Source organism: Bordetella trematum, assembly GCF_900078335.1.
Taxonomy (GTDB): Bacteria; Pseudomonadota; Gammaproteobacteria; order Burkholderiales; family Burkholderiaceae_B; genus Bordetella; species Bordetella trematum.
This window is the reverse complement of record NZ_FKBR01000006.1, coordinates 55,321-110,334: the sequence shown is the minus strand read 5'-3', so window position 1 is coordinate 110,334 and position 55,014 is coordinate 55,321. Positions and strand designations below refer to the sequence as shown.

Genomic DNA, 55,014 nt, shown 5'->3' with positions numbered 1-55,014 from the left:
ACCTCGGACGCGCCGATGGCGAGCACGACAAGATCGACCGGTCCCGGCACGGCCTCGATCTCCGGCCAGCAACGCAGACCGAAGACCTCCTCATACTTCGGATTGACCGGGTAGACCTGCCCGGCATAGCCGAAGCGGGTCAGCAGTTCCAGCGGCAATCCCCCGATGCGGCCGGCATCGGCGCTGGCCCCGATGAGGGCGATCGACTGCGGGTCCAGCAAGGCATCCATGGCGGACCTCATGCCTTGTCTCCCTGGCCGCCCCGGGTGATCGCCTGCGCCAGGCCCCGATCGCGGACCTGACGGAACTCTTCGCTCAGGTGCGACAGCTGATGCGTATCGAAGTGCGCCGACAGCGCCGTGCGCAAGCCCTGCGCGTCGGCGCTGCGATTGAGCGAGCGTTTGATCAGATGCAGGCCGAAGGGCGGCGCCTGGGCAATGCGCGAGGCCAGCGCCAGCGTGGCGGCCTCGAGATCGGCCCGCGGCACCACCCGGTTGACCATGCCGATACGCAGCGCCTCCTGCGCATCCACCTTCTCGCCGGTATACAGCATCTCTTTGGCGCGGCGCAGCCCCATCACCCACGGGTGAATGAGCACCTCGGTCGCCGCTGCCGCCAGGGTGTGGCCGACCGGATCGGAGAAAAAGGCATCTTCGCTGGCCACCACCAGATCGCACATGTTCGCGATCATGAAGCCGCCCGCCACGCAGGCGCCCTGCACCTGTGCGATGGTCGGCTTGGGAAAGTCCCAGATGCGCATGCAGTAGCCGAAGTAGCGTTGCGACTCGTAAGCCCAGCGCTCTTCGACCGTGAAGTCGGCGCGTTTGGCCTGCGCCTCCTTCAGGTCATGTCCGGCCGAAAAATGCGCCCCATGCCCCGCCAGGATCACCACACGCACCTGCCCATCCTCGGCAGCGGCCTGCAAGGCGTGGTCAAGCTCGTCGAGCATTTGCTGGCTTTGGGCATTGCGCGCCGATTCGCGCGCCAGGCTGATGCGGCAGATCGAATCCAGCCGCTCTACGGTGAGGCTGCAGTATTCCATGGTCTCCTCGTTTGGTTTTTTGTACGCCATGGATTGAATTAAGGCAGACGTTTTCCTAAACTACAAAATATTCGTACTTTATTTCCCACAATATGAACAACTCTGGCTCCACAGGGGGCACCCAAAGCATGCGCCGCGCGCTGGAACTGCTGCGCGTGCTGGCCCGTCATCAGGAGGACGGCATCGATCTGCAGGGCGTGATGCGCGAGTCCGGTCTGGAACGCTCGACGGCGCACCGTTTGCTGAGCAGCCTGGTGGAGGAGCAATTCGCCCAGCGCGACGCCGACAGCCGGCGCTATCGCCTGGGCGTCGATGCAATGCAGCTGGGGTTCTCGTCCTTGCGGCGTCCGCCCTTGCTCGACGCGCTGCGACCGTTTGCGCAGAAGCTTGCCCGGCTATCCGGAGACACCGTTTTTCTGGTGGTGCGCCAGGGCGACTACGCCTTGTGCCTGCTGCGTGAAGCCGGCACGTTTCCGGTCAAGGTGTTCACCATCGACCAGGGCGAGCGGCGTCTGCTGGGGGTGGGGGCCGGCGGCCTGGCCTTGATGGCCGCCCTGCCCGACGATGAAGTGCAGGCGCTGCTGGAACGCCATGCGCCCGCCTATGCGCAAGCCGGGCTGAGCGCGAACGCCATCATGAAAGCCTTGCGTCGCACTCGCGAGCAGGGTTACTCGGAAATCGTCGACAGCATCACGCCGGGCGTGTCGGGCGTCGGCGCCGCCTTTGCGGTTTCGGCCCTCACCTCGGTAGCCATCAGTTTCGGCGCGATCAGCAGCCGCCTGGACGCCGACAGGCGGCTCGAAATGGGCTTGCTGTTGCGCCGGGAATGCCAGGCCTGGGCCGCGCAGGCCGGCCTGTGCGGCCCATCCGCCGGCGCGGCCGCCACCTGACCGGGGGTCAGGAGGTCACGCTCAGGTGGTTCTCCACGCCATGGACGCCCGGGCACTGCTCGACACAGCCATGGATGGCCTGGCGGGTGGCGGCATCGGGCACGTCGCCGTCCAGGCGAATCCACCCCTGGCGCGCCTGGACGCTCACGCTGTCAACCGGGTAACCGCTGTGGACAAGCGCCTGGCGCACCTGCGCACCCAGCCCTTCGGCGTCGCCGCGTGGCGAGCCTGCGGCAGGCTCATTGCCTTCGGGGCGCACGCCAGGATAGGCGCCGCCTTCTTCATACTGCGGCCCGTCCGGATGCGGACGTCGGGCGTCGAACCGTTTGGGGCGCGGCGCACCGTAATCGGGCGCCTGCGCGCCCAGTTTGCCGCTGCGGGCCTGATCGGCCTCACGCGTGGCCGGCGGCAAGGTATCGGCGTCGCGCGGCCCGGGCGCAGGCGTGGCTTGAGGCTTGCGGGAAGTATCCATGCTCGGCTCCTTGTGAGAGGAATGGCAGGGCCATCCGATGACTCCGAGCATAGGCGCAGCACGCCAGACCGGGGTAAGCGAACGCTACTTCCTGCTACCCGATCCACCCCAGACCGGGCTTGCCGCCCGGGCAGAAAGCCCTGCTTACGATTGTCCGGCCCGGCGCGGCCGCCTCGCGCAAGCGGGCGGGGGCCGCTATGATGCCCGCAGGATAGGTCTCGCAGGCAGGCCCCGCCGCCCCGTCGCGCCTGCCAGCCCGGCCGGCAGGTTTTTTTCAGCCCTTTTTTCTCTTTTCCGATGAACCGTCTTCCCCTGTTGATCGTGCAAATGGGCAGCCCGCCGCCCGAGCTGGCGGCCCAGGCTGGTGAACAAGCCGACTGGTTCGCCGCAGCGCTGCCCGGCGAAACCCTGCACGTGATACGTGTCCACGATGACCAGCCCCTGCCCCCTGCGCACACTTTCCGCGGCGCCATCCTGAGCGGCTCATGGCAGATGGTCACCGACCGTCTGCCCTGGAGCGAGCGCAGCGCGCGATGGCTGCGCGAATTGCTGCCCACCGGCAAGCCGGTGCTCGGAGTGTGCTACGGCCATCAACTCATGGCCCATGCCCTGGGCGGCGTGGTGGACGATCACCCTGACGGTCCCGAACTGGGCACCCAGAGCATCGAATGCCTGCCCGGGATCGAAGACGACCCCTTGCTGCGCGGCTTGCCACTGCGCTTTCATGCCCACCTCACCCATACCCAGAGCGTGCTGCAGGCGCCGCCCGGCGCGCAGACGCTGGCGCGCTCGGCCCATGATGCGCGGCAGATCCTGCGCTATGGTCCACGCGCCTGGTCCGTGCAATTCCATCCGGAGTTCACGCCCGGGCTGCTGCGCCGCTGCATCGCACGACGCGCGCCGGCCCTGGAGGCCGCCGGGCGCAATGTGCAGGCCCTCTATGATGGCCTGCGCGAAACGCCCGAGTCCGCCAGCCTGCTACGCCGCTTCGCTGCCCTCGCCTGAAGCTGGCGCGCCAACCGGGGCAGGCTACACTGCCCTGCACCGAGACCGTCCGCGCCAGCCCCGATGACCGCCTTTGCTTCGCTGCGTCCCGCCCTGCCGATCCTGACCGGCGCTGCCCTGATGCTCAGCGTGGCCATGGGCCTGCGCCAGAGCATGGGGCTGTTCCTCTCGCCCCTGACCCGCGAGACTGGCCTGTCGGTGGCGGACTTCACGCTCGCAATCTCGATGCAGAACCTGACCTGGGGGCTGCTGCAACCGCTGGCCGGTGCCTGGGCGGCGAGGCTGGGTTTCCGGCGCCTGATGGTGGGCGGCGCCCTGCTCTATGCGGCCGGCCTGCTCTGGCTGGCTCTGGCGCAAAGCCTGCTTGCCGTGCTGGCGAGCGCCGGGCTGCTGATCGGCGCCGCGCTGGCGGCCACGGGGACGGCCGTCGCCCTGGCAGCCGCCTCGCGCCCGGTCTCGCGCACCCAGCGCAGCCTCGCGCTGGGCATGGTCTCCGGCGTCGGTTCGATCGGCACCGTCCTGGCTGCCCCCTTGGGACAGGCGGTGATCCAGGCCTGGGACTGGCGCATCGGCGCCGCCGTGTTTGCCCTGCTCGCCCTGTGCATGGTGCCCGCAGCCTGGATGGCCGGACGCGTCGATCGCTTGCCGCTTCCTGAGCCGATCGCCACGGTCGACCAGGCTGTCAGCAGCAAGCAGGCCCTGGCCAGCGCCTTCAGGAATCTGTCTTTCGTGGTCATGGCGCTGGCTTATTTCGTCTGCGGCATGCAACTGGTCTTCCTGACCACGCACCTGCCCTCCTACCTGGATCTGTGCGGCATGGATCCCATGCTGTCGGCCAAGGCGCTGGCCCTCATCGGTGCCAGCAATGTCCTGGGGAGCCTGTTCTTCGGCTGGGCCGGAGGACACGCCAACAAACAGGTTCTGCTGGGCCTGATCTATCTGCTGCGCTCGGGCGCTTTCATCTGGTATTTCAGCGCGCTGCCCACCCCGGACAGCACGCTCGCCTTCGCGGCCATCATCGGATTTCTGTGGCTGGGCGTAGTGCCACTGGTCTCGGGCTGGGTAGCCGACACCTTTGGCCTGCGATGGCAGGCCATGCTGGCAGGCGTGGCCTTCAGCAGCCACCAGCTGGGCAGCGTGGCCGGTGCGCTGGGCGGAGGCCTGCTCTACGACTGGCTGCATAACTACACCCTGGCCTGGCAGGTCGGCGCAGGCCTGGGCGTGGCCGCCGGCGTAGCCCAGATCCTCAGCGCCCGCTTGCTGCGCCCGCCGCCATCCTGCTGCTTGCATTAAGCAGGATTGACTCATTAATGACGCATAATACGCCTTTATGATTGATATATAAGGCATACGTTCTTGAATGCATGTCTCATTTTTCATGCAAAAACTATATTTTTGTTTTATAAATGAGACATGAAAAAGAAACTCGCCCCCAGTTTCGAAACCACCGAGGCCTTGCTCACGCTGGGCGAGCGGCTGCGCACGGCGCGGCTGCGCCGCGCCGAAACCGAGTCCATGCTGGCCGCCAGGCTGGGGGTGTCGCGCGCCACCATCGGCCGTCTCGAGCGCGGCGATGGCGGCGTCTCGGCGGCCCTGCTGCTGGAGGCCCTGATGCAATACGGCTTCTCGGCCCAGGTATTCGCCCTGGCCGACCCGGACAGCGATGGGGTGGGCAAACGTCTGGATGCCTTGCGCCGCCCTGCCCGCGGACGCCGCCAGGACAGCACGTCACGCATCGACCCCACGCGTCTCTAGCCCACGGAGCGTGCCCCCATGGCAAACCGGCGTCACAAATTCGTTGAAAGCGAGCTCTATGTCTATGTGGACATCGAGGGCGAGGCCGTGCTTTGCGGCGTGCTGACCCTCGACGACCGCGACGAAGAGGCTTTCTTTGCCCAGTTTTCCTATGTCGAATCCTATGTGCAGGATGGACGCGCCTTCCCGCTGGATCCGATCAATCTTCCGTTGATCGACAGCCGCCAGCGCTTTCACACCACCAGCCGCTACCAGACACTGGGCGCGCTGTTCGATGCCGCTCCCGACGCCTGGGGCCGCAACGTCATGCGTCTGGACAGCGGCGGTGCACGCGTGACCGAGGACGAGGTGCTGCTCAAGGGGCGCGGCATGGGCGTGGGAGCCCTGTTCTTCAGCGCCCGCCTGCTGCCGCCCAACCAGCGCAAGACCTACCGCCTGCCCGAGATGCGCGAAGTCGATTCCCTGGCGGGCCTGCTGGCCGACATCGACCAGGGCATCAAGCCCAAGGGGCTGTACCGGGATTTGCTGGGCAGCTCCTGGGACATCGGCGGCGCCCGTCCCAAGACCATCGTGTGCGATGAGCTGGGCGAAATGTGGATCGCCAAATTCCCCCGCCAGGGCGACAGCTATGACCGCCAGCGCGTGGAGTACGCCAACCTCTGCATGGCGCGGGATATCGGCTTGAATGTGCCCCCCATCCGTCTGGCTGAAACGCGGCTGGGCGCGGTGCTTCTCACGCATCGTTTCGATCGCCGCGTGCTGCCCACGCCATCCGGCCAGCCAACCCGGGTGGCGCGCCGCCATTTCCTGAGCGCGGCATCGCTCATCAGCCCCTCGGCCGCCATCGGCAAACGCGAGCTCGATGGCGCGCGCGGCCGGGCAACCTACTCTTATGCACGCCTGGCCGACGTGCTGCGGCGCGTCTCGTCGCATCCCGTGCAGGACCTGCTGGAGCTCTATGCCCGCATGACGCTGAACGTGGCCCTGCACAACACCGACGACCACCTGAAGAACACCGGCTTTCTGAAGGATGCCGCGGGCCCGGCCTATCGTCTGTCCCCCCTGTTCGACGTCGTCACCCAGGAAGGCTCGGCCATGCATTACCTGCATATCGGCGACCAGGGGCGCGCCAGCACTTTCGACAACGTGCTCAGCGAGTACCGGCGCTTCGGCCTGCGCAGCGCGGCGGCTGCCCGGAGCGTGATCGACCGGGTATGCGAAGTCGCCTCGCAGCGGCAACGCTATTACGAGCAGGCCGGCCTGAACCCGACCGAAATCGCGCGGATCGAGGCGGCGCTGTCGGCCTGGCGACAGTGACGCCGCGCGGCTACGACGCACAAGCCGCGCGCCAGCGCTCCAGGAAATGGTCCACCAGGGGGTCGGCGCGCTGCGCCAGCCACACCAGCTCCATCGTGAATGGAATCGTCAGGTCCTGCGCGGGTCGCAAGCAGATCCGGCTGCCCCAGAAATCCGCCAGCGACAAAGGCGCGATGGCGTAGCCCAGGCCGGCGGCCACCAGCCCCAAGGTGGTTTGCGTATCGGCCGCGCCCAGACGCCATTGACCCGGGTCAATGCCCGCGGCCGAACAGGCTTGCTGGACTTTGTCATAGTGCACCGGCGAGCGCTCGCGCGGCGACATCAGCAGAGGCTGGCCGCGCAGATCACGCAGATATAGCGCCTCGCGCTGACGCGCCTGCGGCCAATGCGGCGGCATGGCCACGCCCATCCGATCTTCCCGCAAGGTCAGCCCGCAAAAGGCGGTGTCGAACGGCGAGCGCCAGGCAACGATGCCCAGGTCGAGCTCATGGCGACGCAGGCGTTGCAGTTGCTCGGCGGCATAGAGCGATTCAACCTGAACCTGCACGCCGGGCGCGCTGTCCGGCAAGGGGCGCAAGGCAGCCGCCAGCGCAGGCAGGTCGCTGTAGCCCGGCATGACCCCGATACGCAGAACGCCCGCCAGCCCCAGCTCCGCCTGGCGCAACTGTTCGCCCAGACGATCGGCCTCTCCCAGCAGCGCGCGGGCGTGGGCCTGCAACGCCATGCCCGCCCGGGTCGGCGCCACCCCACGCGGCAGACGCGTGAACAGACTCACGCCCAGCTGGGCCTCCAGTGCCGCCATCTGCCGCGAGAGCGCCGGCTGCGCGATATGCAAGGCCCGGGCCGCCTCGGCGATGCTGCCATGACGGCATACCCCCAGGAAATAACGCAGTTGCTTCAGCTCCATGAGCATGCCTCTTGCTATGCTGCAAAAGCATATTGTGTATCGGAAACCGGTATTTGTGCGCGCCGCCCGCCACGCCTAGCATCAGGATGCAGCACCTACCACAAGAAGACACCTGGAGACACCATGCCTGACGCCAAGCCCTCGACCGCCCGCCTTCGCCGTCGCCCCGCTATAACCTCCCAGCATAGAGCGGCGCGCAACGGCGACCTGGCGACCTATTTCACCGAACTGGATTTCGACCGCCCCGGCAAACAGGTGGGTTTCGTGTACTTTCCGCACTCTCCCCACGAGGATGCCTGGGGCACGGTGCGCGTGCCGGTCGCGGTGATCGGCGATGGCGACGGCCCGACCGTTTTGCTCGAGGGCGGCAACCATGGCGACGAGTACGAAGGCCCCATCGTGCTCGGCGAGCTGATCCGCGAGCTGCAACCGCAAGCCGTGCGCGGCCGGCTGATCATCATTCCGGCGATCAATGCGCCGGCCGTGAACGCCGGCCGGCGCACGTCTCCGGTCGACGGCAAGAACATGAACCGGGTCTTCCCGGGCGATCACGCCGGCACCCTGACCGAACAGGTGGCCGCCTTCGTCAATGACGCCCTTATCCCGCGCGCGGATGCCTTGCTCAGCCTGCACTCGGGCGGCTCGTCGCTGGACATCGTGCCCAGCACCATCGTCATGCCCAGCCCCGATCCGGCCCAGTTCGAACAGTGCCTGGCCGCTGCCCGGGCTTTCGATGCGCCGCTGTGCGTGGTGATGGATACGCTGGGCGACCGCCGCCTGTGCGTGACGGCCGCCATGGCGGCCGGCCTGGTCTGCGTCAGCACGGAAATGGCCGGGCGCGGCGTGGTCAGCCCGGCCGCGCTGCGGCTGTGCCGGGCAGGCACGCTGCGGACCCTGCGGCTTTGGGGGCTGCTGGCCGACGAGCCCGAAGCCGCCGAGCCGCCGCCTCTGAAGTACCACAGCCTGGATGGCGCACGCGCCTATGTCATCGCCAGCGACGCCGGCGTGTTCGAACCGGCTGTCGAGCTGGGCCAGCCCCTGGCCCGCGGAGAGGTTGCCGGACGCATTCATTTCCTGTCCGATCCGGGCCGAGCGCCGCAGGTCCTGCACGCAGGCGCAACCGGCGTGGTGTACGCCCTGCGTCAGTTCGGGCGGGTCGAGCCCGGCAACACCTGCATGGTGGTGGCCGGCGCCGCCCCCGGACAGCCGGGCTGAGCGGGGGCCGGGCATGACACACCCCGATAACCGCCTGCCCGCCACCCCGCGTCGCGCCGTGGTCGCCGCCACCGTGGGCTGCATGCTGGAGTGGTACGACTTCGCGCTCTATGGCTACTTCTCGGTCTTGCTGGCACGCCTGTTCTTTCCCGCCGAGTCGGAGTGGGTATCGCTGCTCTTGGCCGTCGCAACCTTCGGCGTGGGCTTTGCCATGCGCCCCGTGGGCGCGCTGGTGCTGGGCACGGCCGCCGACCGCCTGGGACGGCGCGTGGCGCTGAACTGGGCCATCTCCAGCATGGTGCTGGGCACGGCCATCATCACCTTCGCGCCCACCTATGCCAGCATCGGCCTGTGGGCCCCCGCCCTGATCGTGCTGGCCCGCCTGATCCAGGGCTTCTCGGCCGGCGGGGAAATGGGCACCGCCGTGGCCTTTCTGCTGGAGTACGCACCGCCCGGACGGCGCATGCTCTACGCCAGCCTGCAACAGATGACGCAGCTGCTGGCGCTGCTGCTGGGCTCGCTGGTCGGCGCCGCCGTCAACGGCTGGCTGTCGCCCGAAGACCTGGCTGCCTGGGGCTGGCGCCTGCCGTTCGCCCTGGGGCTGCTGATCGGCCCGGTCGGCTGGTATATCCGCCGCCATACCGCCGAGCCGCCCGCTTTCGTCGAAGACCAGCGCCAGTCCGCCGGCCAGCCCAAGGCCTCGCCCTGGCAGGCGCTGCGCGACTATCCGCGCCAGACCCTGGCAGGCTTCTGCATCACGATCCTCTGGACGGTCGGCACATACTTCTTCCTGGTCTACATGCCCACCTACGCCACCCGTGAGCTGGGTCTGCCCGGCACGGCCTCCCTGTTGAGCAACTCGGCAGCACTGGTAACGGCCATCTGCCTGCTGCCGCTGTTCTCGATGGCAGCCGATCGCCACGGCCCGCGCCTGCTGCTGAAAGCCTCGGCCATTCTGATGCTGCTGATCTGCTACCCCTTGATGCGCTGGCTGGCCGAAGCGCCCACAGTGGCCACGCTGGTGGCCGTGCAATGCCTGCTGGCGGCGGTGCTTGCCGCCTTCACCGGCCCGGCCTGCGGCGCGCTGGCCACCCTGTTCCCGCCGCGCATCCGTTGCACCGGCGTGTCCATCGCCTATAACTTTGCCGTCACGCTCTTTGGCGGTTTCGCCTCTTTCATCGCCACCTGGCTCATCGGCATGACAGGAAGCCCCCTCGCCCCCATCGGCTACGTGGCGTTTGCCGCACTGGCCGCGGTGGCAGGCGCCTTCCTGCTGCCCAACCCCCACGTTTCCACGAACGCAAAACCATCATGACGTTGCACCTCATTACGCCTACCATCGACTCGACCGCCCTGTCCCGCGAGTACGGCCTGGACATTCACCTCAAGCTGGAAAACACCCAGCCCTGCGGTTCGTTCAAGCTGCGCGGCATCGGTCACGCCTGCCAGACCCTGCACCGCCAGGGCGCCAGGCGCTTCCTGTCGTCGTCCGGCGGCAATGCCGGTTACGCGGTGGCCTATGCCGGCCGCAAGCTGGGCCTGCCGGTCACCGTCGTGGTGCCCGAGACCACCAGCGAGCGCGCCAAGACGCTCATACGCAGCGAAGATGCCGAGGTCATCGTGCACGGCGCCACCTGGCAGGAGTGCAACGCCCATGCCCAGTCGCTGCGCGACGCCACGACCGCCTTCATTCATCCCTTTGACGACCTGCTGCTCTGGGAAGGACATGCCAGCATGATCGACGAGCTGGCCACCCAGGGCCCCAGGCCGGATGTGGTGGTGTGTTCGGTGGGCGGCGGCGGCCTGCTGGCCGGCGTGGCCCAGGGATTGCAACGCAACGGCTGGCAGGACGTCGGCATACTTGCGGTGGAGACAGCCGGGGCCGCCTCCCTGGCGGCGGCCCTCAAGCAGGGCGCTCCGGTCGCCTTGCCCGCGATCGGCAGCATCGCCACCTCGCTTGGCGCGCGTCAGGTCTGCCAGCGCGCCTTCGAGGTCGCCAGCGGGCCGACCCTGCGGTCACACGTGCTCAGCGACGCCAGCGCGGTCGACGGCTGCGCCACCCTGTTGCAAGCCCATCGCCTGCTCACCGAACCCGCTTGCGGGGCCAGCATCGCCGCCCTGGCCGAAGTACGCCGCTATTTCCCCCAGGCCAGGCGCGCCGTGGCCATCGTTTGCGGCGGCGTGGGGATCACCGTGGAACAGATGCAACAGTGGCAGGCGACGCTTCCCCGCTGAAAAGGAAAATAAGGGGACAAAAGCTTGCGTCTGATCAAAAGAGGGGACTTTTCTTATTTCTTCGAGGAATATGCTTATAGCCTTGATGGCTAAAATTGGGATATAAGCTGGACCGCCCCGCCATGGGCAGCCAGCACATGGAGGGTTTCCCAATGAAAAAGCAATCCGCAAGGCCCCGGGCACGCCGGGTGTTCGGTTGGACGGTGGTGGTGGTCGCGCTGGGCGCGGCCGGCGCCATCGGCGGCGCCCAATGGCTTACCAGCCTGCGTGGCACCGAAACGGCGGCCATGCCGCAGACGCCGGATGCCGGCATGATCGAGCGCGGCGCCTACATCGCCCGCACCGGCGACTGCGTCGCCTGTCACACCGTCCCCGGCGGCGCACCGTTCGCCGGCGGACTGGCCATGCAGACACCGGTCGGCGCCATTTTCTCGACCAACATCACCCCGGACCCCGAGACCGGCATCGGCGACTACAGCTACGCCGACTTCGCCCGGGCGGTCAAGCACGGCGTGCGCAAAGATGGCACGGCCCTCTATCCGGCCATGCCCTACCCCTCCTACGCCATCATGCCCGAGGCCGACATGCAGGCGCTCTACGCCTGGTTCATGGCCGAGGTCAAGCCCGTCAAGCAGGCCAATGCACCGGCCGATATTCCCTGGCCCCTGAACATGCGCTGGCCACTGGCCTGGTGGCAGCTCGCATTCGCCCCGGCGCGCGATTTCGTGCCGCCCGAAGCGGCCGACGCCCGCATCGCCCGTGGCGCCTATCTGGTCGAAGGACCGGGTCACTGCGGGGCCTGCCACACGCCTCGCGGCGTGGCCTACGAGGAGAAGGCGCTCTCGCTGGCCGATGGCGACAGCTACCTGAGCGGTGCCGTCATCGACGGCTGGCGCGCCAAGAGCCTGCGCGGCGAGGCCCAGGGCCTGCAATCCTGGACCGAAGAAGAGCTGGTGGACTTCTTCCGCACCGGCCGCACGGACAAGGTCGCCGTCTTCGGCGCCATGGCCGATGTGGTCGAGCACAGCACGCAACACTTCACCCAGGACGACCTGCAGGCCATGGCGGCCTACCTGAAGCAACTGCCGCCCGCGCCGGGCAAGCTGTTGACCTTCCCGCCCAAGACCGACACCACCACGGCAGCGCTGCTTGACGGCCGCTACGACACCCGGGGCGCGGTGCTTTACATGGAGTACTGCGTAGTCTGTCACCAGGCGGACGGCAAGGGCATTCCACGCATCTTCCCGGCGCTGGAAGGCAACTCGGCCATCTTTGCCCAGAACCCGCAATCGGTGATCCAGATCACCCTCGAAGGCGGGCGCATGCCGGCCAACTCGGTCGACGTCATGAACTTCGCCATGCCGGGCTTCCGTCACCTGAGCGATGAAGACATCACCGCAGTGATCAGCTTCATCCGCAGCGGCTGGACCAACCAGGCCCCTGCCATCCAGGCCAGCGACGTCACGCACATCCGCGAGTTCCTGGCCAATAAAACGCCCAATGTGGGAGGTCAACATGAATAAGCTTGCCTGTGCACTGGCCACCGCCTTCGCCCTGCTGGCCGGCCCTGCCGGCGCGCAGAACGAGCCGGGGCAACAGCAGAAATACACCGTGCTCGACAAGGACGGCAAGCGCCTGCCCGACTACGTCATCCCCGATGACACGGAAATCGCCAAAGCGCCCAACGCCGAGCAGATCCGGCTGGGCCAGCGCCTGCTCAACGACACCGCGCGCCTGCTGCCCAACAACGTGGGGGCAGCCATGAACTGCAACAGCTGCCACGTCCAGCAAGGCAAAAAGCCGATGGGCGCGCCCTACATCAACACCTTCAACTCCTTCCCGCAGTACAACCCGCGGGCCAACCGCGAAGTCACGCTGCAGGAACGCATCAACGGCTGTTTCCAGCGCTCCATGAACGGCAAGCCGCTGGACAAGGAGTCCGCCGAGATGGAGGCCATGATCGCCTACATGAAGTGGCTGGCCCAGGACGTGCCGCATGGGGCTCAGGTGCAGATCAAGAACACCTGGCCGCTGGACACCAAGCTGGTGCCCGACGCCGAGCGCGGCCGCGGCCTGTATGCGCTGCAATGCGCCTCCTGCCACGGGGCCAATGGCGAGGGCCGCCGCAATGCCTCAGGCGAGATCGCCTTCCCGCCGCTGTGGGGCGACGAGTCCTTCAATATCGGCGCCGGGCTGGCACGTACCTACAAGGCGGCCGCCTTCATCCGCAACAACATGCCGATGGGTGTGTCCACGCATGGCGACTGGGGTGAAGGCCAGGGCGTGCTGACCGACCAGGACGCCGTGGACATCGCCGAGTTCTTCACCCACATGCCGCGCCCGGATTTCCCCGGCAAGGTGAATGACTGGCCGCAGGGCAAGAAGCCCAAGGACGCTCGCTACTGAGCGTACCGCCCCAGGGGCCCGCGGCCTGGCCCCGGCATATCGCCGGGGCCAGGCTTTTTCCGCCTGGCGATACTTTGGTATCGTTGCGCCACACCAAAGAAAATACGGGTAATCCCTAGTTTTTTCTGGCAGGATTGCGCTGCCGACCTTATAATTCAGCCACTTTCAATTCCTTTTTTCCGAGATCAACGTGGACAACGACGAAAGTAGTCGACCTCCGGCTGCTCGCGGTATCGGATACTAGGATAGGCAGATTCTCCTCTCTGCCATCCTGTGTCTGATACAGGATGGCGCTCGGCTTGTTACCGCCCGCCGCGGCAACAGGCATCTTGCTTGCTCCCTCCCTTCCGGCTTTGCCCTTTTCGGCCATGGCCGGCGCGCGCGCCTCAGCATCCGCAACGACCTCCCCTCACAAGGAGACGATCATGCGTTTCGCCGCAAACCGCCTGTGCGACCTCACCCTGCACGCCCCTGCAGAAGTGCTCAACGCGCTGCGCAAGCAACTTTATTTCGACCTGCAGGACGACAGCGTGCGCGTCGCCGCCGTCAAGCTGCGCCGGCCCGATGAGCAGGGCCATGCCGCCATGACGCTGCGCCTGCGCTATCCGGCCGGCGAGCAGTCCTCGGTGTCGGCCCTGGCGTTGCGCCTGGGCGCCAGCGCCGGGCGCGTGCAATGTGTCTATCACAGAGCCGCCGCACAATAAGGAGCTCAGGCCATGAAAGATCCACTCAAGATCCTGTGGCTGTTCCGTCTGAGCGTGGTCGCCGCCATCTGGCTGGTGGCCTTGCTCATCTTCCTGCTCGGCCGCCTGCATGGCGGCTGAGCCTGCCCGCCCTGCAACAAGCTGTCCATGAAGAATTTCGAAAACATCCAATGGCTGCCGCTGGCCAACACCATGCTCAACCTGCTGATCGCCTTCGCCCTGGGCTCGCTGATCGGCTTTGAACGTCAGGTGCGCCAGCGCACCGCCGGGCTGCGCACCAACGTGCTGGTGGCCGTCGGCTCGGCCATCTTTGTCGATCTGGCGTTTCGCATCGGCGGCGCCGACGGCGGCGCGCGCGTGATTTCCTATGTCGTGTCAGGCGTGGGCTTCCTGGGCGCCGGCGCCATCATGCGCGAAGGCGGCAGCATCCGAGGCCTGAACACCGCCGCCACGCTGTGGGGATCGGCAGCCATCGGCGCCTGCGCCGGCGCCTCGATGATGATCGAGGCGACCATCGCGGCCTGTTTCGTGCTTGCGGCCAACACCCTGCTGCGCCCGGTGGTCAGCTACGTCAACCGCCAGCCGGTCGAGCCGCACGAGACCGAGGTCAGCACCGTCATCCACCTGATCGCCAGCGCCGGCAATCAGCAGCAGGCCCTGGCCCGCCTGGAAGAAGTCCTGGAGGCCGAACAGCTGCCGTTGTCGGAACTGCGCATCGATCAGTTTGGCGAAAACGATGTGGAGATCGAAGCGACCCTCGCCGAGGCCTCCATCCAGGACAAGGATCTGGATCGCGTGGCCAGCACCCTGGCCGCCTCGCCCGCCATCCGTCAGGCATTCTGGTCGGCCAATACCGTCTGACGCCGGCGCAGCTAGGCGCTCAGCAGCAGCACGCCGGCATGCAGGGCCAGGCCGATCAGGCCGCCGACCAGCGTGCCGTTAAACCGCACGTACTGCAGGTCCCGGCCGACCGCCAGCTCCAGTTCCTGTACCAGATGGCGTTCGTCCCACTGTTTGACGGTGCGGGAGATATGCGCCGTCACGCCGTGGCGCAGGCGGCCGCTCAGGCGGCGTGCGGCCCCCAGGATATGGGCATTGAGCGCGGCACGCAGGCGTTCGTCGCGCCGCAGGCGCTGCGCCAGGCTGCCCAGCGCGGTTTCCAGGTGGCGGGCCAGCACAGAGTCCTCGCGCTGGAGGTCACGCCGCAGCAGGCCCTGCACGTCCTCCCAGAGCTGCTGCACATAGCGCTGCACCTGCGGGTCGGCCAGCCAGCGGGCCTTGAGCGCCTGCACTGTCTCGCCGACCTCGGGATCGGCGCGCAGGCGCTCGATGTAGGCCATGACCCAGGCCTCGTAGTCGCGCCGCACCGGGTGATCGGGTTGGCCCAGCACCTCACGCAGTTCGTCGATCAGCGCGCGCGCCAGGCGGTCGGCAAGATTGCCCGCCATATTGTCAACCGAGGCCACCAGATCCACGGTGGCGATGATGCGCGGCCACTCCTTGCGCGCAAAGCGCAGCAGCAGCGCCGAGGCGCGCGCCTTGACATCCTCCTGGCCCAGATAGCCGGCCAGCCGCTCCAGGGCCGCGTTGAGCAGATCCTGGTGACGGCCGTCGCGGGTCAGCAGCGCCAGCACGTCGCCGGCAGTGCGCGCAGCATCCCAGCGTTGCAGGGCATCATCGAGAAACTGACGAATGGCCCCGCGCACAGCCGTCTCATCGAGCAGATCAATGGCCTGCACGGCCAGTTGGCGCGTCTCCTGGGCCAGCGCCCGGGCCTGGGCGGGCTGCGCCAGCCAGCGCGCCAACCGCCCGGCCGGGTTGAACACGCGCAAGCGCTCCAGCAGGCTGTCGGGATCGAGAAAGTGATCGCGAACGAACGCCGCCAGGTTGTCGCCGATGCGGTCCTTGCTGTTGGGAATGATGGCGGTATGCGGGATCGGCAGCCCCAGCGGACGCCGGAACAAGGCCACCACCGCGAACCAGTCGGCCAGCGCCCCGACGGTGGCGGCCTCGCAGAAGGCCCGCAGCCAGGCCCAGCCTCCCTGCCCGCCCATCGCATGGCTGAGCACGAAGCCCGCCAGCATCAGCAGCAGCAATGCCAGCGCCCAGCGTTTCATGCGCCGCAATTGCGCAGCGCGCGGATCGGCGGGGTCGATGGGCGTGAACGGCATCATGGGCGAGACGGCCTCAGAGCGCGAAATCCACCACGGTCTGGCGCTGGCAGCCCAGCCCGGCCACCCCCAGCGTCATGACATCGCCCGGGCGCAGGAAGACCGGCGGCTGCTTGCCCAGCCCGACACCGGGCGGCGTGCCGGTGATGATGACGTCGCCCGGCAGCAGCGTCATGAAACGACTGACGTAGCTGACAATGGTCCTCACGTCGAAAATCATGGTGCGCGTGTTGCCGGTCTGCATGCGCCGGCCATTGACGTCCAGCCACAGATCCAGCGCCTGCACGTCGTCGATCTCCTCGCGCGTGACCAGCCAGGGGCCGATGGGGCCGAAGGTGTCGCAACCCTTGCCTTTGTCCCAGGTGCCGCCGCGATCCATCTGGAACTCGCGCTCGCTGACATCGTTGACCACGCAATAGCCGGCCACGTGATCCAGCGCCGCCTCGGTTTCGACGTAGCGCGCCCGCTCGCCGATCACGATGCCCAGCTCGACCTCCCAGTCGCAACGGGTCGATCCTTGCGGCAGCATCACGTCATCGTCCGGGCCCTGGATGCAGGAGGTGGCCTTCATGAAGATCACCGGTTCCTGGGGCACTGCCGCTCCCACTTCGGCTGCGTGATCGAAATAATTCAGGCCGATCGCCACCAGCTTGCCGACCTGCGCCACCGGACAACCGAGCCGGGGCTGGCCCGCGACCACCGGCAGGCTGGCAGGATCCAGGCCCGCCAGTTGCGCAAGCGCCGCGCGTCCCAGCTGGGCCGGCCCCACGTCGGGCCAGACCCCGGAAAGGTCGCGGATCACGCCCGCGGCGTCCAGCAGGCCCGGTTTTTCCTCGCCCGAGGGGCCATATCGCAGCAATTTCATTGCCTGTGCTTCCTTGTCTGTCTCAGGATCCGGCGTCCGGCGGGATGCCGGACGTATCGGGGTCCAGCTGCCACCACTGCGGCAGCAGCCGTCGGACCTTGCTCCAATGATAGCGGTCGTCGATCAGATGCACACAGCCCTGGTCGGCCTCATCGCGAATCACCCGCCCGGCCGCCTGCACCACCTTGCGCAGGCCCGGGAAAAGATAGATATGTTCGTAGGCAGCCTCGGCGCCGATGCGCTGCGCCATCAGGCGGCGCATGGCCTCGTTGCGCGGATTGACCTGCGGCAGGCCCAGTGTGGCAATGAAGGCCCCGATCAGGCGTCGCCCGGGCAGGTCCACCCCCTCGGAGAACGCCCCGCCCAGCACCGCGAATCCCACCCCCGCGCCGGCCTCGGCAAAGCGATCCAGGAAAGCGGCGCGCGCCGCCTCGTCCATCGCCGGCGTCTGGCGCCACAGCGGAATCTGCGGGTGATGCCGCGCCACCCAGTCGGCGACCTGCTCCAGATAGGCGAAGCTGCTGAGAAAGGCCAGGTAATTGCCTGGCTGCTCGCCGTACTGACGCGCAATGATGGCGCCAATGGGCGCGACCGACGCCTGGCGGTGCCGGTAGCGGGTGCTGACCTGTCCGGCGATGCGCACCCGCAGCTGCTCGGGCGAAAACGGCGCGGCGACCTGCAGCGTGCGGGTGGCCGGCGGCAGCCCCAGCGTGTCACGGTAGAACGGCGCCGGACTGAGCGTGCCGGAGAACAGCACCGAAGCATGCGCGGCCGCATGCCGTGCCGCCAGAAAGCTGGCCGGCACGACGTTGTGCAAGCCCAGCTGCTGGTCCTTGTCGTCGCATTGCAATTCGATCAGGCTGTGCGGGCCATGCACTTCGGCCAGCCGCGTCCAGCGCAAGGCCTCGAAGTAAAAGCTCAGCCAGGCGGCCTGCGTCGCCGGCGGCGTGCCGCCCAGGGCCTGGTGCTCAGCCACCTCGCTCACCAGTTTCTGCAACGCAGCCAGCACGCCCGGCGGCGCGGCATCGAGCACGGCATAGCCGCCCTGCTGCTTGCCCGCCATCGCGCGCCAGGCCCGGCGCACGCTGTCCAGCGGCCGGCGCAAGGGCTTGGGTGCGCCCTGCCAGGCCTCTTCCAGCGCCCGCCTGCTCAGGCTGGCGCTGTACATGGCGCGGGCGCGCTCGACCAGGTTGTGGGCCTCGTCGACCAGCACGGCCACGCGCCACTGTCCGGCCTGCGCCAGCTGATAGAGCAAGGCCGTCGCATCGTAGTAATAGTTGTAATCTCCGACCACCACATCGGCCCAGCGCAACATTTCCTGGTTGAAGAAATACGGGCAGATGCCATGGGCCGCCGCCACGGGCGCCAGGGCGGCCTGCGAAAAATCTCCTTGCGCTTCCAGGGTGTCGCGGGCCTGCGGCAGGCGGTCGTAGAAACCGCAAGCCAGCGGGCAGGATTCCCCATGGCAGGCCTTGTCGGGGTGCAGGCAGGCCTGTTCGCGCGCCCGCAATTCGGTCACGCGCAGATCGGCGCCCAGGGCCAGACGCTCCAGCGCATGCAGCGCCAGGGCCCTGCCCGGCGCCTTGGCGGCCAGGAAATAGACCTTGTCCAGCCCTTGCGCCGCACAGGCCTTGAGCGCCGGAAACAGGCTGCCCAGGGTTTTGCCTATGCCGGTAGGCGCCTGCGCCAGCAGCGCCTGGCGATCGCGCACGGTGCGAAAAATGGCCACCGCCAGACTGCGCTGGCCGGCACGCAAGGCCCCGAAGGGGAAGGCCATCGCCGCCAGGGCGTGATCCCGCCGGCGGCGATGGGCCGCCTGGCGTTGGGCCCAGGCGAGATAGGCGTCGCACAAGCCAGCGAAATGCGCCGCCAGCGCCTGCGCCTCGCCCTCCTCGGCCAGCACGGTCTCGGCCAGGGTGTCGACCTCGACATACACCAGGGCTAGCGTAAGCCGTTGCAGGCCGCGCGCCTGGCACAACAGATGCCCATAGACCAGCAGCTGGGCCCGGTGCAGTGCGCGCTGATTGTCGCCCATGGCCTGCAGACGCCCGCGGTAGGTCTTGATCTCCTCAAGCTGGCGGGCCTGCGCGTCGTAGCCATCGGCGCGCCCGCGCACCGTCAGCGCGCCATGCTCGCCCGACAGCGGAATCTCGCTCTCGTAGTCGGAGCCGCGCCGCTCGGCCACGGCTGTGTGCCCGGCCATGCCCTCCTGGGCGCTGGGCGACGGCGTGAAGCGCAAGTCCAGGTCGCCGCGGCGGGCCGCGAACTCGCACAGGCTGCGCACGGCCACGCTCAGGCGCATGCGTCGTCCCAGGCGATATGGCACACCTGCACCGCCACCCCTCGGGCCAGGCAATGCTGCAGCCAGCCGATCTGGTTATCCTGCAGCCGGTCGCCCGGACCCTTCACCTCGATCAGCTCGTAACGGCGCTGCTGCGGCCAGAAACGGATCAGATCGGGCAGCCCGCTGCGGTAGGTCGGTACGTCCTGGAGCAGGCGTTCGAACAGGCTGCGCAGATCGGCCGGGGCCATGCAGTCCAGGGCCAGCGCCAGCAGATCCGGCGTGAGGATATCCCAGGCCACAAACGGCGATTGCAGGCCTTGCTTGGCCACGTAGCGATCTTCGATGGTGGCGCGATAGCGCCCGTCATCCAGCTGGCCCAGGCAGCCGTCAAACAGCGCCTGTCGCCGTCGCGCGAAATCGGGCGAAGCCAGATCGGCCGGTCCGCGCTGGAAGGGATGAAAAAAGGCCCCGGGCAAAGGTGCAAACACGGCATCCCAGCACAACAGGCCGAACAGACTGTTGACGAGCGCATTCTCGACATAGCACACGACTGCCCCCGGCTCGGCCAGCGCCTGGCGCGCGACGTCCTCGACGCGACGATCCTGCGGCGTACGCGGCAGCTGCAGCCTGACGAGCGGAATGGCTGGCCCCTGCACCGGGGTCGGCCGCGCCAGACCGAGCTGGCGGCACAGCCGCGGCAGCATGCGCGCCAGCCGCTGGGCTTCGCTGTCGTCTTCGGGCCGGGCCTGCGCCTGACGAGCCAGGGCGTACGCCTGCTCGAAGGCGCCCTGACGCTCAAGCACGCGCAAGCGCCGGTGGCGTGCGCCCCGGTAGGCCGAGGCGGCATAGGCGCGTTGCGCCGCCGCCCAGTCGGCCACCCGTTCGCTGGCCTGCCCCAGGCGCAGCAACAGCTTGGCGCGTCGCATGGCCAGCCAGGGATGCGCCGGCGCGTAGTCCAGCACGGCATCGAGCAACGCCGGTGTCGGGCCGGCCGTCTCCAGTTGCTCGCGCCACAGATGCAGCTGCAGGTACTGGTCGACGTCGGCGCGGGTCTGGAAGGCGCGAGAGGCGGCGTCCAGCGGCACGCGCTCATACTGGAACACGCCGATGTCGGCCAGCAGCTGCTCATCCCATTGCTGGCGCAGATTGCCGAAGAACATCAGCCGCAGGCGGTCGCACAGCGCCTGGACGTCGACCTTCCAGACCTGCTCGCCCGCCTGGGGCCGCCACTGGCGATGATGGCGCGGCTGGGGGTGGGCCTGGAGCAATTGCTCGCGCATCGCATCCTTGCGCAGGCGCGCGTCGGCCAGCGCGGCCAGCTCGGCCTTGGTATAGAGCCTGAGCAGCGCCTCGACATCGAGCAAGGGATCGGGGCTGAGCCAGCCCAGGGCCAGCAGCGGCTCGGCCGCCTGCTGCACGTCGCCGATCTCCTCATAGCGCAGCCGGTCACTGCGAAACAGCTCGCCCTTGCGCCCCAGAAGACGCACCAGCAAGGCCCGCGACGCCTCGGGCAGACCCGCGAAGGCATCAAGAAAGGCCTGTTCCGTGTCGTCGAACAGATCGCCATAGCGCGCGGCAAGCCAGTCCAGGGCGCGCTGGAAGTTGTGCAGGTAGTACAGGGGATGTGGCGGCAACATCGGCGCGGGCGGCAAGGCTAGGCACTGGATGGATATACAGACGAATCATACCAGCCGCACAAACGAAACGGCCCGCGCCTGGCCACTGACCGGGCGCGGGCCACAGACCGGCAACCGCCGCTACAGCAGGGAAGAACGGGCGTTACGGGCCCAAGGCTGGGCCTGGGCGCCGTCGGCCCAGTTGGACTCGGTCTGTTCGTCGGCCCGAGGCAGCGGGTTGGCCGCGGCCTCGTTCATGCCGGCTGCCGTCTTGACCGGCAGCTTCGGGGGGAAGTTGGGCACCACGACCGGGCTGGTCGGTGGCAGCAACTTCGCGTTGATGCTCACGCCCCGGACCGCATCGTCCGGCGCATCGCCGGCAAATGATGCGGAATCGTGGCCGCAAGCCACTGGACGATCGCTACGCGTACTCATGATTGCTCCTGTTCATGGGCGCCCGAGGGCGCCTGCCAATCGGAACTGACGGGGTTGTTTTGTCTCGGTTTTGTACGAAACGCCTCCAGCATGGCCTTTCGGGCCGACTTTGGCAATGCTGGAAGACACCAGCCAGGCCCTAGGCGGCCGCCAGCAGCGCGCACATCATCTCGATGTGCCCGGCGCGCCATTCCGGCTCGCGGGCGCGCTGCGGGTCCCCGGTGATCATGGCGACCATGAGGGCATGCACCACCGGAGAGAGCAAGAGCCAGGAATGGCGCGCCGCCCGGTTTGCGCACAGGCCCCGGGCCGCAGCCAGCTCGATCAGGCGCGCCAGCGCCACGCGCTCGAGCTGGGCGTCGCTGCGCCAGCGCTCCATGACCTCCGGCACCCGCCACCCTTCGGCCATCAGCAGGCGGAAGGTGGTCATCACGGCCGGCTGCGACAAGGCCTCATACAGACAGTCCACGAATCGACAGGAGAGCTCGCGCAGGCTGCACACGCCATCGAGCATGGCCTCGGGGTCGATGGGTGTGGGCTTGAGCCACAGTTCCAGCAGCGCCGCCAGCATGTCTTCCTTGCTGGCGAAATGCGCGTAAAGCCCTCCCTTGGACAAGCCCGCCCGGGCGGCAATATCGTCCATGCGGGTGGCGCCGTAGCCGCGCGCCGAAAATTCCACCAGGGCGGCGTCCAGGATCTCCTGCACCCGGCGCTCCGGCGGCAGCCGACGACGGCTCGGCGCATCTTGGGAAACGACAGTGTTCATGAGACGATCCTTAGGTATTGCCGAAACCCCATTAAATACCGACTGGTCGGTCGTTAGTTTGATTAAGCGCAAGTCCAAGGCCGTCCATCTATCCCAAAATAGAAAAAAGAGATCAGATTTTCCTGATATCGTTCAGGAATAAGCCTTTAAAACCAGAGTACGGCCCTTTTTTCGGTGAGGAATCGATGAGCAATGGCAGGACGATGCCGCTGGATCAGGCGGCTCAAGCCCTGGATAGCGCCGCGACGGCGGCAATGGCACGCTGGACCGGGTCGTTATCGCCCGCCGCAGGCCTGCTGGCCTGGACCGATTGGGCCAGCCATCTGGCCAACGCCCCCGGCAAGCGCCTCGCGCTGGCCGATCTGGCCTGGCGCCAGGCCGGCGAGCTGGCCCGCTATCTGGCTGAGAGCTGCAGCGGCGATGCCTGCCCCTGCATCGAAACCCAGGATCGCCGCTTCTCCGACCCCGCCTGGCAGCACTGGCCTTTCAATTTCTATCACCAGCAATTCCTTCTCACCCAGCAATGGTGGGAAGCCGCCACCCGCGATGTGCCGGGGGTCGCGCCGCACCACGCCCAGGTCACCGCCTTTGCCGCCCGGCAATGGCTGGACATGTTTTCGCCGGGCAACCTGCTGGCGACCAACCCCGTGGTGCTGCGCCAGACCTGGGAAGAAGGCGGCGCCAACCTGCTGCGCGGCGCACGCCACGCCATCGAGGACGGGCTGCGCGAACTCAGCGGCCGCCCTCCCGCCGGGGCCGAGCATTTCCGCCCTGGGCATGAAGTGGCCGCAACACCGGGCAAGGTGGTGTACCGAAACGCCCTGATGGAGCTGCTGCAGTACGCCCCGGCCGGCGACACCGTCCATCCCGAGCCGGTGCTGATCGTGCCGGCCTGGATCATGAAGTACTACATCCTGGACCTGTCCGCCCACAACTCCCTGATCGGCTACCTGGTCAGCCAGGGGTTCACGGTGTTCTGCATTTCGTGGAAAAACCCCGGCGTGGCCGAGCGGGATCTGGGCATGGACGACTACCTGAATGACGGCATCGGCGCCGCGCTGGCGGCCATCGGGGCCATCGTGCCCAAGGCGCGCGTGCATGCCACCGGCTATTGCCTGGGCGGCACGCTGCTGGCCATCGCCGCCGCCGCCATGGCGCGCGACAGCGACGAGCGCCTGGCCAGCCTGTCGCTCTTTACCGCCCAGACCGATTTCAGCGAACCGGGCGAACTGAGCCTGTTCATCGATGACAGCCAGATCAACATGCTGCAGGCACAGATGGACCGCAAGGGCTATCTGAGCGCCAGCCAGATGGCCGGGGCGTTCCAGATGCTGCGTTCCTACGATTTGCTGTGGTCGCGCATGGTCAACGAATATCTGCTGGGGCAGCGCCGCCCCATGTCCGACCTCATGGCCTGGAACGCCGACGCCACCCGCATGCCCGCCCGCATGCACACCGAGTACCTGCGCCGCCTGTTCCTGAACAATGACCTGGCCCAGAACCGCTACACCGTCGGGGGCAAGCCGGTGATGCTGGGCGACCTGCGCCTGCCGATGTTCGTGGTGGGTACCGAGACCGACCACGTCGCCCCCTGGCGCTCGGTGTACAAGCTGCATTACCTCAGCCCGGCCGAACTGACGTTCGTGCTCACGCGCGGCGGGCACAACGCCGGCATCGTGAGCGAGCCGGGCCACCCCCGGCGCAACTATCGCCTGCTATGCCGTCGCGCCAACGACACCAGCATCACCGCCGAACAATGGCTGGAACAGGCTGCCCGCCAGGAAGGCTCCTGGTGGCCGGCCTGGACCCAATGGCTGGCGGCCCGCTCGGGTCCGGCCACCGCCTCCCCTCCCTCGCTGGGCGCTGCGCGCCGCGGCTATCCCGTGCTTGGCGATGCGCCGGGCACCTACGTGCTGGAGCCTTGACCTCATGACCCGCTGTCTACGTCTGCTGGGCACGGCGCTCAGCGCCAGCCTGCTGTCGGCCTGCCTGTCGCTGGCCCCTGAAACCCGCACCGGCCCCCTGCCCGTGCCGCAAGCCTTCCCGCAACCCGGCGCGCCTGCGCCGGCCGACGCGGTCGCGCCGGCCGCGCTGCAATGGCAGGATTTCTATGTCGAACCGCAGTTGCAGCAACTGATCGACACCGCCCTGGATCACAACCGCGACCTGCGCCTGGCTACCCTGCGCGTGGAAGAGGCCCGCGCCGCCTATGGCATCCAGCGCGCCGACCAGTTCCCGACCCTGGGGCTGTCGGCCGAGGGCCAGCGGCAACGCACGCCGGGCGATCTCAACCTGACCGGCCGGCCGATCACCGCCTCGCAGTATCAGGTAGGTCTGGGCGTGGCTTCCTGGGAGCTGGACTTCTGGGGTCGCGTGCGCAACCTCAAGGACGCCGCGCTGCAGAGCTACTTTGCCAGCGAAGCCGCGCGCCAGGCGGCCACCCTGTCGCTCATCGCGCAAGTGGCCGACAGCTATCTCACCCTGCGCGAAATGGATGAACGCCTGGCCATCACCCGCCAGACCATCGAAACCCGTGCCGAGTCGCTGCGCATCTTCCGCCGCCGCTATGAAATGGGCGCCGTCTCCAAACTGGACCTGACCCAGGTCGAGACGTTGTGGCAGCAGGCCAGCGCCATGGGCGCCGAACTGGAACAGGCCCGCGCCACCCAGTTCCAGGCGCTCCAGCAGCTGGTCGGCACGACCCTGGTGCTGCCGTCCACCGAGGCTACCCTGGCAGCCGACGATGCGCTGATGCGCCCGCTGCCGGCCGGCCTGCCTTCGGCGCTGTTGACCAACCGCCCCGACATCGTCGCTGCCGAACACAATCTACGCTCGGCCAACGCCCGCATCGGCGCGGCGCGCGCAGCCTTCTTCCCGCGCATCACCCTGACCGGCGCCTTCGGCACGGCCAGCAGCGAGCTGGACAATCTTTTCCAGGGCAGCAGCCGAGCCTGGAACTTCATGCCCAGCCTGGACCTGCCGATCTTCGACGCCGGACGCCGCCAGGCCAACCTGGACCTGGCGCGCGCGCGCGAACAGCAGGCCGTGGCCGAATACGAGAAAACCATTCAGACCGCCTTCCGCGAGGTGGCCGACGCCCTGGCCGCGCGCCACTGGCTGGCCGAGCAGGTACGCGTCCTGCACGCCTCGGTCCAGGCGCAGTCCGAGCGCGCCCGACTGGCACGCCTGCGCTATGACCACGGTGCCTCGCCCTTCCTGGAGGTCCTGGACGCCCAACGCGACCTGCTGCAAGCCCAGCAGCAATGGGTACGCACGCGCCGCGCCCTGCTCTCCAGCCAGGTTGCCCTTTATGCCGCCCTGGGCGGCGGTATGCAAACCGCGCCCGACGCCCAGCCGGCCGCGGCCCAACCCTGATCGAGGTCTCCCGAGATGACTGCCCGAAAGTATCTGCTCCTGGCCATTGCACTGGTCGTCGCACTGGCGGCCTACTACGGCTGGCGCGCCTACAGCAACCGCGGCCCCGGCGAGGGCTTCGTCAGCGGCAACGGCCGCATCGAGGCCACCGAGATCGACGTGGCCACCAAACTGCCCGGACGCGTCGAGGACGTGCTGGTCGATGAAGGCGAGTTCGTCACTGCCGGCCAGCCCCTGGCTCGCATGCAGATCGACACCCTCAATGCCCAGCGCGACGAGGCTCGCGCCCAACACCAGCAGGCCATCAACGCGGCCAACAGCGCCCAGGCCCGCGTGGCCCTGCGCCAGAGCGACAAAGTGGCCGCCCAGGCCGTGGTGGTGCAACGCGAGAGCGAGCTGGACGCCGCGCGCCGGCGCCTGACGCGCTCGCAGACCCTGTCGCGCGAAGGCGCCTCGTCCATCCAGGAGCTCGACGATGACCGCGCCCGGGTGCGCAGCGCCGAAGCCGCCGTGGCGGCCGCGCGCGCCCAGGTCGCCGCCGCCCAGGCCGCCATCCAGGCCGCACAGGCCGAGGAAGTCGGCGCCCGCTCGGCCGTGGAGGCCGCCCAGGCCACCATCGTGCGCATCGAGGCCGACATCACCGACAGCGAACTGCGCGCGCCGCGTTCGGGCCGCGTGCAATACCTGGTGGCCCGCGCCGGTGAAGTGCTGCCCGCCGGCGGCAAGGTGCTCAACCTGGTCGACCTGGCCGATGTCTACATGACCTTCTTCCTGCCCGAGCAGGCCGCCGGGCGTGTGGCGCTGGGCACCAAGGTGCACATCATCCTGGACGCCGCGCCCCAGTACGTGATTCCGGCCAGCGTCAGCTACGTCGCGAGCACGGCCCAGTTCACGCCCAAGACGGTCGAGACGGCCAGCGAACGCCAGAAACTGATGTTCCGCGTCAAGGCCCAGATCAGTCCCGAACTGCTGCAGAAGCACCTCACCCAGGTCAAGACCGGTCTGCCCGGCGTGGCCTGGATCAAACTGGACGAGCAGGCCCAATGGCCTGCCGACCTTGACGTCAAGGTGCCGTGATGGACGTCGCGCGGCTCGAAGGGGTGACCCTGCGCTACGGCCAGACCGTGGCGCTGGACAACCTGAGCCAGAATATCCCGGCCGGCATGATGATCGGCCTGATCGGCCCGGACGGCGTGGGCAAGTCCAGCATGCTCTCGCTGGTGGCCGGCGCGCGCGCCGTGCAGGAAGGCAAAGTGATGGTGCTCGACGGCGACATGGCCGATGCGGCCCATCGCGAAGCCGTCTGCCCGCGCATCGCCTATATGCCGCAGGGCCTGGGCAAGAACCTCTACCCGACGCTGTCGGTCGAGGAGAACCTGCAATTCTTCGGCCGTCTGTTCGGCCATGACGCCGCCGAGCGGCGCGCGCGCATCGATACGCTCACGCGCGCCACCGGCATGTCGGCCTTTCTGGACCGGCCTGCCGGCAAGCTCTCCGGTGGCATGAAGCAGAAGCTGGGTCTGTGCTGCGCCCTGATCCACGACCCTGATCTGCTGATCCTGGATGAACCGACTACCGGCGTGGACCCCCTGGCGCGTGCCCAGTTCTGGGAGCTGATCGACACGATCCGCCAGGAACGCCCCTCGATGAGCGTCATCGTCGCCACGGCCTATATGGACGAGGCTCAGGGCTTCGACTGGCTGATTGCCATGGATGCCGGACGCATCCTGGCCACCGGCACGCCAGCCGAGCTGCTCGCGGCCACCGGGCGCGACTCGCTCGAAGCCGCCTTCATCGCTTTGCTGCCCGAAGAGAAGACGCGCGACTATCGTCCGGTGGAAATCCCGCCGCTGGATCTGGACGCCGACTCGGAGACCGCCATCGAAGCGCGCGACCTGACCATGCGCTTTGGTGACTTCGTGGCCGTGGATCATGTCAACTTCCGCATCCGGCGCGGCGAGATTTTCGGTTTTCTGGGCTCCAACGGCTGCGGCAAGTCCACCACCATGAAAATGCTGACCGGTCTGTTGCCGGCCAGCGAAGGACAGGCCTGGCTGTTCGGCCGCGAAGTCGATCCGCGCGATATCGCCACCCGACGCCGCGTAGGCTATATGTCGCAGGCCTTCTCGCTTTACGGCGAACTGACGGTACGTCAGAACCTGGTGCTGCACGCCCGCCTGTTTCACGTGCCGCCCGAAGAGATCGAAGCCCGCGTGCGCGAGATGGCCGAGCGCTTCGGGCTGCTCGAGGTCATGGACGCCCTGCCCGAGAACCTGCCGCTGGGCGTGCGCCAACGGCTGTCGCTGGCGGTGGCGATGGTGCACAAGCCCGAGCTGCTGATCCTGGACGAGCCCACCTCGGGCGTCGACCCGGTGGCGCGCGACAACTTCTGGCGCCTGCTGATCATGCTGGCGCGCGAAGACAAGGTCACCATCTTCATCTCCACCCACTTCATGAACGAGGCGCAACGCTGCGACCGGATGTCGCTGATGCATGCCGGGCGGGTGCTGGTGAGCGATACGCCGGCGGAGATCACCCGCAAGCGCGGCGCCAAGACCCTTGAAGAAGCCTTCATCGCCTATCTGCTGGATGCCGGCGCCGGCAACGCGCCCGATCCGCAGCAGGCTGCCCAGGCCGTCGATGCGACGCCGCATCGCGAAGACCGCCATCTGGGCAATTTCCACTTCAGCCGCGCGGCCAGCTATATGTGGCGCGAGGCGCTGGAGCTGCGCCGCGACCCGGTGCGCGCCACCCTGGCGCTGGTGGGCTCGCTCATCCTGATGTTCGTGATGGGCTTTGGCATCAGCATGGACGTCGAAGACCTGCGTTATGCGGTGCTGGACCGCGACCAATCCGGCCTGAGCCACAACTATTCGCTCAACCTGGCGGGATCGCGCTATTTCATCGAGCAGCCGCCGATCACCGACTACGAGGAGCTCGACCGGCGCATGCGCTCGGGCGAGCTGTCGTTGGCCATCGAGATCCCGCCTGGCTTCGCGCGCGACGTCCAGCGCGGCCAGAACGTGCAGATCGGTGTCTGGATCGATGGCGCCATGCCGCAACGCGCGGAAACCATCCGCGGCTATGTCCAGGGCATGCACCAGGGCTGGCTGCTTGAGCAGGCTCGCGCGCGCTATGGCGCTTCGGTGCAGCCGGCGGCCACGGTCGAGACGCGTTTCCGCTACAACCCCGACGTGCGCAGCCTGCCGGCCATGGTGCCGGCCGTGATCCCGCTGCTGCTGCTGATGATGCCGGCCATGCTCACAGCCCTGTCGGTGGTGCGCGAGAAGGAACTGGGCTCCATCATCAACCTGTACGTCACGCCCGTCACGCGGCTGGAGTTCCTGCTGGGCAAACAGGCGCCCTATGTGGCCCTGGCGATGCTCAACTTCCTGCTCATGGCCCTGCTGGCGGTGACGGTGTTCGGGGTGCCCATCACCGGCAGCCTGCCCACCCTGCTGCTGGCCGCGCTGATCTACAGCGTCATCGCCACGGCCATCGGTCTGCTGGCCTCGTCCTTCACCCGCAGCCAGATTGCGGCGCTGTTTTTCACCATGCTGGGCACCCTGGTGCCGTCGGTGCAGTTCGCCGGCCTGCTCAACCCGGTGTCTTCGCTGGAAGGCGGCGGGCGGCTGGTGGGCGAGATCTACCCCGCCACCCACATGCTGACCATCAGCCGCGGCATCTTCAGCAAGGCCCTCACCATGGGCGACCTGTACAGCGCCTTCTGGCCCATGCTGGTCGCCATCCCCATCATCCTGGGCGCCGCCGTGCTTCTGCTGCGCAAACAGGAGAGCTGACCCATGCGCCGCCATCTCGCCAACATCTATCGCCTGGGCGTCAAGGAACTGTGGAGCCTGGCCCGCGATCCGATGATGCTCATCCTCATCGTGGTGTCTTTCACCCTGATGATCTACACGGCCGCCACTGCGGTGCCGGAGTCGCTGCACAAGGCGCCCATCGCCGTGGTCGACGAGGATGTCTCGCCGCTGTCGCAGCGCATCGTCTCGGCCTTCTTTCCGCCCCACTTCCTCGAACCGGTGATCATCTCGGCGGCCGAGCTCGACGGCGGGATGGATCGCGGCGACTACACCTTCGCGCTGAACATTCCGCCCAACTTCCAGCGCGACGTACTTGCCGGCAGGCCCGCCGAAATTCAGCTGAACATCGACGCGACCCGCATGAGCCAGGCCTTCACCGGCAGCGGCTACATCCAGCAGATGATCAATGACGAGGTCAACGCCTTCGTCAAGCGCTACCGCAGCATCGAGGCGCTGCCGGTCGAGCAGGCCATCCGCATGCGCTTCAATCCCAACCTGACCCAGGCCTGGTTCGGCGCGATGATGGAGATCATCAACAACGTCACCATGCTGTCCATCATCCTGACCGGCGCCGCCCTGATCCGCGAACGCGAGCACGGCACGATCGAGCACTTGCTGGTGATGCCGGTGACCCCGACCGAGATCATGCTGGCCAAAGTCTGGTCCATGGGCCTGGTGGTGCTGGTGGCCGCCGGCCTGTCGCTCACCTTCGTGGTGCGTGGCGCGCTGCAGGTGCCGGTCGAGGGATCCATCGCCCTGTTCCTGACCGGCGCGGCGCTGCACCTGTTCGCCACCACCTCGATGGGGATATTCCTGGCAACGCTGGCCCGCAGCATGCCGCAGTTCGGCATGTTGCTGGTGCTGGTGCTGCTGCCGCTGCAGATGCTCTCGGGCGGGACCACGCCGCGCGAAAGCATGCCGCAGTTCGTGCAGGACATCATGCTGGCCGCGCCCACCACCCACTTCGTCGAACTGGGCCAGGCCATCCTGTACCGCGGCGCCGGGCTGGACGTTGTGTGGTCGCCCTTCCTGGCCCTGCTGATCATCGGAAGCGCCCTGTTTGCTCTATCTCTGCGGCGTTTTCGCAGAACGCTCAGCCAGATGGCTTGAGCCCCGCCCCTGTTTCCCATCAATTTGCGAGGAAGGATCATGAAGAACACGCAAGCCTCTCAAAGCAGCACCGCGCCGGCAGCCTCCCTGATGGCCGCCAACATGGCCTACTGCCAACGGCTGGCCGAACTGGCACGCCAGAGCCAGGCGCGCTGGATGGCCCTAGGCAACCAGGTCTGGGCCGACCAGGCCGCCCGTAGCCAGCAGGCCATGGCGCCCCTGACCCAATCGCACAACTGGCAGGATCTCGCTCCGGCCATGGGCGAGCTGGCGCGCCGCAATTGGCAGCAGCGATTGAGCGCGGCCGAGGCGGTGGTGCACACCACGCTGGCCGAGCAGGCAGCGCTGACCGCAGGCGTGTCCGAGGCGCTCAATACCTGGCTGCAGGACGCCGCCGGTCTGTGCCAGACCATGAACGCCGGCCCCATGGGCCAGCTGTGGAGCTCCCTGGCAGAACAGATGGGCGCGGCTGCCCGGGCCAACACTCCCTCGGGAGCGTGAGATGACGACATTGCGCACCGCCCTGATCACCGGCGGCACCGGCGCGCTGGGCCAGGCGATTGCCTTGGCGCTGCACGACGCCGGCCACCGCGTCATCGTCACCTGCCGCCAGCGCGGCCAGGCTGAGCAGGCCTGGCTGGACGCCCAGGCGGCGGCCGGCCGCGAATTCCTGGCCTACCCCGTCGACGTGGCAGACTACGCCAGTTGCCGCGCCCTGGCCGACACGCTGGCAGCCGACGGACTGTCGGTGGACATACTGGTCAACAATGCCGGCGTCACCCGCGACGCCAGCCTGCGCAAGATGGCGCCTGAGGACTGGGCCACGGTGCTGCGTTGCAACCTGGACTCCATGTTCAACATGACGCAGCCCCTGATCGAAGGCATGACCTCGCGCGGCTGGGGCCGCGTGGTGAACATTTCTTCCGTCAATGGCTTCAAGGGCGCTTTCGGCCAGACCAATTATGGCGCCGCCAAGGCCGGCGTCCATGGCTTCACCAAGTCGCTGGCCCTGGAAGTCGCGCGCAAAGGCGTCACGGTGAACACCGTCTCGCCCGGCTACCTGGATTCGCCCATGGTCGCGGCCGTTCCCCAGAACGTGCTGGAAGAAAAAATCCTGCCGCAGATCCCCGTGGGCCGTCTCGGACAACCCGCAGAGATCGCAGCGCTGGTAACCTTCATCTGCAGCGACTCCGCCGGCTACATGACCGGTAGCAACGTGGCCATGAACGGCGGCATGTACTGACGGTTTGCAAGGCGACGCGGCGCCGCGCAAGCTGAACGATTTCCCCAAACAACGCTATATACAAAGAGGATGTCATGTTGAAGATTCTTGTTCCCGTTGACGGTTCCGATGCCGCGCTGCGCGCGCTGCAGGACGCCATCGACCTCGCCAAGGACAGCCGCCAGGGCGGCGAGCTCTTTCTGCTCAACGTCCAGGTGCCCATTGTCTCGGGCCATGCCAAGCGCTTCCTGAGCCAGGACCAGATCGATTCCTACTACAAGGCGGAAAGCGACGAAGCCTTCGAACGCGCCCTGCCCCTGGCCCAGGCCAGCGGCCTGACCGTGCATTCCGACATGCGCAACGGCCAGTACGGCGACACCATCGTCGGCTACGCCAAGGAAAAAGGCTGCACCCGCATCGTCATGGGCACGCGCGGCCTGGGCTCGGTAGGCGGGCTGCTGCTGGGCTCGGTGGCCCAGAAAGTGATTTCGCTCTCGCCGCTGCCGGTCACGCTGGTCAAGTAAGTTCCCGCGGCGTCACCCGCCGACACAAGCGCGCCCCTGTCACCCAGGGGCGCGCTTGTCTGGGGGGCCGGGGATTTGCCATAATCGCTTCGTCTGACCCGTATCCCGCCCGGCGCCACAATGACGGGCGCGCCCTGGCGCGGCCGGTCTGGCCCGCCCCAGCCCCTCTCTCCCGGAACTTCTCCTTCCTATGTTCAAATCCGACGACACTGGCAAACTGATTCTGCGCCTGGCCCTGGGCATCCTGGTCTTGTTGCACGGTCTGCACAAGCTCGACACCGGCGTCTCCGGCATCGCCGGCATGCTGGAGCAGCGCGGCCTGCCGGGCTTCCTGGCTTACGGCGCCTATATCGGCGAAATCCTTGGCCCGCTGCTGCTCATCATCGGCGTCTACGCCCGTCTGGGCGCGCTGCTGGTTTTCGTGAATATGCTGATGGCCTTCGCGCTGGTACATGCCAACGAGCTCAGCTCCCTGACCCGCTCGGGCGGCTGGATGCCGGAACTGCCCGGCATGTTCCTGTTCGCTGCGCTCGCCATCATGTTCCTGGGCGCCGGCCGCTTCAGCCTGGGCGGCAGCGGCGGACGCTGGAACTGAGCCATGGCCCGTCCCGCCCCGCGATCCGCCGCCGTGTTTCGCCTCATGGCCGCCAGCCTGCTGGCGGCGGGACTGGGGGCCGCGCAAGCGGCCCTGCCCTTGCAGGCCGAGGCGCCGGCCTTCAGCGCACCGGCGGCGTTGGACGGCGCCACCTTCACGTTCGAACTCGGCCCGGCGCTGGCGCAGGGCCCGGTGGTACTGTATTTCTATCCGGCTGCCTTCACCCAGGGCTGCTCGCTCGAAGCGCGCAGCTTCGCTCAGGCCATGGACGATTTCCAGGCGCTGGGCGCCACCGTCGTCGGCGTCTCCACCGACACGCTGGAGACGCTGCAACGCTTCTCGGCCAGTGACTGCCAGGGCCGCTTCGCCGTGGCCGCCGATGGCGACGGGCGCATCATGCGTGCCTACGACGCCGTATCCCCGCGCCGCGTCGACTATGCGGCACGCACTTCCTACGTCATATCGCCACAGGGCCGTATCCTGCACCATCACACCGACCCCAACCCCGAGGCGCATGCGCGCCTGGCCCTGCAGGCGCTGCGAAAATGGCGCGCCGAGGGTGGCGCGCCCCCGGCGCCTTAGAGAATTTCCTTGACCAGATCGGCAGGACGGCACAGTCGGACGCCCTTGCCGGTCACCACAAACGGCCGGTTGATCAGGATGGGATGCGCGATCATCGCGTCCAGCAGCGCGTCATCGCTGACCTGCGGGTCATCCAGCTTCAGTTCCTGGTACAGCGCTTCCTTGGCGCGCACCGCCTCGCGCACGCTCAGGCCGGCCTGAGCGATCAGCGACGCCAGCTCGGCGCGCGTGGGCGGGGTTTTCAGATACTCGATGATCGTCGGCGCATAACCCGCATCCTGCAGCGCCTGCAGCGTGGTCCGCGAGGTGCCGCAGCGCGGGTTGTGATAGATCGTGGCGCAATGCGTGGCAGTCATCTGGCTCTCCTAGTGAATCGAGGCGCTAGTCTACCAATGGTGCGCCGGCCTCAGCGAAACGGCCAGACTGCCCGGTCGCTGCCCGGCGGCACGGAAGGCCGCGACCATCCGGCTGGCGTCACCGAAAACTGCGCCGCATGCGGCACCGCGCTCAGGGTGCCGAAGCCGGATGCCGAAGTCTGCAGCAACGGTTGCACGGCCGGCATGGGACAGTCCAGGCCGTCCGGGATACGACCCAGGCTGCGCAGCCATTGCGCAGTGCGCGCCAGCGACACCTGCACGTGCCAGCTGCCTCCCTCGGTGGCCTGACGCGCCAGCGCCGCCTGCGCGCCGAAGGCCATCAGAAAGCCGCTGGCGTAATCCAGGATCTGCATCGGCAGCGGCTTGGGCTGCACCTGGCCAGCCGCTTCGGCCTCGGCCCAATTAAAGCCGGTCCCCGTCTGCACCAGCGAATCGAAGCCGCGTCGTCCCGCCCAGGGGCCCTGCGGTCCGTAGGCCGACAGCGACACATAAACGATGCCCGGCCGCAGCTGCGCTGCCTGCTCCGGGCCGAAACCCAGGCCTTCGAGGGCGCCGGGACGATAGCCCTGAACAAAGATGTGGGCGCTGCGCAAAAGCCCGGCCAGCGTGATGCGGCCATCGGCAGTGTCGAGGTCGGCATGGACCGACAACTTGCCCTGGCTGGTTTCGATGATGTTGTCGATATTGGGCAGATGCGGCGAATTCACCAGCATCACATCGGCGCCATAGGCCGCCAGAGTGCGCCCGGCCACCGGGCCGGCGATGATGCGTGTGAGATCCAGCACCCGGATATCGGACAGCGGTCGCGCCTCGGCCGTGAAGACCGGCAAGGGCCGGGGATCGGCCTCGCCGATGCGTTCGATGCTCACCAGCGGCTGCTGCGCCAATGCCTGCGCCTGGGGATGGGCGTCCCATTGGTCGAAGCTGCGCATGGCCGCCACGACCAGGCCGGCGTCAGCCGCCACCTGTTCGAACTCCAGCGCCTTCCAGCGTTGCAGCGCCTGCGTGACCGCCTCGCGCGTGGTGCCCTCGCCCACCGGACAGCCGAGCAAGGCCAGCGCGCCATCGCGATGATGCGCAAAATTGGCATGAATACGCACCCAGCCGCCATCGCCGCAAGGATAGAGGCCGGAAATCTTGTCCCAACTGCTGGGGGTGACGCCGTTGATGGAGAAAAATCCCCGGCACTCCTGTGCCGCGTGCAGCATCTCCACGGTCACATGCTGGCGTTCCCGCCCGCGCAGATGCCAGAGCTCGGCTGCTGCCAGCGCGGCGCTGGCCAGACTGGCCTGGGCCGCCGCCCCTACCGCAAAGGACGAGGGCAGCACCGGATCACAGCCAGGCAGGCTGACGTGCGCCAGCGCCTCCTGCGGCAGCCCGCTGGCTTCCCAAAGACGTTGCAAAGCCTGCAGCGACAGGCTTTCCCGATTGATATTGGCGCGCCGGAACGGCGCACGCAGATCCATCAAACTTCCCATGACCCAGACTCTGACGACAGTTTTCTCAGGGCCATTACACGGCGCGTCGGCCGGGACCGTCAAGCCACCGGTCGTGTGGCGGTGTTTCACGGTTTGACCGTCCACCCCTGCCGGCCAGCCTCTTGCGCGCCATCACGGCGCCCGCGACAGCAGCTGCCCGGGCGTCTGCGGCAGCGCCGGCGCAGCCATGGCTGGTCACACTTTTGCCCTCATGCACAGTGCCGGGCAAGCCCGATAGAATGGCGTCTGCCCCTTTTTTCGCCGCCCCTCCCCGATTCATGAACACCCTGATCTGGCTGCGCAGCGACCTGCGCCTGCATGACAATCCCGCCCTGGCAGCCGCTGCCGAACAGGGCAACGTGCGTGCCGTCTATCTGCCCGCGCCCGGACAATGGCGCCAGCATGGCGATGCCCCGGCCAAGATCGACTTCTGGCGGCGCAATCTGCAGGCTCTCGGCCAGACCCTGGCCGCGCGCGGCATCGCGCTGGACGTCTTGCCGATCGACACCTGGGCGCAAGCCCCCGAGGCGCTCGCCACGTTCTGCGCCACGCACCGGATCGGGGCGGTGCACATCAACGCCGAATGGCCGATCAACGAACAACGGCGCGACCAGGCCTGCGCCAAGCGGCTGGCCGCCATGGACGTCGCCCTGCACGTGCATCAGGGCGCGACGCTGCTTACCCCGGGCAGCGTGCGCACCGGCAGTGGCGGCCCCTACCGGGTCTTCACCCCGTTTGCGCGCGTCTGCCGGGAGCGTCTGCGCAGCGCCACGCCGGCCGCCATCCGTGCCCCGGCCGCGCAAGGGCCGGCGCTAGCCGCCCCTTTGCTGGAGGACGACTGGGGTTTCGGCACGCCGCCCGAGGCCTTGCAGGCGCGCTGGCCAGCCGGCGAAGAGGCCGCCCATGCCCGCCTGCGGGAGTTCCTCGACGACGGTCTGGCCCGCTACCACGAGCGCCGCGACCTGCCGGCGGTGCCTGGCACCAGCGCCCTGTCGGCCTATCTGGCCTGTGGCGTGGTATCGCCGGCGCAATGCCTGCGCGCCGCACTGAGCGTCAACCAAGGCGAGATCGACAGCGGGCTGGCCGGCGCGCGCAGCTGGATCACCGAGCTGCTGTGGCGCGAGTTCTACGTGCACCTGCTGGCCGCCTACCCGGCGCTGTCGATGCACCGGCCGATGCGCCCCGAAACCGACCATGTCCAATGGCGCGAGGCGCCGCAAGACCTGCAGGCCTGGCAGGCCGGCCTGACCGGCATCCCCATCGTCGATGCCGCCCAGCGTCAGTTGCTGGCCACCGGCTGGATGCACAACCGTCTGCGTATGGTCAGTGCCATGTTCCTGTCCAAGAACCTGTTGCTGGACTGGCGGCTGGGCGAGGCCTGGTTCATGGCGCATCTCGTGGACGGCGACCTCGCAGCCAACAACGGCGGCTGGCAATGGAGCGCCTCGACCGGCGCCGACGCAGTGCCTTACTTCCGCATCTTCAATCCTGTGACCCAATCACGCCGCTTCGATCCGGACGGGCGATTCCTGCGTCGCTGGCTGCCCGAACTGGCCGGGCTGGATGCGCGCGCCATCCATGAGCCCAGCAGCGCGCAACGGCTCGCCACCGGCTATCCGCAGGCCATCGTCGACCTCAAATCCAGCCGTCTGCGCGCCATCGAAGCCTATGCGCGGCTACCCTCGCCGTCAGCAGCCTGAGCCTGTGCGGCCTGCTTGTCCAGACGGCGCAGGAAAACCGTAAGCTCCTTGACCACCTGCTGGTCGCCATGCCCCTGGGCGGCCGCGACCCCCGCCTCCCAGGCCTGGCGCGCGCCCGCGGTGTCGCCCTGCTCCAGCAGGGCTCGTCCCAGCCACTTCCAGGCCACCGAATAGCGGGCGTCAAAATTCAGCGCCGCGCGCAAGTGCTCGACGGCCACCGGATACTGCCCCGCCTCCACATAGGCCTTGCCCAGGGAAAAGCGCAACAGGGTGTTGTCATGCCCCTGGGCCAACATGGCCTCCAGGCGCTCGGTCAGGCTTTGCATTGCCGCCACTCCATCTTGAATCCGCCCCATCATACCCAGCCCGGCAGTTCCAACCGGGAAAGACCATCTGTGACGTAGCGTTTCCGCCGCCGCATCTTCAGGCCGAACGCGCTAGCATGACGATGCCTGCTTTACCGAGTCGCCGCATTCGATCATGTCTCTTGCCTCATTCTCCCGCCGCCGTCTGCTGGCCGCTGCCGCCGCCGTTCCCCTGCTGGCCGCCGCGCCTGCTGGCCGCCTGCGCGCCCGGACGGTCGGCGACGACGCGCTCTACGCAAGGCTCAACCGCATCACCTGGGGCGCAACGCCCGCCCTGTTGGACACCGTCCGGCGCGAGGGCTTCGAGCGCTGGCTGGCCGGCCAGCTGCGCCCTCCCGCCACGCCTGAACTGCCCGATGCGGTGCGCCGTGGCATCGCCGCCCTGCCGATCTCGAAAAACCCGTCCAGCGAGCTCGCCCAGGCCTTGTATCAACGCAGCGTCGCCAACAAGGATATCCGCGACCCCGATGAACAGGTCCGCATCCGGCGCGAGATCCTGGCTGCTCAGCGCGAGCCTGCCCAACAGGCCCGCGAACGCGCAGCGTGGCTGGCCCTGTATTCGCCCAGCCAGCTGCATGATCAGATGACCTGGTTCTGGATGAACCACTTCAATGTCTGGGCCAACAAGGGCGCCGTCGGCACCCTGGTGGACGAATATGAAAGCCAGGCGATACGCCCGCACGCCCTGGGGCGGTTTCGCGACCTGCTGGCAGCAAGCCTGCGTGCGCCGGCCATGCTGCTATACCTGGACAATCACTCCAGCCGCGCCGGCAAGATCAACGAAAACTACGCCCGCGAACTGATGGAGCTGCACACCCTGGGCGTGGACGGCGGCTACTCCCAGCGCGACGTCCAGGAGCTGGCGCGCATCCTGACCGGCGTGAGCGTCAACCTCTCCGGCAAGCCCCCCAAGGTCAAGGCCGCGCTCGCCGCGCAACTGCGCCAGGACGGGCTTTTCCTCTTCAATCCCGCGCGGCACGACTTCGGCGACAAGACGCTGCTGGGCAAGGCCATCCCTGGCCAGGGATGGCAGGAAGTCGAGCAGGCGCTCGATTTGCTGGCCGCGCATCCGGCCACGGCACGCCACATCAGCCGCAAGCTGGCAACTTTTTTCATCACCGACCAACCCTCTGAAGCCCTGGTCCGGGAGCTGACCGAGCAGTACCAGCGCAGCCAAGGCGACATCGCCGCCCTGCTCAGGCACCTTTTCGACTCTCAGGCCTTTGCGGCCTCGCTGGACCAGGGGCTGTTCAAGGATCCGGTGCACTACGTCTACTCGGCCCTGCGCCTGGCCCTGCATGACCAACCCCCGATCACCAACCCGGCGGCCGTCGTCAACCTGCTGCAGCGGCTGGGCCAGCCCCTGTATGGCCGCCTGACGCCGGACGGCTACGGCCTGCGCGAAAGCGACTGGAACGGCTCCGGCCAGATGAATGCCCGCTTCGAAGTCGCACGCACGATCGCCCTGGGCGCCGGGGTGTTCTACAAGGAGAAAGGCGAGCAGCGCGCCCCCCGCGTGGCCCTGACGCGCCTCGATCAGGCCTATGGCGCCGATTCGCCGTTCTCCCGCTGGCCGGCCGCCGTGCGCCAGGCCATCGCCGCAGCGCGCACCCCGGACTCCAACCTCTATCTGCTGTCAGCGCCGCCCTTCATGCGCCGCTGAGCCCCGAACCTATGCAACGCCGACACTTTCTCTCCTTCTGTGCCAGCCTGCCTCTGACGCTGGGCGTTCCACGCCTGATGGCCGCGCCAGGCACCGACCAGAAGCTGCTGGTCGTTTTCATGCGCGGCGCCTATGACGCGGCCAGCCTCCTGGTTCCGCTGGAGACCGATTTCTACTATGAGCGGCGTCCCACCATCGCCATCGCCCGGCCGGGAGCCGGGCCGCACGCGGCCCGGCCGCTGGCCGACGGCTGGGGGCTGCATCCCGCTCTGGCCGACTCCCTGCTGCCGTATTACCAGCGCGGAGAACTGGCCTTCATCCCCTTTGCCGGCACCGATGACGTCTCGCGCAGCCACTTCGAAACCCAGAATCGCATCGAGCGCGGACAAGGCGCCAAAGAGGCAGGCGGCCAGGACCGCAGCGGGTTTCTGAATCGCCTGGCCCAGGAGATGGGCATGCCGGCGGTGGCGTTCACCACCGACGTGCCGGCCATCTTCCAGGGTCGGGCAAGCGTGCCCAACATCGCACTGGCCAGCGGCAGCGCCAAGTCGCGACTGAGCGACTCCCACGAGGCCGTGATCGCCCGGATGTATCAGGGCACCGATCTGCAGGACAGGGTGCAGGAAGGCATGGATCTCAAACGCACCGCCCAGCAGCTGGAAGCGGACAACGCCGAACAGATGCAGGCCAACGGCAAAGCCGTCAGCGTGGAAAGGCTGGCCGGCCAGGCGCGCCGCATCGCTTCCTTCATGCAGGACCGCTACAACCTGGGCTTCGTCGACGTCGGGGGCTGGGACACGCACGTCGGTCAGGGGGCCGGCCAGGGGTCGTTGGCGAACAAGCTGCGGCAACTGGGCCAGGCGCTTGACGCCTACGCGCAGGCCATGGGCCCGGCCTGGCGCAACACCACGGTCGTGGTGGTCAGCGAGTTCGGCCGCACCTTCGCCGAGAACGGCACCCGCGGCACCGACCACGGCCACGGCACGGTCTACTGGGTCATGGGCGGGCAGGTGCGCGGCGGACGTCTGGCGGGCGAGCAGATCGTCCTCAGCCCCCAGACCCTGTTCCAGCAACGAGACTATCCGGTCCTGAGCGAGTACCGCGCGATTTTTGCCGGCCTGTTCTCGCGGCTGTACGGCCTGGATGAGAAACGCCTCGCGCGGATCTTCCCGGCCGTCAAGCCGCTGGATCTCAAGTTGATCTGAAAGCGGCATCGCGCGCTACACTTTCAGGGTCGGCCGAAACGGTCAGGATCACACAGAGGCAGCGCCATGACCACACTCTACGATTTCGAAGCCCAGTCTCTGGACGGCAACCCGACGCCGCTGTCCAACTGGCGCGGTCAGGTCGTGCTGGTGGTCAACGTCGCCTCGCAATGCGGCTTCACGCCGCAGTACTCGGGCCTCGAAGCCCTCTACCAGCAGTTTCGCGATCAGGGCTTCGCCGTCCTCGGGTTTCCCTGCAACCAGTTCGGCCGCCAGGAGCCCGGCGATGCGGAGGAAATCCGGCGCTTCTGCGACACCCAGTATGGCGTGACCTTCCCCCTGTTTGCCAAGATCGATGTCAACGGCGCCGATGCCCACCCGCTGTACCGCTGGCTCAAATCGCAAAAGCCCGGCGTGCTCGGCACCGAGGGCATCAAATGGAACTTCACCAAGTTCCTGATCGGCCGCGACGGCCAGGTCCTCGCCCGCCATGCCCCGACCGAATCCCCCGAAAAACTGGCCCCCGAAATCGCTGCGGCCCTGGCCGCCGCCGGAGATTGAACCATGGCAGCCGAGCTGCAATTCCGGCGCGCCTGCGCCGAGGATCTCCCGGCCCTGGTGGCCCTGCTGGCCGATGACGTGCTGGGCAGCACCCGCGAGGACTCCCGTTCGCCGCCCAATCCGGCCTACCTGGCGGCCTTTGGGGCCATCGATCGCGACCCCAATCAATTGCTGGCCGTGGCCGAGCGCGAAGACCGCATCGTCGGCTGCCTGCAATTGAGCTTCATTCCCGGCCTGTCGCGCCTGGGCGCCTGGCGCGGCCAGATCGAAAGCGTGCGGGTCGCCGCCGCCGAACGCGGCCACGGTACCGGCAAACTTTTCTTCGAATGGGCCATCGAACAATGCCGCCAGCGCGGCTGCGCGCTGGTGCAACTGACCACCGACAAGAAGCGCGCCGACGCGCAACGTTTCTATTCCGCGCTGGGTTTTCATGCCACCCATGAAGGCATGAAGATCGAGCTCGTTTGACTCTCGGAGTACGCCCCATGCATGGCGAATACAAAGTCCCCGGCGGCAAGCTGGTGGTGGCCGACCTGTCGCTTGCCGACGGCCGGCTGGCCGATGTCCGCATCAGCGGTGACTTCTTTCTCGAACCGCCCGAGGCGCTGGACGCCATCAACCAGGCCCTCACCGGGCTGCCGGCCGATGCCGACGAAGCCCGGCTGAGCCAGGCCGTGGCGCAGGCCCTGCCCCCGGGCACCGAAATGTTCGGTTTCTCGCCCGAGGCCATCGCCGTGGTGCTGCGGAGGGCCCTGGCATGAGCCTGGACTGGAACCACTACAACTGGCAGCTGCTGCATGACGGCCCCCAGGAGCCCTTGCTCCACATGGCGCTGGACGCCGTGATCACGGATGAAGTCGGCGCCGGACTGCGCCCACCGACCTTGCGCATCTGGGAATGGGCCGCGCCTGCGGTCGTGATCGGCCGCTTTCAGTCGCTGCGCAACGAGGTTGACCCCGAAGGCGCCCGCCGCCATGGCGTAAAGGTCGTGCGCCGCGTCAGTGGCGGCGGCGCCATGTTCATCGAGCCGGGCAACACCATCACCTACTCGCTGTCCGTGCCCGAAGCGTTCGTGGCCGGCATGAGCTTTGCCGAGTCATACGCCTTCCTGGACTCGTGGGTGCTCAAGGCGCTCAACGAGCTGGGCGTCAAGGCCTGGTATCAGCCGCTCAACGACATCGCCTCCGACGCCGGCAAGATCGGCGGCGCCGCCCAGGCGCGCCGCAGCAAGGCCGTGCTGCACCATGTCACCATGGCTTATGACATCGACGCCGACAAGATGGTCCAGGTGCTGCGTATCGGCCGCGAGAAACTGTCCGACAAGGGCACCACCAGCGCCAAAAAACGTGTCGATCCGCTGCGCAGCCAGACCGGTCTGCCGCGCGAGACCGTGATTCAGCGCATGATCCAGACTTTTTCCGCCATGGCGCCCCTGGAGCCGGTCGCGTTGGCCCCGGCCACCGTGGACAAGGCCCGGGCGCAGGTCGCCGAACGTTTCGGCACGCCCGAATGGCAGGCGCTGGTACCCTGAGGCCCGCACCGCAACCACCGATACCGGAGATTCCCCTCATGCCTGTTTCGACGCTTCGTTGCTCCCTGCGCGCCACGCTGCTGGCCGGCCTCGGCCTGCTGGCGGCCTGCTCCAGCACGCCCCCCTCCAACATCACCCTGGCCGAGGGCGCACAGGCTCCCGGCAACGCCCAGTCCACCCAGATCAAGGATGTCCGGACCCAGGCCATCCAGTGGCAGGGCGTCAAGCCCGGCTGCCAGGGCGAGTGCCCCACCATCGAGATCAACAGCGTGGCCTTCCCGGACATTCCGCGCCTCACAGAGGCGGTGGACCACACGCTCGCCAGCCTGACCGGCCTGGATCAGAACCTGCGTGGCCAGTACGAGACCCTGTCGGAATTCACGCAGTACTTCTGGCGCAATGCCCAGGGCCGCGACACGACCCACTTCAAGGCATCGGTCAAGGACGTCGCCCAGGGCGTCATCGCCGTGGAGCTCCATACCGGCCAGTATTTCACCGGCGCGGCGCACGGCATTCCGGCCACCGTCTACCTCAACTGGAGCCAGCCCAAGGGCCAGTTGCTAAGCCTGAACGACCTGCTGATTCCCGGCCGCCACGATGCCTACGTCAAGGTCCTGCGCGAGGCCCACCAGCGCTGGCTGGCCGACAACGAAGATGCCCGTCGCGACCCCGCCACCTACAACCGCATGTGGCCCTTCCAGGAAACCGACAATGTGGCCGTCACGCGCGACGGGCTGGTGGTCAAGTACGACGCCTATTCCATCGCGCCCTATTCGCAGGGCGAGCCGGAATTGCTGCTGCCCTGGTCGCAATTGCAGGGCGTGATCCGCCCCGAGTACCTCGGTCCGCTGGGTTGAGCCGTCTCAGGCGGCCCGGCGGCGCTCGACCACGCGATCGATCAGCCCCCAGGCCAGCGCCTGCTGCGGATCCATGAAGTGATCCCGGTCCAGGGTCTGCTCCACCTCGGCCTCGCTGCGCCCGCAATGCTGCGCATACAGGCGGATGACCTGAGCCTTGGTACGCTGCATGGCTTCGGCCTGAATCAGGATATCGCTGGCTTGGCCCTGCACCCCACCCAGGGGCTGGTGCACGTGCAGGCTGGCATTGGGCAGGGCCAATCGATGGCCCGGCTCGCCGGCCATCAGCAGAAACGATCCCATCGAGCGCGCGGTGCCCATGCACAAGGTATGCACGGGCGCGTCGATGTACTGCATGGTGTCGTAGATCGCCAGCCCGCTGGTGATCACCCCGCCGGGCGAATTGATGTACAGATGGATGGGCTTGCCCGGATGCTCGGCCTCCAGGAACAACAACTGGGAACAGATCAGCGACGCGCTGTTGTCGTTGACCTCGCCGTTCAGAAACACGATGCGCTCGCGCAGCAGGCGCGAGTAGATATCAAACGAACGCTCGCCCCGGCCGGAGGCTTCGATAACCATAGGGACGAGCTGCATCGATTCGCGCATGAGGCGAACTCCTTTTTGTCGATCGGGAAAAAAACGCCGGCGGCGCCGGACTCAGGCGGCCAGGCGCATCAAGGGCTCGTTGGCGCAGCCGCGCACGTGCACGATGGTGAGAATGCTGCAGCCCTCGCCGGCCGCGCGCACGCGGAATGTCACCTGCCCCTCGGGCTGCCCCCTGTCGCGCCAGGGATAGACCACCTCTTCGCCCTCGCGTGACGACAGCGGGCTGACGTCGGCAAGCGCCGGCACCCACTGCTCGCGCAAGGCGTCCTGGTGAATGGCGCGCCACACCTTCTGCGGCTCGGCCTGCAACTCGAACTCCAGCACCAGCGCCTCATCGGCGGTATCGACGGGGTCGGTCATTGATCCATGTCCTTGAGCAAAGTCTGCAGCGCCTGCACGCGTTGCGGCCAATAGCGCCGGTAGCGGGACAGCCACTGGGCGATCTGGGCCAGCCCCTGCGGGTCAACCTCATAATGCACATAGCGGCCCTGGCGAGTCTCGCGCAACAGCCCGGCCTGGCGCAGCACGCCGAGATGTTGCGACATTGCCGGCTGGCTGATCGCCATCCCTTCGCGCAAGGCGCTCGCATGCATGCCGCCGTCGGCCAGCTTCTCGAAAATGTGGCGCCGCGTCGGATCGGCCAGGGCCTTGAAGATGTCGTTTTCTGCCATGACGACACATTAGCAGATACTTATCTCATGCGCAATCCTCTTCTTGCGCCCGCCTGCCTTGCCCCCAATGGCCGGCCACAGGCCCGGCGCCGTGGGCGCCTTGCGGCTTCCCCGGCTCTTGCAGACCAGGCCATAGGCGGCAATGATAGACAGTCCGCCCAGGGCGGCGCTTATCCGGCAGCGGGCCCGCGCCCGATGCTCCCCCTCACTTCCGGCCGGCAGGCAGCATGCCATCTGGCCTGGACACCTGGAGTTCACGCATGAAGATCTATTTTTCCCCGGCCTCGCCCTACGTGCGCAAATGCATGGTCACGGCGCACGAACTGGGCCTGGCCGGGCGAATCGAAAAACTGCCCAGCGCCGCCAACCCTGTCAAGCGTGATGCCTCCGTGGTGGCCAGCAACCCGCTGGGCAAGGTCCCGACCTTCATCACCGACGACGCGCAGATCCTGTACGACAGCCGCGTCATCTGCGAGTACCTGGACACCCTGGCGCAAGGCGCGCTGTTCGCGCGCGGCAGCAAGCAGCGCTGGCAGGTCCTGACCGAACAATCCCTGGGCGACGGCCTGCTCGACGCGGCGCTGCTGGCCCGCTACGAGGCGATGATGCGCCCCGAAGCGCTGCGTTGGGCCGACTGGACGCGCGGCCAGATGGATAAGATCGCCAGCTGCCTGCAGGTCCTCGAAGCCCGCAGCGACACACTGGGCGAACGCGTGGACATCGGCACCATCACGCTCGGCTGCGCCCTGGGCTACCTCGATTTCCGCTTCCCGGATTACGACTGGCGCAGCGCCCATCCGCAAGCGGCCGCCTGGTTCGCCGTTTTCAACGAGCGCCCCTCCATGCAGGCCACCTTGCCCAAGGCCTGAAGCGCCGGAGCTTGCCCAGGCCCCTCAGGGAATATATGATCAATATATGAAACGTATATTCCCTGACCAGGATTCCTCATGGGCATCGTGAACATCGACGACGAACTGCACGACCAGCTGCGCAAGGCCAGCAGCGTGTCCTGCCGCTCGATCAACGCCCAGGCGGCTTTCTGGATTCGCATCGGCATGCTGTGCGAAATGCAGCCGACCCTCAGCTTCAATGACATCGTCACCCGGGAACTGCGCGCCGCCGGCGTCGCCGTGCCCTCCCCGGCAAGCCTGTCCGCATGATCAAACGCCCGGAAGAAATCGCCCTGCTGGCCGAATCCGGCCGCCTGCTGGCACAGGTATTCCACCAGATCGACCAGCTGGAACTGGCCGGCATGTCCACCATGCAGGTCAACGACCTGGCCGAAGACCTCATCATCAACACCTGCCGGGCGCGGCCGGCCAGCAAGGGGCAATATGGCTACGCCTACACCCTGAACGCCTCGCCCAACCAGGTTGTCTGCCATGGCATGCCTTCGGCCGCCGACATCCTGTCCAGCGGCGACATCGTCAACTTCGACATCACGCTCGAGAAAAACGGCTACATCGCCGACTCCAGCACGACCTATCTGGTCGGCCAGGTGTCCGCGCCGGCCAGGCGGCTGGTGCAGGCAAGCTATGAGGCCATGTGGCAAGGCATTCGCGCCGTGCGACCCGGCGCCCGGCTGGGCGATATCGGCCACGCCATTGAGCAGCATGCCCGCCGCCATGGCTATAGCGTCGTCAGGGAATATTGCGGCCACGGCATCGGCCGCGAGATGCACGAAGAACCCCAGATTCTCCATTGGGGCCGCCCGCATACCGGCCTGACCCTGCGCGAAGGCATGGTCTTCACCATCGAACCCATGCTCAACCAGGGCGCACGCGCCGTCGACACCGAGGACGACGGCTGGACCGTCGTGACCCGCGACGGCCAACTCTCGGCCCAGTTCGAGCACACCGTGGCCGTCACCCGGGACGGGGTGCGCGTGCTGACCCTGCGGCCCGACGAGAAATACCCGGGGTAACACGCGTCAGTTGCTCTGCGGCCGCAACCGAGGTTTCTCCGCGCGCCCGGGTTGTGGGTGGTAAACGGCTAGCCGGCATGGTCCACCACGGTGCGCTGCTCGCTCGCTGACGAGGCGCCGGGCAGCGCGAGCAGACCCACGGCCAGGCGCAGGCCCGTCCCCCCGGACCAGGGCTGGCGAAGCTTGCGCGCATGGATCATGGTGTCAGTAAGTCCAGCTCAGCGAAAGCTGCACCGAGCGCGGCGCCCCGGCGAGGACTTCGCGGGCGCTCTGCGTGGAGACGATGTAGGCCTTGTCGAAGACGTTTTTGACAGCCAGCGAAACTTCCACGCCATGCCCCAGGGCATAACGGACCATGGCATCGACACGCTGGTAGGCCGCCACCTTGAACGTGTTGCCCAGATCGCCCTGGCGGGAGCCGACGTGCGTGATGCCGCCGCCCAAGCTCAGGCCGCGCGCTGCGCCGGTGCGCACGGTGTAGGTGCTCCAGAACCAGGCGCTGACCGACGGCACCCCGGCCAGCCGGTTGCCGGCAAGTCCCGTGGTGTCCCGGGTGACGGTCGCATCGACATAGCCCACGCCCAGATGCACCTTCCAGCCGGGCAGGATCTCTCCCGCCAGATCCAGTTCTGCCCCGCGCGAGCGCTGCTCGCCCGTCAGCAGGCGATAATCCGCGCCCGGATCGGCCGGATCGCTCACGGCGACGTTCTTCTTGGTGATCTGAAAAACCGCGAGATTGGCGCTCAGACGATCCGGGATCACGTCCCACCGGACGCCCAGCTCATATTGCGTGCCCTTTTCCGGCGCCAGCGATGCTCCGCTGCGGTCGTATCCCCTCTGCGGCCGGAAGCTCTGCGACCCGCTGCCGTACAGGGCCAGATCCGTGCGCGGCTGCCACACCAGCCCCAGCCGGCCGGTCAGGGCGTGATCGGTTCGCGGGTCGACGCTGTCGCCCACCGTGGCGTCGCGCCGCGAGCGGTACTCGTCCCATCGCACGCCGGCCAGCGCCTTCCAGCGCTCGGACAACGCGATCTGATCCTGCGCGTAGGCCGCGCGGGTGTGAACCCGCTCATCGTAGCTACTGTTGATCTTCGCCGGCCGGCGCGGCGCGCCCTGGACCGGATCGTGGATGTCGATGTCGGCAATGTTCGCCCGCGCGCGCTCAAACAGCATGCGCGAGCGTACCTGCTGTATGCCCGTGAGCAGTCGATGTTCCACGCGGCCGGTCTCAAAGTGCCAGAGCGCCTCCAGGCGGACATCGCGCGTATCGGTGTCTTCACTGCGATCGCTATAGCGGCGGCGCAACGTGCGGCCGTCGCTGCGAAAGCCCTGGAAGTCGATGCCGGTGTCGCGCACGCGGCCAGCATCCACACCGATGCTGGCGCGCAACGTCAGCGCATCGGACACCGTGTTCTCGACCCTGAGCAGCGCGCGCGTCTTCCTGCCCGCGACCCGGGACCAGGGCTCGGCCAGCCAGCTGTCGTAAGGCCGCAGCACCTCGCCGGTGCCGGGCACGATCACCAGACCTCGATCAAACGGCTGCTCGCTGGCGGTGTGCTCGAGGGTGAACCTCAGCCGGGTGTCCACGGAAGGATCCCAGGCCAGGGTGCCGCCGACGTACCGCCGTTCGCTGCCTGGCCGCCCCGGGACCCAGCCGTCCTCCTTCTGGGCCGCGCCCGTCAGGCGCGCCCGCAGGCGGCCATCAGCAGTAAGCGCCCCCGTCGCGGAGGCTTCAGCGCGCCGGGCGCCGAAGCCTCCGTAGCTCAGCGAACCCTCGAAGCCGGGCTCGGCTTGGGCCGGCCGCGTCACGATGTTGATGATGCCGCCCGGCTCGGCTGCGCCATAAAGCACCGATGCCGGCCCCTTGAGCACCTCCACCGCTTGCACGCCAGCCAGATCGAGCATGACCTCGGGACGATCGGCCACCGCGTTCAGCGGCATGCCGTCCACCGCATAGCCGACGGCGCGAAAGCCGCGCAGAATGAAGTTCTCGCTGCGATTGGCCGAGCTGCCGGCCTTGACCACGTTGGGCACGCCCTCGAGCACCTGACCGACCTCGCGCGCCTGCCGGTCGCGGATCTCCTCGCGGCCGATGACGTTGATCGTCTGGGGGATGTCACGCAGCGGGGTATCCGTAAGCGTGGCGGTCTCGCTGGCCTCGACCCGGTAGTTCTGCAGACCTTCCGGCAAGGAGCCCGTGACCACGACCGGGGGCAGCGTGGCGGGCGCCGGTGCGCTTGCCGCTTGGGCGGCACCCGCCAGATGCGCGGCCAGCATGGCCTGCAATGGCAGAGCGATACGCCCTCCGCCGGGAAGTTTCGATATAGCCATGATCGTCATCCATCCAGCCTTGACTGCGTAGCGACCGCTCAGCAGTGTTCAGGAAGGACAATGCGCCCCATAATAAATACGATCAAGACGCATTCTCATGTATGAGACAAATTACCCGACGAGCGTAACGAACAGAATCGTGAGGGCCGACACCAAGACAGGGCGAGGTCGGTGCCCTCTCATTGCCCTCGTCACGGAACGGCACCGGCCCGGGGCCGCGCGCGTTCGCGGCGATAGTGGCCGGCACACATACCATGAAGGCGCCCTGCCAGCCTGCCCTTGATGAAGCCTCCCCCGCGGCAGACTTGGCGAGTTCGATTCTTGCCAGGACGGCTGCCCGGAAGCCGGATCAAGCCCAGGAAAGCACCGGCATATATTGAACTAGGCTAAGTTTTTGATAAAACAGCGGTATTTAGCCTTGTCGCAGTCCAGCGAATTTCGGTGCTGGGATCAGCGTAAAACAAAAAAACCCGCCGACCAGGCCTGGGCCCGGTCGGCGGGATGTCATGCTGGCGCAGACCCTTGCGGGCCGCGCCTGGCGCTGGCGTTCAGGCGCCGGTCACGGATACAGGCCGCGCACCTGACGCGATTGCAGAATCCGCGTGCAGGCCACGATGAAGGCCGCCGTGCGCAGCGTCACCTTGTGCTCGCGCGCCATCTGGGCAATTGCCGTGTAGGCGTCGCGCATGATGCGCTCCAGACGCTGGTTGATCTCTTCTTCGCTCCAGAAGAAGCTGGAGAAGTCCTGCACCCACTCGAAATACGAAACGGTCACGCCGCCTGCGTTGGACAGCACGTCGGGCACGACGTAGATGCCCTTGTCGCCCAGGATGTCATCGGCCTCGGGGGTAGTCGGGCCGTTGGCGCCCTCGACCACGATCTTGGCGCGGATCTTGTCGGCGTTGCCGGCATGGATCTGCGACTCCAGCGCGGCCGGGATCAGGAAATCGGTTTCCAGGCCCCAGAACTCGGCGTTGTCCATGGTCTCGCCGCCTGAGAAGCCGGCCACGCCGCCCTTGTTGGCCACGTGGGCCAGCAGCTTGTGGACATCCAGGCCATTGGCGTTGTGAATGGTGCCGGTGTGGTCCTGCACGGCGATGACCTTGGAGCCCGCCTCATGGAACAAGCGTCCGGCGGTGCCGCCGACGTTGCCGAAACCCTGCACGATGACCTTGGCGCCGGCAAGATCGATGTTGCGATCGCGCGCGGCCTCGCAGGCCACCACGAACACGCCGCGCCCGGTCGCCTCGACGCGGCCCAGGCTGCCGCCCAGCGCGATGGGCTTGCCCGTCACCACGCCGGTGGCGGTGGCGCCCTCGTTCATCGAGTAGGTGTCCATCATCCAGGCCATGGTCTGGGCGTTGGTATTGACGTCAGGCGCCGGGATGTCCTTGGTCGGCCCGATGATGATGCCGATCTCGGAAGTGTAGCGACGCGTGACACGCTCCAGCTCGGCCTGTGAGTAATTGCGCGGATCCAGGCGCACCCCGCCCTTGGCGCCGCCATAGGGCAGGTTGACTGCCGCGTTCTTGACCGACATCCAGGCGGCCAACGCCATCACTTCGGACAGCGTGACATCCTGGTGAAAGCGCACGCCGCCCTTGCCGGGGCCGCGCGAAGTGTTGTGCTGCACGCGATAGCCCTCGAAGTGGGCGATCGTGCCGTTATCCAGCTGGATGGGCACATCCACCACCAGCGTGCGCTTGGGGCGCTTGAGGGTTTCGACCCAGCGCGACAGCGAACCGAGGTAAGGCGTGACGCGATCGACCTGCTGCAGGTAGACCCCCCACGGCCCCAGGTGCTCGGAGTCGAGATAGGACGGCAAAGGGTGGACGGGAACGTTGGACATAAAGGACTTCTCCTGGCTTTGGTTGACGATAATTCTACCTACGAGTTCTATTTGTCCCCGAGAGAATATTTAAAAAATATAATGGGGACAGAATAAAAAAGATTGTCCCTCCCTCCCCAGGAAAGGACAACCTTCGGGCTGAATGAAAAGCCCCGGCTCATGGCCGGGGCGGCAGATGCAGGCGTGGGCGTCAGGGACGCCCGTCAGGCTCAATCATACGTGCCTAACTTCAGACCGGAAACCCCTTGCACCGAGCCGGCGGCGGGGGTGTCCGTCTGCGCCGCCGCCTTCGGGGCGGTTTCGGACGAAGGCGCGGCCGTCGCCGGGCTTGCCGCCGCCGGCAAGGCGGCCCCGCCGCGCGCCGCCTCGCGCTGGCGCCAGGTGCTCTCGGACACTTCGGCCAGCGCCTTGGAAAGCCCTCCCCACTTACCGGTCAGCGCCCAGTCCGCCGCCGTCTGCCCCTTGAGATCCTGGGTGGTCGGGTCCGCGCCGGCGTCCAGCAGAAGCTGGACCATCTCGCGATTGCCGGACAAGGCGGCCATCATGAGAGGCGTGCGCCCCTCCGAGGAGGGCGCATTGATCAGGGCCCCCTTGGACATCAGCAGCTTGGCCGTATCGACGTGCCCCTTGGAGGCAGCATAGTGCAGCGGCGTCCAACCCAAACGGTTGACCTCGGCGCCACGCGCAATCAGTTTCCGGGCCCGCTCGGTCTGGCCCGCCACGGCCAGATACATCAACGGGGTTTCGCCCGCCGGGTTGACCGCATTGACATCGGTTCGCGGGTCGGCGGCCAGCGCATCGAAGACCTTCCAGGCCTGGTCGACCACCGCACGCATGATGGCGGGCTGGCCATTCTTGAAACGCACATTGGGGTCGGCCCCCTGCTTGAGCAGGGTCTGCAGATCGGCCACCTTGTCGTTGTGTACGTAGAACCACCAATTGGCCGGCGGCTCTGCCGCCCAGCCTGCCGCCAGCGGCAGCGCCAGCGCCACTGCCGCGATCCAAGTCCGTCCCGTCATCGCCATCTCCTGCACAGAAAAACCAAAGAAGAAACCCGCCTCAACGCCTGATCTTGCTGAAAAGCCGGAAGAAATTTTCGGTCGAGGCCTGCGCGATCTGAGCCACCGGCAGGCCCTTCAGGTCAGCGACCTTCTCGGCCACATGGATGACCTTGGCAGGGTCGTTGAGTTTGCCGCGATACGGCACCGGCGCAAGGAAGGGAGAATCCGTCTCGATCAGCAGCCGGTCCAGCGGCATGTTGCGCGCCACCTCGTGCACCACGGCCGCATTCTTGAAGGTCACGATGCCCGAGAGCGAAATATGGAAATTCAGCGCCATCGCGGCCTGAGCGAGTTCCCAGGTCTCGGTGAAGCAGTGCATCACCCCGCCGACTTCCTCGGCGCCCTCTTCCTTGAGGATGCGCACGGTGTCTTCAGCGGAATTGCGCGTATGGATGATGAGCGGCAGGCCTGCCTGACGCGCAGCCCGGATATGGCGACGGAAACGTTCACGCTGCCAGTCCAGCGGCTCGCTCAGGCGATAGTAATCCAGGCCGGTTTCGCCGATGGCGACCACCTTGGGGTCCTGGGCCAGGCGCAGCAACTCCTCGGGCTGGGGGTCGGGCGTGTCTTCGTAATCGGGATGCACGCCGACCGAGGCCCACAGATTCTGATGCGGGCGCACGAGCTCCATCAGGCCGGGCCATTCGGGCATATTGACGCTGACCACCAGCGCATGCGTGACCTGGTTGGCCTCCATGCGCTGCAGGATGCCGGGCAGGTCGGCGGCCAGTTCGGGGAAATTCAGATGACAGTGTGAATCGACAAACATGAAGGCAGATACGATAGACGGCTATGCCTGGCAGGATAGCACCACGCGCTGCAAGGCCGAGTGAGCGAACAATTTGCCATTGAGCGGATGCCCGGCCAGCGCGCGCTGGCGCAGCAGCCAGCGTGCCGTTTCCGCCAGCCGCCCGGGCTGCGCGCGGGCCGCGACGGCGCCTGCGGCCTGCGCCAGGCTGGGAAAATAACGCACCGGCGCGCCATGGGCCGCCAGATTGAGGTCCGTGAAGGCCCGCAGCAAGGCGTCGAGCCATTCGGCTGCCGGCATTTTCTCGAGGGTTTCGGCCAGCGTGCCCACGTCGGTGGACGCGCCCTCGGCCAACCCCTTGAGCAGGCTCGCGAGCCAGCCCGGCACGGGGCTGTCTGCCTGGGCAGCCTGGCGGCGTGCAGCCAGCGGCGCGCCGCCCGCGGCGGCCAGCCAGTCTTCGCCCTGCGCCACGCCCTGCGCCTGCAGCCATTGCAGGGCCGTCTGGCGGTCGGGCATGGCCAGCGGCAAACGACGGCAGCGCGACACCAGCGTCGGCAGCAGGCGGTCCGGGGCGTCGGCCACCAATAGGAAAACAGTATGCGGCGGCGGCTCCTCCAGCACCTTGAGCAAGGCGTTGGCGGAAATCACGTTCAGTGCCTGAGCCGGATAAACCAGCGCCACGCGCCAGCCGCCCCGGTGGGTGGCCGTATTGAACCAGGACTCCAGAGCGCGGATCTGGTCGATACGGATTTCCTTGGAGAGGGTTTTCTTGGCGCTGCCGCCGGCCGGCGCATCGTCAGCCTCGGTTGACGCCTCGGCGTTGGCCTGCCCTTCCTGGTCGGCCACGGCGTCCGGGCGGATACGCCGCAGATCCGGGTGATTGCCGCTGGCGACCCAGGTGCAGGCGGCGCACTGACCACAGGCCAATCCCTGTTGTGGCGACTCGCATAACAGGCTGGCCGCGGCGGCCGCCGCGAAATCCAGTTTGCCGATGCCGGCCGCGCCGTGAACCAGCCAGGCATGCGCAAAGCGTTCGCGTTGGCCCAGCCACTGCTGCGCCGTCGCGAGATGCCAGGGGGGAAACGGAACCAGGCTCATGCCGCGCCGGCCAGAAAGCGTTGCAGATCCGCCTCCAGGGCGGCACGCACGGCCGCCAGCGGCTGGCTGGCGTCGATGACATGGATACGTTCGGGGTCAGCCTGCACGCGGGCGTGATAGGCCTGGCGGGTACGCTCGAAGAAGGCCTGGCCTTCCTGCTCGAAGCGGTCAAGCTGACGCTCGCCGGCCATGCGCGCACGCGCCACCTCAAGCGGCACGTCGAACAGCCAGGTGAGGTCCGGACGCAGGGCCGGTTGCAGCCATTGCTCCAGCGCGGCCACGCGGGCCGCACCGAGTTCCCGGCCGCCCCCCTGGTAGGCGTAGGTGGCATCCGTATAGCGGTCGCAGACGACCCAGGCACCTCGCGCCAGCGCCGGCGCGATGACCTGCTGCACGTGTTCGCAGCGGGCCGCAAACATCAGCAGCGTCTCGGTGTCCAGGCCCATGGGCTCGGACAGCAGCAAGGTGCGCAGACGTTCGCCCAGCGGCGTGCCGCCCGGCTCGCGGGTCGAGACCACGTCCAGTCCGTGGGCGCGCAAAGTCTGCACCAGCCATTCGATATGGGTGCTCTTGCCCGCCCCGTCGACACCTTCCAGGGTTATGAAACGTCCGGTCATTTGCTTTGCCCTTGCCCGAGAATGTAGCGCGCCACGTTGCGGTTGTGTTCCGACAGATTGACGGAGAACTCGCTGGTGCCATTGCCGCGCGAAACGAAATACAGAAACTTGTGCCGCTCCGGCTGCACCGCCGCCAGCAAGGCCGCCCGTCCGGGCGAAGCAATAGGCGTGGGCGGCAGGCCCGGGCGCGTATAGGTATTCCAGGGCGTATCGGTCTGCAGGTCGCGCCGGCGGATGCGGCCCTGATAGGCGTCGCCCATGCCGTAGATCACGGTGGGGTCGGTCTGCAGCAGCATGCCCAGGCGCAGGCGGTTGCTGAATACCCCGGAAATGCGCCCCCGCTCCGGGCCGTGGCCGGTTTCCTTCTCGATGATGGACGCCATGATCAAGGCCTCGTAGGGCGTGGTGAACGGCAGGTCGGGCTGGCGCTGCTCCCAGGCCTGCTGCAACACGCGCTGCCCCTCCTGGTAGGCGCGGCGCAGGATATCGTAATCGGTGCTGCCCGGCGTGAACACATAGGTGTCCGGGAAGAACAAGCCTTCGGGGGAGGTATGCGTCGAACCCAGGCGCTGCAGCAGCTGCGCATCGCTGACCTCGCCAAGCGTCTGCTTGACGTCCGGATGCTCGCGCAGCGCCAGGCGGATCTGCCGGTAGGTCCAGCCCTCCGGAAAGGTGATCTGGCGTTGCGACATGTCGCCGCGCGCCAGCCGTTCGAGCAACAGCCAGGGGCTGTCGCCATTGATGGCCTGGTAGCCGCCGGCCTTGATCAGCTTGTCGCGCTCGGACAGACGGGCCAGCCATACGAAACCGGGTTCCCAGACCGGCACGCCGGCCTCGTTCAGGGTGCGCGCGATCGCGCGCGGCGTGGCGCCCGGATCAACCACGAAATCGACCCGGTCGGCGGACAGCTGCATGGGTTTGTTGACCCAATACCAGGCGCCGCCGGCCGCGATGGCGGCCGCCAGCACGGCGATCAAGGCCAGCAGCAGGAAATAGAAACCAAAACGTTTTTTCATAAGAGTGCGCAGTGTAATGGATCGCGCCGCCGCACGTCG

At 67.4% G+C, this 55,014-nt stretch carries 56 protein-coding genes (1 of these 56 only partly in view); 33 read left to right on the top strand and 23 right to left on the bottom strand.

Annotated elements, in window-relative coordinates:
* Both A7V84_RS01185 and A7V84_RS01180 read right to left on the bottom strand, forming a co-directional pair.
* Positions 1-242, bottom strand: the beginning of a protein-coding gene (locus A7V84_RS01185; RefSeq protein WP_063492291.1) for an acetate--CoA ligase family protein. Its footprint begins 1,864 nt before the window's first position; 242 of the gene's 2,106 nt are visible here — the first part of the coding sequence; its start codon is at positions 240-242; the stop codon falls past the left edge of the window.
* Positions 239-1,042: an enoyl-CoA hydratase gene (locus A7V84_RS01180; RefSeq protein WP_033534731.1), complete on the bottom strand. Its 804-nt coding sequence runs from the start codon at positions 1,040-1,042 to the stop codon at positions 239-241. The genes A7V84_RS01185 and A7V84_RS01180 overlap by 4 nt, the downstream gene beginning before the upstream one ends.
* Positions 1,043-1,170: 128 nt before the next feature.
* Here A7V84_RS01180 and A7V84_RS01175 point away from each other — a divergent pair, with 128 nt between their 5' ends.
* The gene (locus tag A7V84_RS01175; RefSeq protein WP_231940047.1) at positions 1,171-1,932 is read left to right on the top strand and encodes an IclR family transcriptional regulator; all 762 of its coding nucleotides are present in this window, start codon (positions 1,171-1,173) and stop codon (positions 1,930-1,932) included.
* Between the two features lie 7 nt (positions 1,933-1,939).
* On the opposite strand, the gene A7V84_RS01170 is transcribed toward A7V84_RS01175, so the two are convergent.
* The gene (locus A7V84_RS01170) at positions 1,940-2,404 is read right to left on the bottom strand and encodes a BON domain-containing protein (protein WP_063492292.1); all 465 of its coding nucleotides are present in this window, start codon (positions 2,402-2,404) and stop codon (positions 1,940-1,942) included.
* 297 nt (positions 2,405-2,701) lie between these two features.
* Here A7V84_RS01170 and A7V84_RS01165 point away from each other — a divergent pair, with 297 nt between their 5' ends.
* The 4 genes from A7V84_RS01165 (at position 2,702) to A7V84_RS01150 (ending at position 6,481) form a co-directional block, all read left to right on the top strand.
* Positions 2,702-3,409, top strand: coding sequence for a glutamine amidotransferase (locus A7V84_RS01165; RefSeq protein ID WP_025516076.1), 708 nt, complete (start codon positions 2,702-2,704; stop codon positions 3,407-3,409).
* A gap of 63 nt (positions 3,410-3,472) precedes the next feature.
* Complete coding sequence (locus A7V84_RS01160; protein WP_033534733.1) at positions 3,473-4,702, top strand: MFS transporter; 1,230 nt, start codon at positions 3,473-3,475, stop codon at positions 4,700-4,702.
* Between the two features lie 120 nt (positions 4,703-4,822).
* Positions 4,823-5,164, top strand: a complete 342-nt coding sequence (locus A7V84_RS01155; RefSeq protein ID WP_025516073.1) for a helix-turn-helix domain-containing protein — start codon at positions 4,823-4,825, stop codon at positions 5,162-5,164.
* An 18-nt stretch (positions 5,165-5,182) separates the two neighbouring features.
* Positions 5,183-6,481 carry a type II toxin-antitoxin system HipA family toxin gene (locus tag A7V84_RS01150; RefSeq protein ID WP_063492293.1) on the top strand — a complete coding sequence of 433 codons (1,299 nt, stop codon included), beginning with the start codon at positions 5,183-5,185 and terminating at the stop codon, positions 6,479-6,481.
* 10 nt (positions 6,482-6,491) lie between these two features.
* Here the strand turns inward: A7V84_RS01150 and A7V84_RS01145 are convergent, their stop codons facing one another.
* The gene (locus A7V84_RS01145; protein ID WP_051348268.1) at positions 6,492-7,388 is read right to left on the bottom strand and encodes a LysR family transcriptional regulator; all 897 of its coding nucleotides are present in this window, start codon (positions 7,386-7,388) and stop codon (positions 6,492-6,494) included.
* A gap of 123 nt (positions 7,389-7,511) precedes the next feature.
* Here A7V84_RS01145 and A7V84_RS01140 point away from each other — a divergent pair, with 123 nt between their 5' ends.
* From A7V84_RS01140 to A7V84_RS01110, 7 genes are all read left to right on the top strand, one after another.
* Entirely contained in the window at positions 7,512-8,603 is a 1,092-nt protein-coding gene (locus A7V84_RS01140) for a succinylglutamate desuccinylase/aspartoacylase family protein (RefSeq protein WP_082833030.1), read from the top strand.
* 13 nt (positions 8,604-8,616) lie between these two features.
* The gene (locus A7V84_RS01135; protein WP_025516067.1) at positions 8,617-9,918 is read left to right on the top strand and encodes an MFS transporter; all 1,302 of its coding nucleotides are present in this window, start codon (positions 8,617-8,619) and stop codon (positions 9,916-9,918) included.
* Positions 9,915-10,838, top strand: a complete 924-nt coding sequence (locus A7V84_RS01130; protein ID WP_063492294.1) for a pyridoxal-phosphate dependent enzyme — start codon at positions 9,915-9,917, stop codon at positions 10,836-10,838. The genes A7V84_RS01135 and A7V84_RS01130 overlap by 4 nt, the downstream gene beginning before the upstream one ends.
* Positions 10,839-10,990: 152 nt before the next feature.
* Positions 10,991-12,361, top strand: coding sequence for a c-type cytochrome (locus tag A7V84_RS01125; protein ID WP_033534735.1), 1,371 nt, complete (start codon positions 10,991-10,993; stop codon positions 12,359-12,361).
* A complete protein-coding gene (locus A7V84_RS01120) occupies positions 12,354-13,244 on the top strand; it encodes a c-type cytochrome (protein ID WP_025516064.1) in 891 nt (296 codons plus the stop codon). The genes A7V84_RS01125 and A7V84_RS01120 overlap by 8 nt, the downstream gene beginning before the upstream one ends.
* 425 nt (positions 13,245-13,669) lie before the next feature.
* Entirely contained in the window at positions 13,670-13,948 is a 279-nt protein-coding gene (locus A7V84_RS01115) for a hypothetical protein (RefSeq protein WP_025516063.1), read from the top strand.
* Positions 13,949-14,095: 147 nt separating this feature from the next.
* Complete coding sequence (locus tag A7V84_RS01110; RefSeq protein ID WP_033534736.1) at positions 14,096-14,809, top strand: MgtC/SapB family protein; 714 nt, start codon at positions 14,096-14,098, stop codon at positions 14,807-14,809.
* An 11-nt stretch (positions 14,810-14,820) separates the two neighbouring features.
* On the opposite strand, the gene A7V84_RS01105 is transcribed toward A7V84_RS01110, so the two are convergent.
* From A7V84_RS01105 to A7V84_RS01080, 6 genes are all read right to left on the bottom strand, one after another.
* Complete coding sequence (locus A7V84_RS01105) at positions 14,821-16,119, bottom strand: DUF445 domain-containing protein (protein ID WP_025516060.1); 1,299 nt, start codon at positions 16,117-16,119, stop codon at positions 14,821-14,823.
* Positions 16,120-16,135: 16 nt separating this feature from the next.
* A complete protein-coding gene (locus A7V84_RS01100) occupies positions 16,136-16,984 on the bottom strand; it encodes a fumarylacetoacetate hydrolase family protein (protein WP_063492295.1) in 849 nt (282 codons plus the stop codon).
* A gap of 22 nt (positions 16,985-17,006) precedes the next feature.
* Positions 17,007-19,286, bottom strand: a complete 2,280-nt coding sequence (locus tag A7V84_RS01095) for an ATP-dependent DNA helicase (RefSeq protein WP_052125717.1) — start codon at positions 19,284-19,286, stop codon at positions 17,007-17,009.
* Complete coding sequence (locus A7V84_RS01090; RefSeq protein ID WP_033534812.1) at positions 19,277-20,905, bottom strand: VRR-NUC domain-containing protein; 1,629 nt, start codon at positions 20,903-20,905, stop codon at positions 19,277-19,279. The genes A7V84_RS01095 and A7V84_RS01090 overlap by 10 nt, the downstream gene beginning before the upstream one ends.
* 120 nt (positions 20,906-21,025) lie before the next feature.
* Complete coding sequence (locus A7V84_RS01085; protein ID WP_025516054.1) at positions 21,026-21,319, bottom strand: hypothetical protein; 294 nt, start codon at positions 21,317-21,319, stop codon at positions 21,026-21,028.
* 139 nt (positions 21,320-21,458) lie between these two features.
* Positions 21,459-22,085: a TetR/AcrR family transcriptional regulator gene (locus tag A7V84_RS01080; RefSeq protein WP_025516053.1), complete on the bottom strand. Its 627-nt coding sequence runs from the start codon at positions 22,083-22,085 to the stop codon at positions 21,459-21,461.
* 185 nt (positions 22,086-22,270) lie between these two features.
* Between A7V84_RS01080 and A7V84_RS01075 the strand changes: the two genes are divergently transcribed.
* The 10 genes from A7V84_RS01075 (at position 22,271) to A7V84_RS01030 (ending at position 33,314) form a co-directional block, all read left to right on the top strand.
* Positions 22,271-24,010, top strand: a complete 1,740-nt coding sequence (locus tag A7V84_RS01075) for a PHA/PHB synthase family protein (protein ID WP_170283355.1) — start codon at positions 22,271-22,273, stop codon at positions 24,008-24,010.
* A gap of 4 nt (positions 24,011-24,014) precedes the next feature.
* The gene (locus tag A7V84_RS01070) at positions 24,015-25,460 is read left to right on the top strand and encodes an efflux transporter outer membrane subunit (RefSeq protein WP_063492296.1); all 1,446 of its coding nucleotides are present in this window, start codon (positions 24,015-24,017) and stop codon (positions 25,458-25,460) included.
* Positions 25,461-25,475: 15 nt separating this feature from the next.
* A complete protein-coding gene (locus A7V84_RS01065) occupies positions 25,476-26,537 on the top strand; it encodes an HlyD family secretion protein (RefSeq protein ID WP_025516048.1) in 1,062 nt (353 codons plus the stop codon).
* Complete coding sequence (gene rbbA / locus A7V84_RS01060; protein ID WP_063492297.1) at positions 26,537-29,260, top strand: ribosome-associated ATPase/putative transporter RbbA; 2,724 nt, start codon at positions 26,537-26,539, stop codon at positions 29,258-29,260. The genes A7V84_RS01065 and rbbA overlap by 1 nt, the downstream gene beginning before the upstream one ends.
* Before the next feature lie 3 nt (positions 29,261-29,263).
* A complete protein-coding gene (locus A7V84_RS01055; protein ID WP_025516044.1) occupies positions 29,264-30,391 on the top strand; it encodes an ABC transporter permease in 1,128 nt (375 codons plus the stop codon).
* Between the two features lie 39 nt (positions 30,392-30,430).
* The gene (locus tag A7V84_RS01050) at positions 30,431-30,892 is read left to right on the top strand and encodes a hypothetical protein (RefSeq protein ID WP_063492298.1); all 462 of its coding nucleotides are present in this window, start codon (positions 30,431-30,433) and stop codon (positions 30,890-30,892) included.
* A 1-nt stretch (position 30,893) separates the two neighbouring features.
* Positions 30,894-31,634 (top strand): acetoacetyl-CoA reductase, encoded by a 741-nt coding sequence (phbB, locus tag A7V84_RS01045; protein ID WP_025516043.1) that lies wholly within the window; start codon positions 30,894-30,896, stop codon positions 31,632-31,634.
* 74 nt (positions 31,635-31,708) lie between these two features.
* Entirely contained in the window at positions 31,709-32,137 is a 429-nt protein-coding gene (locus A7V84_RS01040) for a universal stress protein (protein ID WP_025516041.1), read from the top strand.
* A 190-nt stretch (positions 32,138-32,327) separates the two neighbouring features.
* Positions 32,328-32,732, top strand: coding sequence for a DoxX family protein (locus tag A7V84_RS01035; protein WP_025516039.1), 405 nt, complete (start codon positions 32,328-32,330; stop codon positions 32,730-32,732).
* A gap of 3 nt (positions 32,733-32,735) precedes the next feature.
* Entirely contained in the window at positions 32,736-33,314 is a 579-nt protein-coding gene (locus A7V84_RS01030; RefSeq protein WP_052125719.1) for a peroxiredoxin, read from the top strand.
* On the opposite strand, the gene arsC is transcribed toward A7V84_RS01030, so the two are convergent.
* Both arsC and A7V84_RS01020 read right to left on the bottom strand, forming a co-directional pair.
* Positions 33,311-33,670 carry an arsenate reductase (glutaredoxin) gene (gene arsC, locus A7V84_RS01025; RefSeq protein ID WP_063492299.1) on the bottom strand — a complete coding sequence of 120 codons (360 nt, stop codon included), beginning with the start codon at positions 33,668-33,670 and terminating at the stop codon, positions 33,311-33,313. The genes A7V84_RS01030 and arsC overlap by 4 nt on opposite strands.
* 50 nt (positions 33,671-33,720) lie before the next feature.
* The gene (locus A7V84_RS01020; RefSeq protein WP_025516034.1) at positions 33,721-35,169 is read right to left on the bottom strand and encodes a CoA transferase; all 1,449 of its coding nucleotides are present in this window, start codon (positions 35,167-35,169) and stop codon (positions 33,721-33,723) included.
* Between the two features lie 278 nt (positions 35,170-35,447).
* Between A7V84_RS01020 and phrB the strand changes: the two genes are divergently transcribed.
* Complete coding sequence (gene phrB / locus A7V84_RS01015) at positions 35,448-36,869, top strand: deoxyribodipyrimidine photo-lyase (protein ID WP_033534740.1); 1,422 nt, start codon at positions 35,448-35,450, stop codon at positions 36,867-36,869.
* Here the strand turns inward: phrB and A7V84_RS01010 are convergent.
* Entirely contained in the window at positions 36,836-37,195 is a 360-nt protein-coding gene (locus tag A7V84_RS01010) for a tetratricopeptide repeat protein (protein WP_081695066.1), read from the bottom strand. The two genes, phrB and A7V84_RS01010, sit on opposite strands and share 34 nt — an antisense overlap.
* 154 nt (positions 37,196-37,349) lie before the next feature.
* On the opposite strand from A7V84_RS01010, the gene A7V84_RS01005 reads away from it, so the two are divergent.
* The 7 genes from A7V84_RS01005 (at position 37,350) to A7V84_RS00975 (ending at position 43,051) form a co-directional block, all read left to right on the top strand.
* Positions 37,350-38,897: a DUF1800 domain-containing protein gene (locus A7V84_RS01005; RefSeq protein WP_115638879.1), complete on the top strand. Its 1,548-nt coding sequence runs from the start codon at positions 37,350-37,352 to the stop codon at positions 38,895-38,897.
* 11 nt (positions 38,898-38,908) lie between these two features.
* Positions 38,909-40,102 carry a DUF1501 domain-containing protein gene (locus A7V84_RS01000; protein WP_063492301.1) on the top strand — a complete coding sequence of 398 codons (1,194 nt, stop codon included), beginning with the start codon at positions 38,909-38,911 and terminating at the stop codon, positions 40,100-40,102.
* 66 nt (positions 40,103-40,168) lie between these two features.
* A complete protein-coding gene (locus tag A7V84_RS00995; protein WP_063492302.1) occupies positions 40,169-40,663 on the top strand; it encodes a glutathione peroxidase in 495 nt (164 codons plus the stop codon).
* Between the two features lie 3 nt (positions 40,664-40,666).
* Positions 40,667-41,131 (top strand): GNAT family N-acetyltransferase, encoded by a 465-nt coding sequence (locus A7V84_RS00990; RefSeq protein ID WP_025516023.1) that lies wholly within the window; start codon positions 40,667-40,669, stop codon positions 41,129-41,131.
* A 17-nt stretch (positions 41,132-41,148) separates the two neighbouring features.
* Entirely contained in the window at positions 41,149-41,424 is a 276-nt protein-coding gene (locus tag A7V84_RS00985) for a biotin--protein ligase (protein WP_025516021.1), read from the top strand.
* Positions 41,421-42,194, top strand: a complete 774-nt coding sequence (locus A7V84_RS00980) for a lipoate--protein ligase family protein (protein ID WP_063492303.1) — start codon at positions 41,421-41,423, stop codon at positions 42,192-42,194. Before A7V84_RS00985 ends, A7V84_RS00980 begins: the two co-directional genes overlap by 4 nt.
* A 38-nt stretch (positions 42,195-42,232) precedes the next feature.
* On the top strand, positions 42,233-43,051 hold the full coding sequence (locus A7V84_RS00975; RefSeq protein WP_115638878.1) for an RsiV family protein: 819 nt from the start codon (positions 42,233-42,235) through the stop codon (positions 43,049-43,051).
* A 6-nt stretch (positions 43,052-43,057) separates the two neighbouring features.
* Here A7V84_RS00975 and A7V84_RS00970 read toward each other — a convergent pair whose 3' ends face one another.
* The 3 genes from A7V84_RS00970 to A7V84_RS00960 are packed head-to-tail and all read right to left on the bottom strand — an operon-like array spanning position 43,058 to position 44,331.
* On the bottom strand, positions 43,058-43,660 hold the full coding sequence (locus tag A7V84_RS00970; RefSeq protein ID WP_025516016.1) for an ATP-dependent Clp protease proteolytic subunit: 603 nt from the start codon (positions 43,658-43,660) through the stop codon (positions 43,058-43,060).
* Between the two features lie 51 nt (positions 43,661-43,711).
* Positions 43,712-44,020, bottom strand: coding sequence for a hypothetical protein (locus A7V84_RS00965; protein WP_025516015.1), 309 nt, complete (start codon positions 44,018-44,020; stop codon positions 43,712-43,714).
* Positions 44,017-44,331 (bottom strand): ArsR/SmtB family transcription factor, encoded by a 315-nt coding sequence (locus A7V84_RS00960; RefSeq protein WP_025516013.1) that lies wholly within the window; start codon positions 44,329-44,331, stop codon positions 44,017-44,019. The genes A7V84_RS00965 and A7V84_RS00960 overlap by 4 nt, the downstream gene beginning before the upstream one ends.
* A 260-nt stretch (positions 44,332-44,591) precedes the next feature.
* Here A7V84_RS00960 and A7V84_RS00955 point away from each other — a divergent pair, with 260 nt between their 5' ends.
* The 3 genes from A7V84_RS00955 to map all read left to right on the top strand — a co-directional run bounded on the left by A7V84_RS00955 (position 44,592) and on the right by map (position 46,255).
* Positions 44,592-45,200, top strand: coding sequence for a glutathione S-transferase (locus A7V84_RS00955; RefSeq protein WP_025516011.1), 609 nt, complete (start codon positions 44,592-44,594; stop codon positions 45,198-45,200).
* Positions 45,201-45,278: 78 nt separating this feature from the next.
* On the top strand, positions 45,279-45,491 hold the full coding sequence (locus tag A7V84_RS00950) for a ParD-like family protein (protein WP_025516009.1): 213 nt from the start codon (positions 45,279-45,281) through the stop codon (positions 45,489-45,491).
* On the top strand, positions 45,488-46,255 hold the full coding sequence (gene map, locus A7V84_RS00945) for a type I methionyl aminopeptidase (RefSeq protein WP_025516008.1): 768 nt from the start codon (positions 45,488-45,490) through the stop codon (positions 46,253-46,255). The genes A7V84_RS00950 and map overlap by 4 nt, the downstream gene beginning before the upstream one ends.
* Positions 46,256-46,459: 204 nt before the next feature.
* Here map and A7V84_RS00940 read toward each other — a convergent pair whose 3' ends face one another.
* From A7V84_RS00940 to mltG, 7 genes are all read right to left on the bottom strand, one after another.
* A complete protein-coding gene (locus tag A7V84_RS00940) occupies positions 46,460-48,586 on the bottom strand; it encodes a TonB-dependent siderophore receptor (RefSeq protein WP_157988190.1) in 2,127 nt (708 codons plus the stop codon).
* Positions 48,587-49,145: 559 nt separating this feature from the next.
* Positions 49,146-50,435 (bottom strand): Glu/Leu/Phe/Val family dehydrogenase, encoded by a 1,290-nt coding sequence (locus A7V84_RS00935; protein WP_025516005.1) that lies wholly within the window; start codon positions 50,433-50,435, stop codon positions 49,146-49,148.
* Positions 50,436-50,644: 209 nt separating this feature from the next.
* On the bottom strand, positions 50,645-51,460 hold the full coding sequence (locus A7V84_RS00930) for an ankyrin repeat domain-containing protein (RefSeq protein ID WP_063492305.1): 816 nt from the start codon (positions 51,458-51,460) through the stop codon (positions 50,645-50,647).
* A gap of 34 nt (positions 51,461-51,494) precedes the next feature.
* Complete coding sequence (locus tag A7V84_RS00925) at positions 51,495-52,265, bottom strand: TatD family hydrolase (RefSeq protein ID WP_025516002.1); 771 nt, start codon at positions 52,263-52,265, stop codon at positions 51,495-51,497.
* Between the two features lie 21 nt (positions 52,266-52,286).
* Positions 52,287-53,342 carry a DNA polymerase III subunit delta' gene (gene holB / locus A7V84_RS00920; RefSeq protein ID WP_033534747.1) on the bottom strand — a complete coding sequence of 352 codons (1,056 nt, stop codon included), beginning with the start codon at positions 53,340-53,342 and terminating at the stop codon, positions 52,287-52,289.
* The gene (gene tmk / locus A7V84_RS00915; protein ID WP_025515998.1) at positions 53,339-53,959 is read right to left on the bottom strand and encodes a dTMP kinase; all 621 of its coding nucleotides are present in this window, start codon (positions 53,957-53,959) and stop codon (positions 53,339-53,341) included. Before tmk ends, holB begins: the two co-directional genes overlap by 4 nt.
* On the bottom strand, positions 53,956-54,975 hold the full coding sequence (gene mltG / locus A7V84_RS00910) for an endolytic transglycosylase MltG (protein WP_025515996.1): 1,020 nt from the start codon (positions 54,973-54,975) through the stop codon (positions 53,956-53,958). Before mltG ends, tmk begins: the two co-directional genes overlap by 4 nt.
* Positions 54,976-55,014 lie beyond the last annotated feature (39 nt).

Excerpts from the sequence above, each read along its gene's own strand:
- A7V84_RS01180 (WP_033534731.1), bottom strand. The coding sequence starts at position 1,042 with ATGGAATACTGCAGCCTCACCGTAGAGCGGCTGGATTCGATCTGCCGC.
- A7V84_RS01175 (WP_231940047.1), top strand. The coding sequence starts at position 1,171 with ATGCGCCGCGCGCTGGAACTGCTGCGCGTGCTGGCCCGTCATCAGGAG.
- A7V84_RS01170 (WP_063492292.1), bottom strand. The coding sequence starts at position 2,404 with ATGGATACTTCCCGCAAGCCTCAAGCCACGCCTGCGCCCGGGCCGCGC.
- A7V84_RS01165 (WP_025516076.1), top strand. The coding sequence starts at position 2,702 with ATGAACCGTCTTCCCCTGTTGATCGTGCAAATGGGCAGCCCGCCGCCC.
- A7V84_RS01160 (WP_033534733.1), top strand. The coding sequence starts at position 3,473 with ATGACCGCCTTTGCTTCGCTGCGTCCCGCCCTGCCGATCCTGACCGGC.
- A7V84_RS01155 (WP_025516073.1), top strand. The coding sequence starts at position 4,823 with ATGAAAAAGAAACTCGCCCCCAGTTTCGAAACCACCGAGGCCTTGCTC.
- A7V84_RS01150 (WP_063492293.1), top strand. The coding sequence starts at position 5,183 with ATGGCAAACCGGCGTCACAAATTCGTTGAAAGCGAGCTCTATGTCTAT.
- A7V84_RS01145 (WP_051348268.1), bottom strand. The coding sequence starts at position 7,388 with ATGGAGCTGAAGCAACTGCGTTATTTCCTGGGGGTATGCCGTCATGGC.
- A7V84_RS01140 (WP_082833030.1), top strand. The coding sequence starts at position 7,512 with ATGCCTGACGCCAAGCCCTCGACCGCCCGCCTTCGCCGTCGCCCCGCT.
- A7V84_RS01135 (WP_025516067.1), top strand. The coding sequence starts at position 8,617 with ATGACACACCCCGATAACCGCCTGCCCGCCACCCCGCGTCGCGCCGTG.
- A7V84_RS01130 (WP_063492294.1), top strand. The coding sequence starts at position 9,915 with ATGACGTTGCACCTCATTACGCCTACCATCGACTCGACCGCCCTGTCC.
- A7V84_RS01125 (WP_033534735.1), top strand. The coding sequence starts at position 10,991 with ATGAAAAAGCAATCCGCAAGGCCCCGGGCACGCCGGGTGTTCGGTTGG.
- A7V84_RS01120 (WP_025516064.1), top strand. The coding sequence starts at position 12,354 with ATGAATAAGCTTGCCTGTGCACTGGCCACCGCCTTCGCCCTGCTGGCC.
- A7V84_RS01115 (WP_025516063.1), top strand. The coding sequence starts at position 13,670 with ATGCGTTTCGCCGCAAACCGCCTGTGCGACCTCACCCTGCACGCCCCT.
- A7V84_RS01110 (WP_033534736.1), top strand. The coding sequence starts at position 14,096 with ATGAAGAATTTCGAAAACATCCAATGGCTGCCGCTGGCCAACACCATG.
- A7V84_RS01105 (WP_025516060.1), bottom strand. The coding sequence starts at position 16,119 with ATGCCGTTCACGCCCATCGACCCCGCCGATCCGCGCGCTGCGCAATTG.
- A7V84_RS01100 (WP_063492295.1), bottom strand. The coding sequence starts at position 16,984 with ATGAAATTGCTGCGATATGGCCCCTCGGGCGAGGAAAAACCGGGCCTG.
- A7V84_RS01095 (WP_052125717.1), bottom strand. The coding sequence starts at position 19,286 with ATGCGCCTGAGCGTGGCCGTGCGCAGCCTGTGCGAGTTCGCGGCCCGC.
- A7V84_RS01090 (WP_033534812.1), bottom strand. The coding sequence starts at position 20,905 with ATGTTGCCGCCACATCCCCTGTACTACCTGCACAACTTCCAGCGCGCC.
- A7V84_RS01085 (WP_025516054.1), bottom strand. The coding sequence starts at position 21,319 with ATGAGTACGCGTAGCGATCGTCCAGTGGCTTGCGGCCACGATTCCGCA.
- A7V84_RS01080 (WP_025516053.1), bottom strand. The coding sequence starts at position 22,085 with ATGAACACTGTCGTTTCCCAAGATGCGCCGAGCCGTCGTCGGCTGCCG.
- A7V84_RS01075 (WP_170283355.1), top strand. The coding sequence starts at position 22,271 with ATGAGCAATGGCAGGACGATGCCGCTGGATCAGGCGGCTCAAGCCCTG.
- A7V84_RS01070 (WP_063492296.1), top strand. The coding sequence starts at position 24,015 with ATGACCCGCTGTCTACGTCTGCTGGGCACGGCGCTCAGCGCCAGCCTG.
- A7V84_RS01065 (WP_025516048.1), top strand. The coding sequence starts at position 25,476 with ATGACTGCCCGAAAGTATCTGCTCCTGGCCATTGCACTGGTCGTCGCA.
- rbbA (WP_063492297.1), top strand. The coding sequence starts at position 26,537 with ATGGACGTCGCGCGGCTCGAAGGGGTGACCCTGCGCTACGGCCAGACC.
- A7V84_RS01055 (WP_025516044.1), top strand. The coding sequence starts at position 29,264 with ATGCGCCGCCATCTCGCCAACATCTATCGCCTGGGCGTCAAGGAACTG.
- A7V84_RS01050 (WP_063492298.1), top strand. The coding sequence starts at position 30,431 with ATGAAGAACACGCAAGCCTCTCAAAGCAGCACCGCGCCGGCAGCCTCC.
- phbB (WP_025516043.1), top strand. The coding sequence starts at position 30,894 with ATGACGACATTGCGCACCGCCCTGATCACCGGCGGCACCGGCGCGCTG.
- A7V84_RS01040 (WP_025516041.1), top strand. The coding sequence starts at position 31,709 with ATGTTGAAGATTCTTGTTCCCGTTGACGGTTCCGATGCCGCGCTGCGC.
- A7V84_RS01035 (WP_025516039.1), top strand. The coding sequence starts at position 32,328 with ATGTTCAAATCCGACGACACTGGCAAACTGATTCTGCGCCTGGCCCTG.
- A7V84_RS01030 (WP_052125719.1), top strand. The coding sequence starts at position 32,736 with ATGGCCCGTCCCGCCCCGCGATCCGCCGCCGTGTTTCGCCTCATGGCC.
- arsC (WP_063492299.1), bottom strand. The coding sequence starts at position 33,670 with ATGACTGCCACGCATTGCGCCACGATCTATCACAACCCGCGCTGCGGC.
- A7V84_RS01020 (WP_025516034.1), bottom strand. The coding sequence starts at position 35,169 with ATGGGAAGTTTGATGGATCTGCGTGCGCCGTTCCGGCGCGCCAATATC.
- phrB (WP_033534740.1), top strand. The coding sequence starts at position 35,448 with ATGAACACCCTGATCTGGCTGCGCAGCGACCTGCGCCTGCATGACAAT.
- A7V84_RS01010 (WP_081695066.1), bottom strand. The coding sequence starts at position 37,195 with ATGCAAAGCCTGACCGAGCGCCTGGAGGCCATGTTGGCCCAGGGGCAT.
- A7V84_RS01005 (WP_115638879.1), top strand. The coding sequence starts at position 37,350 with ATGTCTCTTGCCTCATTCTCCCGCCGCCGTCTGCTGGCCGCTGCCGCC.
- A7V84_RS01000 (WP_063492301.1), top strand. The coding sequence starts at position 38,909 with ATGCAACGCCGACACTTTCTCTCCTTCTGTGCCAGCCTGCCTCTGACG.
- A7V84_RS00995 (WP_063492302.1), top strand. The coding sequence starts at position 40,169 with ATGACCACACTCTACGATTTCGAAGCCCAGTCTCTGGACGGCAACCCG.
- A7V84_RS00990 (WP_025516023.1), top strand. The coding sequence starts at position 40,667 with ATGGCAGCCGAGCTGCAATTCCGGCGCGCCTGCGCCGAGGATCTCCCG.
- A7V84_RS00985 (WP_025516021.1), top strand. The coding sequence starts at position 41,149 with ATGCATGGCGAATACAAAGTCCCCGGCGGCAAGCTGGTGGTGGCCGAC.
- A7V84_RS00980 (WP_063492303.1), top strand. The coding sequence starts at position 41,421 with ATGAGCCTGGACTGGAACCACTACAACTGGCAGCTGCTGCATGACGGC.
- A7V84_RS00975 (WP_115638878.1), top strand. The coding sequence starts at position 42,233 with ATGCCTGTTTCGACGCTTCGTTGCTCCCTGCGCGCCACGCTGCTGGCC.
- A7V84_RS00970 (WP_025516016.1), bottom strand. The coding sequence starts at position 43,660 with ATGCGCGAATCGATGCAGCTCGTCCCTATGGTTATCGAAGCCTCCGGC.
- A7V84_RS00965 (WP_025516015.1), bottom strand. The coding sequence starts at position 44,020 with ATGACCGACCCCGTCGATACCGCCGATGAGGCGCTGGTGCTGGAGTTC.
- A7V84_RS00960 (WP_025516013.1), bottom strand. The coding sequence starts at position 44,331 with ATGGCAGAAAACGACATCTTCAAGGCCCTGGCCGATCCGACGCGGCGC.
- A7V84_RS00955 (WP_025516011.1), top strand. The coding sequence starts at position 44,592 with ATGAAGATCTATTTTTCCCCGGCCTCGCCCTACGTGCGCAAATGCATG.
- A7V84_RS00950 (WP_025516009.1), top strand. The coding sequence starts at position 45,279 with ATGGGCATCGTGAACATCGACGACGAACTGCACGACCAGCTGCGCAAG.
- map (WP_025516008.1), top strand. The coding sequence starts at position 45,488 with ATGATCAAACGCCCGGAAGAAATCGCCCTGCTGGCCGAATCCGGCCGC.
- A7V84_RS00940 (WP_157988190.1), bottom strand. The coding sequence starts at position 48,586 with ATGGCTATATCGAAACTTCCCGGCGGAGGGCGTATCGCTCTGCCATTG.
- A7V84_RS00935 (WP_025516005.1), bottom strand. The coding sequence starts at position 50,435 with ATGTCCAACGTTCCCGTCCACCCTTTGCCGTCCTATCTCGACTCCGAG.
- A7V84_RS00930 (WP_063492305.1), bottom strand. The coding sequence starts at position 51,460 with ATGGCGATGACGGGACGGACTTGGATCGCGGCAGTGGCGCTGGCGCTG.
- A7V84_RS00925 (WP_025516002.1), bottom strand. The coding sequence starts at position 52,265 with ATGTTTGTCGATTCACACTGTCATCTGAATTTCCCCGAACTGGCCGCC.
- holB (WP_033534747.1), bottom strand. The coding sequence starts at position 53,342 with ATGAGCCTGGTTCCGTTTCCCCCCTGGCATCTCGCGACGGCGCAGCAG.
- tmk (WP_025515998.1), bottom strand. The coding sequence starts at position 53,959 with ATGACCGGACGTTTCATAACCCTGGAAGGTGTCGACGGGGCGGGCAAG.
- mltG (WP_025515996.1), bottom strand. The coding sequence starts at position 54,975 with ATGAAAAAACGTTTTGGTTTCTATTTCCTGCTGCTGGCCTTGATCGCC.